Origin of the sequence: Neomesorhizobium albiziae (assembly GCF_900114255.1) — a bacterium.
In the GTDB taxonomy this organism is placed as follows: Bacteria; Pseudomonadota; Alphaproteobacteria; order Rhizobiales; family Rhizobiaceae; genus Neomesorhizobium; species Neomesorhizobium albiziae.
The window spans coordinates 1-56,594 of the sequence record NZ_FOSL01000007.1; the positions used below are offsets into that span (position 1 = coordinate 1).

53 protein-coding genes (1 of these 53 running past the window's edge) are annotated in these 56,594 nt (G+C 62.6%); 22 read left to right on the top strand and 31 right to left on the bottom strand.

Going from position 1 to position 56,594, the window contains the following annotated elements; genetic code table 11:
- The first annotated feature begins 126 nt into the window (after nt 1-126).
- The 4 genes from F3H98_RS13200 to F3H98_RS13210 are packed head-to-tail and all read left to right on the top strand — an operon-like array spanning nt 127 to nt 3,962.
- Nucleotides 127-468 carry an efflux RND transporter periplasmic adaptor subunit gene (locus F3H98_RS13200; protein ID WP_244621711.1) on the top strand — a complete coding sequence of 114 codons (342 nt, stop codon included), beginning with the start codon at nt 127-129 and terminating at the stop codon, nt 466-468.
- Between the two features lie 10 nt (nt 469-478).
- Nucleotides 479-1,420, top strand: coding sequence for an efflux RND transporter periplasmic adaptor subunit (locus F3H98_RS13205; protein WP_244621712.1), 942 nt, complete (start codon nt 479-481; stop codon nt 1,418-1,420).
- Nucleotides 1,421-1,431: 11 nt separating this feature from the next.
- Complete coding sequence (locus F3H98_RS31755) at nt 1,432-1,848, top strand: HlyD family secretion protein (protein ID WP_244621713.1); 417 nt, start codon at nt 1,432-1,434, stop codon at nt 1,846-1,848.
- On the top strand, nt 1,845-3,962 hold the full coding sequence (locus F3H98_RS13210; protein ID WP_244621714.1) for an HlyD family efflux transporter periplasmic adaptor subunit: 2,118 nt from the start codon (nt 1,845-1,847) through the stop codon (nt 3,960-3,962). Before F3H98_RS31755 ends, F3H98_RS13210 begins: the two co-directional genes overlap by 4 nt.
- A gap of 49 nt (nt 3,963-4,011) precedes the next feature.
- On the opposite strand, the gene F3H98_RS13215 is transcribed toward F3H98_RS13210, so the two are convergent.
- The 7 genes from F3H98_RS13215 to F3H98_RS13245 all read right to left on the bottom strand — a co-directional run bounded on the left by F3H98_RS13215 (nt 4,012) and on the right by F3H98_RS13245 (nt 11,979).
- A complete protein-coding gene (locus F3H98_RS13215) occupies nt 4,012-5,805 on the bottom strand; it encodes an ABC transporter ATP-binding protein (protein WP_149760814.1) in 1,794 nt (597 codons plus the stop codon).
- A gap of 11 nt (nt 5,806-5,816) precedes the next feature.
- Nucleotides 5,817-6,761: an acetamidase/formamidase family protein gene (locus F3H98_RS13220; protein ID WP_149760622.1), complete on the bottom strand. Its 945-nt coding sequence runs from the start codon at nt 6,759-6,761 to the stop codon at nt 5,817-5,819.
- Nucleotides 6,751-8,337 (bottom strand): ABC transporter substrate-binding protein, encoded by a 1,587-nt coding sequence (locus tag F3H98_RS13225; protein ID WP_425294844.1) that lies wholly within the window; start codon nt 8,335-8,337, stop codon nt 6,751-6,753. Before F3H98_RS13225 ends, F3H98_RS13220 begins: the two co-directional genes overlap by 11 nt.
- Nucleotides 8,338-8,443: 106 nt before the next feature.
- A complete protein-coding gene (locus F3H98_RS13230) occupies nt 8,444-9,364 on the bottom strand; it encodes an ABC transporter permease (protein ID WP_149760624.1) in 921 nt (306 codons plus the stop codon).
- Nucleotides 9,361-10,266: an ABC transporter permease gene (locus F3H98_RS13235; protein ID WP_149760625.1), complete on the bottom strand. Its 906-nt coding sequence runs from the start codon at nt 10,264-10,266 to the stop codon at nt 9,361-9,363. Before F3H98_RS13235 ends, F3H98_RS13230 begins: the two co-directional genes overlap by 4 nt.
- Nucleotides 10,244-10,849: an ANTAR domain-containing response regulator gene (locus F3H98_RS13240; RefSeq protein WP_149760626.1), complete on the bottom strand. Its 606-nt coding sequence runs from the start codon at nt 10,847-10,849 to the stop codon at nt 10,244-10,246. The genes F3H98_RS13235 and F3H98_RS13240 overlap by 23 nt, the downstream gene beginning before the upstream one ends.
- Nucleotides 10,846-11,979 carry a transporter substrate-binding protein gene (locus F3H98_RS13245; RefSeq protein WP_149760627.1) on the bottom strand — a complete coding sequence of 378 codons (1,134 nt, stop codon included), beginning with the start codon at nt 11,977-11,979 and terminating at the stop codon, nt 10,846-10,848. Before F3H98_RS13245 ends, F3H98_RS13240 begins: the two co-directional genes overlap by 4 nt.
- A 479-nt stretch (nt 11,980-12,458) precedes the next feature.
- Here F3H98_RS13245 and F3H98_RS13250 point away from each other — a divergent pair, with 479 nt between their 5' ends.
- The 3 genes from F3H98_RS13250 (at nt 12,459) to F3H98_RS13260 (ending at nt 14,925) form a co-directional block, all read left to right on the top strand.
- The gene (locus F3H98_RS13250) at nt 12,459-13,115 is read left to right on the top strand and encodes a TerC family protein (RefSeq protein WP_149760628.1); all 657 of its coding nucleotides are present in this window, start codon (nt 12,459-12,461) and stop codon (nt 13,113-13,115) included.
- 161 nt (nt 13,116-13,276) lie between these two features.
- Nucleotides 13,277-14,134, top strand: coding sequence for a CoA transferase subunit A (locus tag F3H98_RS13255; RefSeq protein WP_149760629.1), 858 nt, complete (start codon nt 13,277-13,279; stop codon nt 14,132-14,134).
- The gene (locus tag F3H98_RS13260; protein WP_149760630.1) at nt 14,131-14,925 is read left to right on the top strand and encodes a CoA-transferase subunit beta; all 795 of its coding nucleotides are present in this window, start codon (nt 14,131-14,133) and stop codon (nt 14,923-14,925) included. Before F3H98_RS13255 ends, F3H98_RS13260 begins: the two co-directional genes overlap by 4 nt.
- Nucleotides 14,926-14,974: 49 nt before the next feature.
- Here F3H98_RS13260 and F3H98_RS13265 read toward each other — a convergent pair whose 3' ends face one another.
- From F3H98_RS13265 to pcaC, 4 genes are read right to left on the bottom strand one after another with little or no spacing between them, the layout of a single operon-like run.
- Nucleotides 14,975-16,033, bottom strand: coding sequence for a 3-carboxy-cis,cis-muconate cycloisomerase (locus tag F3H98_RS13265; protein WP_149760631.1), 1,059 nt, complete (start codon nt 16,031-16,033; stop codon nt 14,975-14,977).
- Nucleotide 16,034: 1 nt separating this feature from the next.
- On the bottom strand, nt 16,035-16,649 hold the full coding sequence (gene pcaG / locus F3H98_RS13270) for a protocatechuate 3,4-dioxygenase subunit alpha (RefSeq protein WP_149760632.1): 615 nt from the start codon (nt 16,647-16,649) through the stop codon (nt 16,035-16,037).
- Complete coding sequence (gene pcaH, locus F3H98_RS13275) at nt 16,649-17,410, bottom strand: protocatechuate 3,4-dioxygenase subunit beta (protein ID WP_149760633.1); 762 nt, start codon at nt 17,408-17,410, stop codon at nt 16,649-16,651. The genes pcaG and pcaH overlap by 1 nt, the downstream gene beginning before the upstream one ends.
- On the bottom strand, nt 17,407-17,808 hold the full coding sequence (pcaC, locus tag F3H98_RS13280) for a 4-carboxymuconolactone decarboxylase (protein WP_149760634.1): 402 nt from the start codon (nt 17,806-17,808) through the stop codon (nt 17,407-17,409). The genes pcaH and pcaC overlap by 4 nt, the downstream gene beginning before the upstream one ends.
- Nucleotides 17,809-17,959: 151 nt before the next feature.
- Here pcaC and gntR point away from each other — a divergent pair, with 151 nt between their 5' ends.
- The 6 genes from gntR to F3H98_RS13310 all read left to right on the top strand — a co-directional run bounded on the left by gntR (nt 17,960) and on the right by F3H98_RS13310 (nt 24,503).
- Nucleotides 17,960-18,991 carry an HTH-type transcriptional regulator GntR gene (gene gntR / locus F3H98_RS13285; RefSeq protein ID WP_149760635.1) on the top strand — a complete coding sequence of 344 codons (1,032 nt, stop codon included), beginning with the start codon at nt 17,960-17,962 and terminating at the stop codon, nt 18,989-18,991.
- 247 nt (nt 18,992-19,238) lie between these two features.
- Nucleotides 19,239-20,366: a sugar ABC transporter substrate-binding protein gene (locus F3H98_RS13290; RefSeq protein ID WP_149760636.1), complete on the top strand. Its 1,128-nt coding sequence runs from the start codon at nt 19,239-19,241 to the stop codon at nt 20,364-20,366.
- A gap of 73 nt (nt 20,367-20,439) precedes the next feature.
- Nucleotides 20,440-21,978: a sugar ABC transporter ATP-binding protein gene (locus F3H98_RS13295; protein WP_149760637.1), complete on the top strand. Its 1,539-nt coding sequence runs from the start codon at nt 20,440-20,442 to the stop codon at nt 21,976-21,978.
- Nucleotides 21,975-22,955 carry an ABC transporter permease gene (locus F3H98_RS13300; RefSeq protein ID WP_149760638.1) on the top strand — a complete coding sequence of 327 codons (981 nt, stop codon included), beginning with the start codon at nt 21,975-21,977 and terminating at the stop codon, nt 22,953-22,955. The genes F3H98_RS13295 and F3H98_RS13300 overlap by 4 nt, the downstream gene beginning before the upstream one ends.
- 11 nt (nt 22,956-22,966) lie before the next feature.
- Nucleotides 22,967-23,938, top strand: coding sequence for an ABC transporter permease (locus F3H98_RS13305; protein WP_425294845.1), 972 nt, complete (start codon nt 22,967-22,969; stop codon nt 23,936-23,938).
- Between the two features lie 28 nt (nt 23,939-23,966).
- The gene (locus F3H98_RS13310; RefSeq protein WP_244621715.1) at nt 23,967-24,503 is read left to right on the top strand and encodes a gluconokinase; all 537 of its coding nucleotides are present in this window, start codon (nt 23,967-23,969) and stop codon (nt 24,501-24,503) included.
- Nucleotides 24,504-24,554: 51 nt separating this feature from the next.
- Here the strand turns inward: F3H98_RS13310 and F3H98_RS13315 are convergent, their stop codons facing one another.
- The 13 genes from F3H98_RS13315 to rpsU all read right to left on the bottom strand — a co-directional run bounded on the left by F3H98_RS13315 (nt 24,555) and on the right by rpsU (nt 36,303).
- On the bottom strand, nt 24,555-25,730 hold the full coding sequence (locus F3H98_RS13315; protein ID WP_149760640.1) for an adenylate/guanylate cyclase domain-containing protein: 1,176 nt from the start codon (nt 25,728-25,730) through the stop codon (nt 24,555-24,557).
- Nucleotides 25,731-25,881: 151 nt separating this feature from the next.
- A complete protein-coding gene (locus F3H98_RS13320) occupies nt 25,882-26,697 on the bottom strand; it encodes an IclR family transcriptional regulator (protein ID WP_149760641.1) in 816 nt (271 codons plus the stop codon).
- A 57-nt stretch (nt 26,698-26,754) separates the two neighbouring features.
- On the bottom strand, nt 26,755-27,954 hold the full coding sequence (locus F3H98_RS13325) for an aminotransferase class V-fold PLP-dependent enzyme (RefSeq protein WP_149760642.1): 1,200 nt from the start codon (nt 27,952-27,954) through the stop codon (nt 26,755-26,757).
- 35 nt (nt 27,955-27,989) lie between these two features.
- A complete protein-coding gene (locus F3H98_RS13330; RefSeq protein ID WP_188130427.1) occupies nt 27,990-28,481 on the bottom strand; it encodes a RidA family protein in 492 nt (163 codons plus the stop codon).
- A 14-nt stretch (nt 28,482-28,495) separates the two neighbouring features.
- The gene (locus tag F3H98_RS13335) at nt 28,496-29,491 is read right to left on the bottom strand and encodes an ABC transporter ATP-binding protein (RefSeq protein ID WP_149760643.1); all 996 of its coding nucleotides are present in this window, start codon (nt 29,489-29,491) and stop codon (nt 28,496-28,498) included.
- On the bottom strand, nt 29,488-30,495 hold the full coding sequence (locus F3H98_RS13340) for an ABC transporter ATP-binding protein (RefSeq protein ID WP_210249682.1): 1,008 nt from the start codon (nt 30,493-30,495) through the stop codon (nt 29,488-29,490). The genes F3H98_RS13335 and F3H98_RS13340 overlap by 4 nt, the downstream gene beginning before the upstream one ends.
- Before the next feature lie 8 nt (nt 30,496-30,503).
- Nucleotides 30,504-31,727, bottom strand: a complete 1,224-nt coding sequence (locus tag F3H98_RS13345) for an amidohydrolase/deacetylase family metallohydrolase (protein ID WP_149760645.1) — start codon at nt 31,725-31,727, stop codon at nt 30,504-30,506.
- Between the two features lie 5 nt (nt 31,728-31,732).
- Entirely contained in the window at nt 31,733-32,596 is an 864-nt protein-coding gene (locus F3H98_RS13350) for an ABC transporter permease (protein ID WP_149760646.1), read from the bottom strand.
- A complete protein-coding gene (locus F3H98_RS13355; protein ID WP_149760647.1) occupies nt 32,596-33,537 on the bottom strand; it encodes an ABC transporter permease in 942 nt (313 codons plus the stop codon). Before F3H98_RS13355 ends, F3H98_RS13350 begins: the two co-directional genes overlap by 1 nt.
- A 147-nt stretch (nt 33,538-33,684) precedes the next feature.
- Nucleotides 33,685-35,223: an ABC transporter substrate-binding protein gene (locus F3H98_RS13360; RefSeq protein WP_149760648.1), complete on the bottom strand. Its 1,539-nt coding sequence runs from the start codon at nt 35,221-35,223 to the stop codon at nt 33,685-33,687.
- Between the two features lie 243 nt (nt 35,224-35,466).
- Complete coding sequence (locus F3H98_RS13365; RefSeq protein WP_149760649.1) at nt 35,467-35,685, bottom strand: hypothetical protein; 219 nt, start codon at nt 35,683-35,685, stop codon at nt 35,467-35,469.
- A gap of 49 nt (nt 35,686-35,734) precedes the next feature.
- Nucleotides 35,735-35,908: a hypothetical protein gene (locus F3H98_RS31075; RefSeq protein WP_188130420.1), complete on the bottom strand. Its 174-nt coding sequence runs from the start codon at nt 35,906-35,908 to the stop codon at nt 35,735-35,737.
- 137 nt (nt 35,909-36,045) lie between these two features.
- Nucleotides 36,046-36,303 carry a 30S ribosomal protein S21 gene (gene rpsU, locus F3H98_RS13370; RefSeq protein WP_149760817.1) on the bottom strand — a complete coding sequence of 86 codons (258 nt, stop codon included), beginning with the start codon at nt 36,301-36,303 and terminating at the stop codon, nt 36,046-36,048.
- A gap of 379 nt (nt 36,304-36,682) precedes the next feature.
- Between rpsU and F3H98_RS13375 the strand changes: the two genes are divergently transcribed.
- From F3H98_RS13375 to F3H98_RS13395, 5 genes are all read left to right on the top strand, one after another.
- Complete coding sequence (locus F3H98_RS13375) at nt 36,683-37,114, top strand: YciI family protein (RefSeq protein WP_149760650.1); 432 nt, start codon at nt 36,683-36,685, stop codon at nt 37,112-37,114.
- Between the two features lie 149 nt (nt 37,115-37,263).
- A complete protein-coding gene (locus F3H98_RS13380; RefSeq protein ID WP_149760651.1) occupies nt 37,264-38,571 on the top strand; it encodes an RNA polymerase sigma factor in 1,308 nt (435 codons plus the stop codon).
- Between the two features lie 232 nt (nt 38,572-38,803).
- On the top strand, nt 38,804-39,478 hold the full coding sequence (locus tag F3H98_RS13385; protein WP_149760652.1) for a TetR/AcrR family transcriptional regulator: 675 nt from the start codon (nt 38,804-38,806) through the stop codon (nt 39,476-39,478).
- 23 nt (nt 39,479-39,501) lie between these two features.
- Nucleotides 39,502-40,716 (top strand): efflux RND transporter periplasmic adaptor subunit, encoded by a 1,215-nt coding sequence (locus F3H98_RS13390; RefSeq protein ID WP_149760653.1) that lies wholly within the window; start codon nt 39,502-39,504, stop codon nt 40,714-40,716.
- The gene (locus tag F3H98_RS13395) at nt 40,713-43,856 is read left to right on the top strand and encodes an efflux RND transporter permease subunit (RefSeq protein WP_149760654.1); all 3,144 of its coding nucleotides are present in this window, start codon (nt 40,713-40,715) and stop codon (nt 43,854-43,856) included. Before F3H98_RS13390 ends, F3H98_RS13395 begins: the two co-directional genes overlap by 4 nt.
- A gap of 94 nt (nt 43,857-43,950) precedes the next feature.
- On the opposite strand, the gene F3H98_RS13400 is transcribed toward F3H98_RS13395, so the two are convergent.
- Entirely contained in the window at nt 43,951-45,117 is a 1,167-nt protein-coding gene (locus tag F3H98_RS13400) for a diphosphate--fructose-6-phosphate 1-phosphotransferase (protein WP_149760655.1), read from the bottom strand.
- A gap of 153 nt (nt 45,118-45,270) precedes the next feature.
- Nucleotides 45,271-46,074 (bottom strand): L,D-transpeptidase, encoded by an 804-nt coding sequence (locus F3H98_RS13405; RefSeq protein WP_149760656.1) that lies wholly within the window; start codon nt 46,072-46,074, stop codon nt 45,271-45,273.
- A 63-nt stretch (nt 46,075-46,137) separates the two neighbouring features.
- On the opposite strand from F3H98_RS13405, the gene F3H98_RS13410 reads away from it, so the two are divergent.
- Entirely contained in the window at nt 46,138-46,857 is a 720-nt protein-coding gene (locus tag F3H98_RS13410) for an MBL fold metallo-hydrolase (protein WP_149760657.1), read from the top strand.
- A 71-nt stretch (nt 46,858-46,928) separates the two neighbouring features.
- Nucleotides 46,929-47,552, top strand: coding sequence for a LysE family translocator (locus F3H98_RS13415; RefSeq protein WP_149760658.1), 624 nt, complete (start codon nt 46,929-46,931; stop codon nt 47,550-47,552).
- Between the two features lie 56 nt (nt 47,553-47,608).
- Here the strand turns inward: F3H98_RS13415 and F3H98_RS13420 are convergent, their stop codons facing one another.
- Entirely contained in the window at nt 47,609-50,395 is a 2,787-nt protein-coding gene (locus F3H98_RS13420; protein WP_149760818.1) for an autotransporter family protein, read from the bottom strand.
- A gap of 315 nt (nt 50,396-50,710) precedes the next feature.
- Between F3H98_RS13420 and F3H98_RS13425 the strand changes: the two genes are divergently transcribed.
- Entirely contained in the window at nt 50,711-52,030 is a 1,320-nt protein-coding gene (locus tag F3H98_RS13425) for a tetratricopeptide repeat protein (RefSeq protein ID WP_149760659.1), read from the top strand.
- A gap of 27 nt (nt 52,031-52,057) precedes the next feature.
- Here F3H98_RS13425 and F3H98_RS13430 read toward each other — a convergent pair whose 3' ends face one another.
- The 4 genes from F3H98_RS13430 to F3H98_RS13445 are packed head-to-tail and all read right to left on the bottom strand — an operon-like array spanning nt 52,058 to nt 55,875.
- Nucleotides 52,058-53,098, bottom strand: a complete 1,041-nt coding sequence (locus tag F3H98_RS13430) for a sulfate/molybdate ABC transporter ATP-binding protein (RefSeq protein WP_149760660.1) — start codon at nt 53,096-53,098, stop codon at nt 52,058-52,060.
- Nucleotides 53,099-53,115: 17 nt separating this feature from the next.
- Nucleotides 53,116-53,994, bottom strand: a complete 879-nt coding sequence (cysW, locus tag F3H98_RS13435) for a sulfate ABC transporter permease subunit CysW (protein ID WP_149760661.1) — start codon at nt 53,992-53,994, stop codon at nt 53,116-53,118.
- Complete coding sequence (gene cysT, locus F3H98_RS13440) at nt 53,987-54,838, bottom strand: sulfate ABC transporter permease subunit CysT (protein ID WP_149760662.1); 852 nt, start codon at nt 54,836-54,838, stop codon at nt 53,987-53,989. The genes cysW and cysT overlap by 8 nt, the downstream gene beginning before the upstream one ends.
- 8 nt (nt 54,839-54,846) lie before the next feature.
- Complete coding sequence (locus F3H98_RS13445; protein WP_149760663.1) at nt 54,847-55,875, bottom strand: sulfate ABC transporter substrate-binding protein; 1,029 nt, start codon at nt 55,873-55,875, stop codon at nt 54,847-54,849.
- A 374-nt stretch (nt 55,876-56,249) separates the two neighbouring features.
- Here F3H98_RS13445 and xylB point away from each other — a divergent pair, with 374 nt between their 5' ends.
- Nucleotides 56,250-56,594: the beginning of a xylulokinase gene (xylB, locus tag F3H98_RS13450; protein ID WP_149760664.1), read on the top strand. 1,110 nt of this gene lie beyond the right edge of the window; only the first 345 of its 1,455 coding nucleotides appear in the window; it begins with the start codon at nt 56,250-56,252; the stop codon falls past the right edge of the window.

Here is a 56,594-nt window from a genome sequence, read left to right on the forward strand (position 1 = left end):
TTCAAATCCTGTCCCCGCAACCAAATACCAAAGGCCCGCAATCGCGGGCCTTTGTCATATCAAACACCAGGGCTGCTCTCATCGAGCAGCCCTTTCGACGCCTATCGCAGCAAACTCTCCCGCTGCGTGATCAAGGCGCCGTTCGACGGGCGTATCGCACTGATGCGCGCGCATGCGCACGAAATCCCGGACCGAACACAGCCTCTGATGCAGGTCGTGGGCGAGGCCGAACTGGAGATCGAGATGCTGTTGCCGTCGCAGTGGCTGCGTTGGCTGAAAGCCGGCGTCGTCTTCGATTTTAGCATCGAGGAAACGGGTAAGTCTCTGCCCGCGGAGGTCACCAGGATCGCCGCGGTCGTCGATCCCGTCAGCCAGACAGTCAAGGTCACCGGGCGATTCACCGGAACCCGGGAGGGCGTGTTGCCCGGCATGAGCGGACCGGCCAAATTCGCTGCGCCCGATGGCTGAAAAGCGCGCCATGGAGGCTATCCAAATACGACCCAAGCCTGCGGTAAGCGAGCAAGGCGCACAGAATCGGCAGGCTTTCGAGCTGCTTCTCAAAATCGAGGCGGATACCCGGCGTGCAGAAACGGTCGGCGAACTGGTCTTTCTCATCGCCAACGAAACGTTGCGGTTGACCCGGGCCCGCCAGGTTTTCGTCTTCACTGCGAAGGGAGCGAAACAAAGGGTCGAGGCGGTATCTGCGATCGGCAAGATCGAGCGGGACTCTCCACGTCTGCGCTGGGTGGAAAATCTCATCCGCAACTTGGCGGCCGATGCGGGCCTTGACGAAAAGCGTGAATTCGCCCTGCCGGCCTATTGCCCCCCGGACGATGAGGAACACAAGTCGTTTCCCTACCGTTTTCTGCTCTGGCAGCCTTTCAGGCTGCGCGACGGCCAGGTTTTTGCCGGCATGCTGCTGGCACGCGAGGTTCCCTGGCTGGAAGCCGATGTCGTTGTCGCGTCGCGGCTTGCCGAAACCTATGGACATGCCTGGGCGGCTCTCGCGGGGCCCCGCCGCCTGAAACGGCGCATAAGCCTGAAACCGCTGTTCGCCGTTGGCGCCGTAGCTGCGATCGCGGCTTGCTTCTATCCCGTTCCGCTGACTGTTCTGGCGCCGGTCGAGGTGACGCCGATCGAACCGCGTATCGTCGCAGCGCCGATCGATGGGGTGATCGATTCCATCGCCGTCGATCCCAACGCTTCCGTCGAGGCCGGGCAATTGCTGCTCCGCATGTCGGATACCGCGTTGCGCAATGAGCTCGCGGTGGCCGAGCAAGGGCTGAACGTCGCCGAGGCTCGGCTCAAACAGGTTACCCAGGGCGCTGTCGGCGATCCGAAGGTGCGCGGCGATCTCGCCGTGGCACGGACGAGCTGTCGCTCGCCACCGCGAAACGCGACTACGCCCGTGATCTCCTGAAGCGTACGGAAGTGACCGCACCGGCGCCGGGTGTCGCCATCTTCACCTACAAGCGCGACTGGATCGGCCGTCCTGTTTCGACGGGTGAACGGTTGATGGAGATCGCCGACCCAGACAAGGTGCAACTGCGGATCGACGTGCCCGTGGCGGATGCGATCGCCGTGCAGTCCGGTGCAAAAGTGCGTGCTTTCCTCGATTCCGATCCATTGCGACCGGTGGCCGCCGAGGTGCGTTCGGCCTCGTACGAGGCACAACTGACCGATGGGAATGCGCTGGCCTATAGGATCTACGCGGCAATCGGCGCCGGGCAGGCGCCGCTGCGGCTCGGCATCCGCGGCACGGCGCAGATTTCCGGCGAAAAGGTGCCGCTTGCCTACTACCTGTTCCGGCGTCCGATCGCCACGATCAGGCAGCGGTTCGGCCTGTGAGCACGACTGACATCCCGTTACCTCCGCTGCGGGAGGACCTGAAGATCATGCGGGGGGGCGCCAGCTATTCGGGGGCGCCCGTCTGGGTGGTGCTCGACCCGCTGCGTAACCGCTTCTTCCGCGTTACCTACGAAATGTTCCAGCTACTGTCGCTGTGGAACCGAAGCGGTACCGTCGGGAACCTCGCCAAAGCACTCGACGCGCGTTTCGGCCGCCGTACCGATGCCGAAGAAATCGGCATGGTGCTGCGGCTGCTCGACGCCAATTTCTTTCTCGCGCAGCCCGCCTCGGGTTCATGGCGCACACTCCACGACGCCGCGCAACGCCGCCATTCATGGTTCATGCGGCTCATCCACAACTACCTGTTCTTCAAGATTCCGCTGGTGCGGCCGGAGCCATTTATCCGCGCCACCTGGCCCTATGTCGCGTTCCTGTTCAGTCGCGGCTTCCTGTTCTTCGCGGCCCTGGCCGGAGCAGCCGGGCTTTATCTCGTCTCCCGGCAATGGGAGGCGTTCATAAGCACGTTTCCTTACGTCTTCTCGTTGGAGGGCGCAGCGATATCGCTAGTGTCGATCGTGCTCGTCAAATCGCTGCACGAACTCGGGCACGCTTATGTCGCCCATCGCCACGGCTGCCGGATCCCGACGATGGGAGTCGCCTTCATGGTGATGGTGCCGCTGCTCTATACCGACGTCACCGAGGCCTGGAAGCTGAGATCCCGCAAGTCGCGCATGGCGATCGACTCGGCGGGCGTAGCCGTCGAGCTCTGCGTTGCGGCCTTCGCGCTTTTTCTTTGGGCGTTCGTTCCCGATGGTCCGCTGCGCAGCGCCTTTTTCGTCCTCGCCGCCACCGGTTGGATCATGAGCCTTCTGATCAACATCAATCCGTTCATGCGGTTCGACGGATATTACATGCTGGCAGACCTGCTCGGCGTCGAGAACCTGCAGCACCGGGCTTTCCAGCACCTGCGCTGGCGGTTACGCGAATTGCTGTTCGGTGTTGGTTATCCCGCGCCCGAACCGTTTCCGCCGCGGCTCGACGCCATCCTGACGATCTACGCCATCTGCACCGCGATCTACCGGCTGTTGCTTTATCTCGGTATCGCGCTGTTGGTTTATCACTTCACCATCAAGCTGGTTGGCGTCATCCTGTTCGTCGTCGAGATCGGGTTTTTCATCGTCCGCCCGTTGTGGTCGGAGTTCAAGGAATGGTGGTCCATGCGCCAGGATATCCTGAGAAGTCGCCGCACCTATCTGACGCTCATTGTAGCGGGAATGCTGACGGCATTTGCCGCGATCCCGCTTTCCACGCGCGTCAGTGCGCCGGCCCTGATCCTGCCGGAAACATTCGTGCGGCTGTTTCCGCAGGAGGCTGGCCGCGTCGATGCAATCAATGTTCAGCGTGGGCAGATGGTGCGCAAAGGCGATGTGCTGTTCGCGATTTCCTCGCAGACACTGGCGGAGGAACGCCGCCTCGCGGAGATCGAGATCGACCTGGCGCAACGCCGCCTCGGGCGCATCGGCGCCGATGCGGAGGACCTGGCTGGCCGCGGGATCCTCGAAATGGAACTGAGCGGTCTGGTCGCCAAGCGCGACGGGCTGAAGCAACGCGAGGAAAAGCTTGTTATCCGTGCGCCGTTCGACGGTAGTATCGCAGACATGAACGCCGAGATTGCTCCCGGGCAATGGGTTTCGCGCAAGGAGCAGCTCGCCTTCCTGTCCGGGGGAGGCGGCATCGTCGTGCGCGGCTATGTGTCGGGTGACGACCGGGCACGCATCGAACCGGGCGCCTCGGGCTGGTTCATTCCCGACGATCTGACGCAGCCGAAGTTTCCGGTCACGTTGACGTCGGCCGCTATATCGGGCGCGAAGTATCTCGATATTCCGCAACTGACCTCACAATTCGGCGGCGAGATCGCGGTGCATCCCTCGGAGCGCGGCCAGTTGGCGCCGGTGTCCGCGCAATATGCGGTCAATGCCCGGGTCGCCGGAGAGCAGAGGCAACCGGACCAGACCAGGCGTGGCATGCTTCTGCTCGAAGGGCGCGCCGAGAGCCTGATGGCACGAGCCTGGCGCCAGGTCTTGAAGGTTCTCGTACGCGAAGCGGGCGCCTGACCACTTTGAGCCCAATGATGGTGTCTGGCTGACTCACCTGGCCTGTCCGTTACGTCGCGACGAGATGCCCGTTTCCGACATCGGTCAAAACCAGCCGATGCGGTGCCTCGCCGATTTTGTAAGTCGCGCTCGCGATCTCTTGGTCGAGGCGCGAGAAACCGGACCGCCGCCGTGCCGGATCGGGCACCGGCACCGCCTCGATCAACCGCCTGGTATAGGGATGGCGCGGATTGGCAAAGATCTGGTCGCGCGTGCCCATCTCGACGATCTGCCCAAGGTACATGACAGCGACCCGGTCGGAGATGTTTTCCACCACCGCCATGTCGTGCGAAATGAACAGATAGGCGACACCGAATTCGCGTTGCAGTTCCTTCAACAATTGCAGCACGCGTGCCTGCACCGACACGTCGAGCGCCGAAACGCTCTCATCTGCGATGATGAGCTTGGGCCGTAGCGCCAGCGCGCGCGCGATGCAGATGCGTTGACGCTGGCCGCCGGAAAACTCATGCGGATAGCGTTCCATCTGGTCGGCCGACAGGCCGACGCGTTCGAACAGCGTGGCGACCCGATCGGTGCGTTCGCGTGGTGTGCCGATGTTGTGGATCAAAAGCGGCTCAGCGACCAGGTCGCCGACGCGCATGCGTGGGTCGAGCGACGCGTACGGATCCTGAAAGATCATTTGGACGTCGCGACGTACAGCCTTCCGCCCGTCGCGGCTGAGGCCGGAAAGGTTGCGGCCGCCGATCGAAAGCTCGCCGATGTAGGGCACCAAGCCGGCGAGCGCTTTGGCGGTCGTCGACTTGCCGCAGCCGGATTCGCCGACCAAAGACAGCGTCTCGTTTGGCGCGATGGAAAAGCTTACGCCTTCGACCGCGTGGACGCGGCGGGTCACTCGGCCGAAGAAGCCGCCACGCAGATCGAAGCGCACATGCAGATCGCGCGCTACGGCGACCGCGGTCGATTTTGTATTTTCGATCGCTTTGCGGAAATTCTGGCGGCCGGATCCGGTACCCATACGTGGCACCGCGGCGAGCAGTTCACGCGTATATTCCACCCGCGGTCGCTCGAAGATATCGGCCACCTTACCCTCTTCGACCATGCAGCCGTTGCGCATGACAATGACGCGGTCGGCCATCTCGGCCACCACGCCCATGTCGTGGGTGATGAGGATGACGCTGGTGCCGTTCCGACGTTGTAGGTCGCGTAGCAATTCGAGCACTTCGCCTTGCACGGTGACATCGAGTGCCGTGGTCGGCTCGTCGGCTATCAGCACGTCGGGCTTCAGCGCCAGCGCCATGGCGATCATGACCCGCTGGCGCATGCCGCCGGAAAGCTCGTGCGGATACTGCTTGAGCCGGCTCTCCGCTTCCGGGATGCGCACTGCCTTCAGCGCATCGATAGCCAGGTTGCGCGCTTCGGTGAGCGACAGGCCGGTGTGGGTTTCTATCGCCTCGATCAACTGACGCCCAATCGACAGGACCGGGTTCAGCGAAGTCATAGGCTCCTGGAAGATCATGGCGATGCGGTTGCCGCGGATACGGCGCATGCGCCGATCGTCGAGGTCGGTCAATTCGGTGTCGCCCAACCGGATCGAACCGGCGGAAGTCCGTGCTGCCGGCTGTGGCAGCAGCGCCATGATCGCCAGTGATGTCATCGACTTGCCGGAGCCGGATTCGCCAGCGATGCACAGCGTTTCGCCGCGCGCCAGCGAGAAAGAGAGGTCCGAAACGACCGGGCGTTCGCCCTCCTCGCCGCGCACGGAAACGGTGAGGCCGGCGACCCTGAGTACTGGCCCGCCCTCTGTTTTGCGACCCGTGGCCGAAGCCCCGGGCCGCTCTTTCATGCCTGCTGCGGTCATTCGAACACGCAGCGCGGGAAGTAGAACGACACCACCCAGTTTGGCATGTCGACGATCTCGCTGATGCGAAGATCGCCGCACACCGAAACCAGCATGTAGGCGTCGACCGGCTCCATCCCGAAGCGCGCGGAAAGCAGGTCGACCATCTGCGCGACTGCTTCCCTGGCGCCGGTCATCAGGTCGGTACCGATCCCGGTCGTCACCTCGTAGCCCTTGGCGTCGAGGTGGCGTGTCACCGGGCCTGGCGTGGTGAAGCGCGGCATTTTCAGCCGCGCGTCCTTGACCAGATCGAGGGTGAGCACGACGTCCATCGGGCTTTCGATCGCGGTGCCGCACACCTCGCCGTCGCCTTGTGCGGCGTGGGTGTCGCCGACCGAGAACAGGGCGCCGGCAACCTCCACAGGAAGATAAAGCGTCGTTCCCGCCGCTAGGTCCCGGATGTCGAGATTGCCGCCGACGCGACGCGGCGGCACCACCGAGTGATGTCCCATTTCCGCCGGCGCGTTGCCGATGGTGCCGGCAAACGGTTTCAGCGGCACGCGGCCGTTTTTGCCGAACAGCGCTGGCTCGAGCGACGTCGCGTCATATTTCCAGATGTTCAGCGCCGGCTCCTTGAAGTCGTCGGCGAGCAGGCCGAAGCCCGGAATGTTGGCCGTCCAGCCGAAGCCGGATGGTTTGAAGGCTTCGATCGTCACCTTCAGTGCATCGCCGGGCTGCGCGCCTTCGACGAAGATCGGACCGGTTACCGGGTTGACCTTGGCGAAGTCGAGCTTCGGCACATCCGCCACGGTGCTCTCTGAAGTGAACTGCCCGCCGGACGAGTCCAGACACTGGAACTCGATGGTCGAGCCGGGCGCCACCCGCTCTGCCGGGGCAAACGAATTGTCCCAGCCGAAATGATGATGGCGCCCGTGGATGGTATAGTCGCAATTATTGCACATCGTTCACATACACATAGTCGTAGTTGATCGGGATGTGGACGGGATCGACGTAGAGCTTGTCATCGCCGCCCATGCGCGGTGACTTCATGGTGAAGCGTTGCTCGTTGAATACCGGAGCCCACGGTGCATCCTCCATGATCTTGCCGTAAATGCCGCTCCACATCTTGTGGCGTTCGTCGGCTTTGGCCGGATCAACGATGGAATCGGCTTCAGCGGCTTTCACGTCGAGGTCCTTGTTGCAGTACCACGACCAGTTCCAACCGCCCTGCACCGCGCCGCCACAGCCGAGGATCGGCCCATAGAAATTGGATGGATCCGGAAAGTCGGCGATCCATGCCATGCCGCCCGACCAGATCATGGGTGCGCCGTTCTTTTCGCCGCCGGCCGCGATCACGTTGGCCTGCGCGAGCGACTGGATCGAGGCCTTGATGCCGATGGCGGCGAGATCCTGCTGGATCGCCTGCGCGATGCGCGGGTTGGGGTCGGTGTTCATGGCGAACAGTTGCGTCTCGAAACCGTCGGGATGGCCTGCCTCGCCGAGCAGCGCCTTGGCCTTTTCGACATCGAAGGCGTAGCCCTTGAAGTTTTTGTCGTACCCCGGCATCGACGGCGGCAGCGGCTGGTTGGCTGGCACCGCGCGGTTGTTGATCAGCTTGACGATGCGGTCCTTGTTGATCGCCATGTTGACGGCCTGCCGCACCTTGACGTTGTCGAACGGCGCCATGGTCGTGTTCATGGTGACGTAGCCCGTATGAAGCTGGCCACCCTCGACGACGCGCGACTTCTGTTCGGGATCGGCCATCACTTCCTGGAACTTGGCCGGCGGAATGCCATCGCCCGGCACGTCGACCTCGCCCTTCTGAAGGCGCAGCAGCGCAACGATCGGCTCCTGGCCGAACTCGAAGGTGATCTTGTCGAGATAGGGCAGGCCCTTGAGCCAGTAGTCGGCGTTGCGCTCGAAGACCAGCCGCTGGCCGAGTGTCCATTCGGCCATCTTGTAGGCGCCCGTACCGACCGGGTTCTTGCCGAAATCAGCGCCGTGTTTCTCCACCTCTTCCTTTGGCACGACGTGGCTGAAGTTGATCGCCATGACATGCAGGAAAGTAGCGTCGGGCCGCGACAGTTCGATCTTGACGGTCGAGGGATCGACCACTGTCACGCCGGTGAGGCTTTCCGACTTGCCTCCGGCAACGTCGTCATAGCCGGCAATCGAGGCGAAGAAGCCCGCGCCGGGGCTCTGCGTCTTGGGGTTGGTGACGCGATCGAGCGAATATTTCACGTCGTCGGCGGTCATTTCGCGGCCGTTGTGAAATTTCACGCCACTGCGCAGCTTGAAGGTGAAGGTCTTGCCGTCGGGCGCGATCTCGTAGCTTTCGGCAAGCTCCGGCCGAAGGTTGGTGGTTCCCGGCTCGTAGTCCATCAGCCCATCGAACAGGCTCTTGATCATCGACCAATTCTGCCAGTCATAGCCGATCGCCGGGTCGAGGGTTGCGACATCGTCCTTGTAAGTGATGGTGATGGCGCCGCCTTGCTTGGCCTTCGGGTCGAGCGTTTCCTGCGCGGTGGCCGAAGCCATGCCGAACGCCAGCGCGAGCGCCGACGCTACGACTGTCGTGGTTAACCAGTGTTTCATATGGAGTTCCCTTCTTTTGGTTGTCAGTCTTCTTGGTTGAGCTGTCCGATCACCGCAGCTTGATCCGCGGGTCGATGAATGGAGCGACGATGTCGGCCAGCAGATTGCCGAGCACGATGGCGCACGCCGAAACCAGCGTGACGCCCATGATGATCGGAATGTCGACGCGTTGGATTGCCTGCCAGGCGAGCTGGCCGATGCCGGGCCAGCCGAACACGCTTTCCACCACCACGATGCCGCCCATGAACAGGCCGATGTCGATGCCGATCATGGCGACCACCGGCAGGATGGCGTTTGGCAGCGCATGGCGGAACAGGATAGCGCGGCGCGCGAGGCCCTTGGCGCGGGCGGTGCGGATGTAATCCTGGCGCAGCACGTCGATCATCGACGACCGCATCATGCGCGAATACCAGCCGGCGCCCAGGATGCCGAGGGTTAGCGACGGCAGCACCAGGTGCCGCCATGTTCCATAGCCGCCGATCGGAAACCAGCCGAGCCGCACGGCAAAGACGTAGAGCAGCAGCAGACCGACGACGAATTGCGGAGCCGAAACACCGACGAAGGAGCCGACCATCAGCGCCTGGTCGGTGGCGGTACCACGCCTGACTGCCGCAACCAGGCCCATGGTCAGGCCGATGATGACCTCGCAGACAATGGCGCCGACCATCAATAGCAAGCTGGCCGGCAGGCGTGCGACGATCAGCTCGCTGACCTCGGAACGCTGGATATAGGAGCGGCCAAGATCGCCGCTGACGAGATTGGTGAGGTAGCGCCAGTACTGGATGACGAAGGGTTGGTCGAGCCCTAGCTGCTGACGGATGCTCTCGACTGTCTGCGGTGTTGTGCTGCGGCCGGCGATCTGGCGCACCGGATCGGCGGGCAGGAGATATAGCAGCGCAAAGGTGATCAGCGAGACGCCGAGCAGAATGAGGGCGGACTGGATGAGGCGGCGGGTCAGATAGGCGATCATGCCCGTCCCCTTTGCGTCGGGTCGAGAATGTCACGCAGCGCGTCGCCGACCAGGTTGAAGGCGAGCGCTAGCGCCAGGATCGCGGCGCCGGGGAAGAACACCAGCCAAGGTGCGGCCTGGAAATAGGTCTGATTCTCGAAAATGATGTTCCCCCACGACGCAGTGGGCGGCTGCACGCCGATGCCGAGATAGGAGAGGGTGGCCTCCAGAAGCACCGTGGTCGAGATGCCGAGCGTGCCCCAGACGATGATCGTCGGCAGCAAGTGCGGCAGGATGTGGCGAAACAGGATGCGCGGCGTGCCCGCCCCGATGGTGCGTTCGGCGTCGATGAATTCGCGTTCGGCAAGCGAGCTTGTTTCGGTGAAGATGATGCGGGCGGTCTGCACCCAGTTGACCAGCGCGATCACCATGGCGACGATCCACAGGCTGGGCTGGAAGACGGCGGCGAGGCAGATCGCAAGCAGAAGCGCGGGAAAGGCCATCATCAGGTCTGTGAAGCGCATCAGCAAGCCGCCGATCCAGCCGCGAAAATAACCGGCAGTGACGCCGACCAGCGTGCCGATCAGCAAGGCTGCGCCGTTGGCGACGATGCCGATGACGAGCGAGGTGCGAGCGCCGTACAGGATGCGGGTCAGGAGGTCGCGACCAAGCAGGTCGGTGCCCAGCCAGAAGGTGGCGCTGGGCGGCAGCGGCGCGCCCTCAAGCGTCAGTCCGTCGAACATCTGCTCGTTGGGGTCATAGCCGGTAAGCCACGGCGCGAAGACGGCGCCCGCGACGGTGATCGCGATGATGGCCAGTCCAAGCACGGAAAGCGGCCGTCTGATGAGACGGCGCCAGACGCCGGCGCGGCGTCTTGCCGGCACCGCGATCGCGGAGATCTCAGGCGCGATTGGACTGGTCAACGCCGCCCTCCTTTTCCGTTATCGCCACGACGCGGCGGGCGGCCTCCTCGACGCTGACCTGCCAGTTCATGGCGAGCGAGCGCAATTGCGCATAGGCCCGCTCATCGTCGATGCCCTGGCCGGAAAGGGCGGTAACGGCTCGCACGATGGTCTGGCGCTCCGCCACCCGCGCCTCAAGCGTCGCGATCTGATCGGCGAGTTGCCGGCGCGCGGCAAAACTCTGGCGTGCAATGAGCAGGGCGCTGTAGACGCCGGAATTGCCGACCGGCTTCAGCAACTGCGCGTCGGCCTTGTGCGACAGCGCCCATTCGATGCGGCCAGGCGCTTCCGAGCCGATCAACGCAACGACGGGCATCGGGGCTTCGCCGGGGGCCCAGGGAAACTGCTCGTCGAAACCGAGGTCTGCGTCGAAGAACACGAAGTCGGCGGCGAGCGCCTCCGGCGGCAGTTCCGGCCAGCAGCCGGTCACGTCCAGCCCAATCGCCGAAAGCTGTCTGGTGATCGCAGTGACATTGGCGTGAGGCCGGTGCAGCACAAAGACCTTGGCGCCGCCGAGATTGGGGATGCGCGAGGTGCGCTTCATGACACGACTTTCAGCTTCGTGCGGCCGAATACTTCGGTGCGATCGTAGCGCGAGAGATAGGGGTCGGGCGCTACCTTCCTGGTGCGGCTTACCACCTCGAAACCGTTGCCTTTGATACGGCCGATCTCGACCGGCAAGGTAGCATGCTGGGTCTGTGGGTCGATGTTGATGGTGCCGAGCGGCGTGCGGAACGAACGCCCCCTGAAAGCTGCCGGCAGGTTGGCCGGCGAGTCCCGGGCTTGCGTTGCCAAGATGTCTCCCAGTATCCGCACCGAAGCGTAAGCCGCCGCCTGGAACGAAGACGGCCGCGCGAGGTCGGCTTCCGCTATGGGCGGCAACCAGTCCTCGGTTAGCGATGCATCGTGGAAGTAAGGTCCCGCCGACAGATGCCCATTGCCGGCCTCACCGATCGCCGGCAATTCGCATTCTGTGAGATTGCAGGAAATGATTGGGCAGCGCTCAGGCGTGAAATACGCATCCTCGGCTGCAAGTTTCGCATAGGCGCTGATGAAGGCGTAGGACGAGGGGCCGATCAGATTGTTGAGGATGAAGTTCGGCTTGGTCGCCCGGATTTCCTCGATCAGCCGCGATACGTCGGCTTCGCCGATCGGCAAGTACCGCTCGCCCAGAACCTTGCCGCCGGCGTCAGCGATCAGGTCGCGCGCGACGCGGTTGGTTTCCCAGCCCCAGATGTAGTTTGAACCGGTGAGGAAACCGTTGGCGCCGAAGCGGGGGATGACATGGCTAAGCAGCGGTACGAGATGTTGGTTAGGGCAGGCATGCATGTAGACCACATGCTCGTTGGCTTCGAAGCCTTCGTAGGGGCAGGCATACCAGAGCGTACCGCCGGTCTTTTCCAGCACCGGAATGACCTCCTTGCGGCTCCACGACGTGACGCAGCCAATGATGTGGCGGGCACCGGTGTTACGCAGGATGTCCTCGCAGAGCGGCGCGTAGCGGTCGATGTTGCCTTCCGGATCGCGTTCGACGGCGATGAGTTCGACTGCGCCCTTCGGATCGGCGTTGACATCGGCGATAGCCTTGAGGGCACCGGCGCGGCAGGATTCGGAGACCAGCCGATAGTTTCCCGATCGGGAATAGAGGATGCCGATCTCGATGCGCCGTTTCAACCGAACCATCCAAAAATGAAAAATGCCCCGCAGCCACCGCCGGGAGGCGAGGCATACGAGGCACGCTTGCCGTCCGGCGACCGAGGCCGGTATTTCCCCTAGCCTATTCGGTGCGGCGGCCCAGTCAAGCGGCCAAAACGGCGAGTTTGACGGAATCAGAAGCCGCGAGCCGGTCATTCGCCGAACTGTTGAACGATGTCGCGCTGGAGCTCATCGGGTCGCAGTCCGGAACAAATTGATGCGGCGCACAAATTCAACCTTGAGTTTCTTGGCTGTAGCCGTTATCTAGGCGCTACCAGGCCGGGCCCCTCTGGCAATCCCTAGGGATTGTGATGTCGGACTGGGAATATTCAACCCGGTGGCCTGGCTTTTTGAGATCTCGTCTGCTGTAGCGGCAATTATTGTCACGCGCGGTTTCCGCGTTGCGCTACGGCCATGCTTGCGAGCCGCGTCACCCCAGAGAAAGCAAAGGGTGCCGTATGACAGAATTCTTTACTCCCGAAGCAATGACCGCTCTCTTTCAGGTGATCATGATCGACCTGGTGCTTGCGGGTGACAATGCCATCGTCATCGGCCTCGCCGCGGCGGGGCTTCCGAAAGATCAGCGCGCCAGGGCAATCCTGATTGGCATTATTGCCGCGACCGTCCTGCGTATCGGTTTCGCTGCTGCGACGACCCAACTCCTGCAAATCGTCGGGCTGCTGTTTGCCGGTGGCGTGCTGCTGCTTTGGGTGTGCTGGAAGATGTGGCGTGAACTCAGAGATGGTCATGCCCAGGAAACGCAAGCGGTTGAAGCACTCATGGAGAGCGACGTCGACCGGGACGGCGCCATAGCGGGGAAAGCACCTACGAAGACCCTCAGGCAGGCCGCGTGGCAGATCATCATCGCCGACGTCTCCATGTCGCTCGACAACGTTCTGGCCGTTGCCGGCGCTGCCCGCGACCATCCCAACGTGCTGATCTTCGGGCTCATCCTGTCGATCGCACTGATGGGCGTTGCCGCAAGCTTCATCGCCAATCTGCTGCAGAAGCATCGCTGGATTGCCTATGTCGGTCTGGTGATCATCCTCTATGTCGCCGGCGAGATGATCTATCGCGGTACTGTGGAGCTGATGCCCTACGTCGCGGGCTTGTAGAACATCCAACCGAAAGTTGAAGCGGTTTTCGGAAAATCCGATGCTGAACAAACGATAGTAGCGAAGGCGATTCCGATCTAGCGTCCGCTGCTCTAAGATCGCAAAATTGGCTGGCCGGGGCGACGTCGCTCCGGCCACATTTGTGAATAGGGGAGAGAGCGATGGTGAAGTTCCTGCCGCTGCAGAAGGCGGTCGCGGAGAACCTCCGCGACGGTGATACAGTGGCGTTCGAGGGCTTCACCCACCTCATCCCGACAGCCGCCGCGCACGAAGCAATCCGTCAGGGATTTCGCGGCCTGACGCTGATCCGCATGACGCCGGATCTCATCTACGACCAGATGATCGGCATGGGCATGGCGAAGAAGATCGTCTTTTCCTATGTCGGCAACCCCGGCGTTGGGCTGTTGCGGCGGGCCCGTGACGCGATAGAAAACGGCTGGCCGAACACGATCGAAGTCGAAGAGCATTCCCACGCCGGAATGGCCAACGCCTATGAGGCAGGAGCATCCGGCCTACCTTGTGCGATCTTCCGCGGTTATCGCGGAGCCGAACTGGCGAAGGTCAATCCCAACATCAAATCCATTGCCTGCCCGTTCACCGGCGAAATACTGGCCGCGGTGCCTTCGGTGCGGCCTGACGTAACCTTCATCCACGCACAGAAAGCCGACAAAAAGGGCAACGTACTGGTCGAAGGCATCATCGGCATCCAGAAGGAAGCAGTGCTTGCCGCCAAACGCGCCGTGGTCACCGTCGAGGAGGTCGTCAGCGATTTCGACGACCTCCACCCAAACCTGACCATTCTGCCGCATTGGACCATCACCGCTATCTCGGTGGTGCCGGGCGGTTCGCACCCGTCCTACGCGCACGGCTATTATGCGCGCGACAATGCCGCCTATCTGGAATGGGACGAGATCGCCGCCGACCGCGAGCGTTTTTGTGCCTGGATGCAGGAGAATGTCATCGAGGCATCGCCGGACGATTTTGCAGCGCGCGTCGCCGGTTTGAGGAACGCGGCATGAGCAGCTTTTCCCCCAACGAGATGATGACGATTGCCGCAAGCAGGGCGCTGAAGAACGAAGATGTCTGCTTCGTTGGAATAGGTGCGCCCTCGGCGGCCTGCAATGTCGCGCGATTGACCCACGCGCCGGACATCACGCTGATCTACGAGAGCGGCACCATCGGAACCGCCCCCGACGTTCTGCCGCTTTCGATCGGCGACGGAGAATTGTGCGACACCGCGGTCACCACTGTTTCGGTGCCGGAGATGTTCCGCTACTGGCTTCAGGGCGGACGAGTCACCATCGGTTTCCTGGGCGCGGCCCAACTCGACAAGTTCGGCAACATCAACACCACGGTGATCGGCGATTATGCGAATCCGAAAACCCGTCTGCCGGGCGGCGGCGGCGCGCCGGAGATCGCCATTTCATCCGGCGAGATCTACATCACCATGGCGCAGTCGAAACGCGGCATGGTGGAGAAGATCGACTTTTTCACCTCCTTCGGGCACGGCGAGGGCGGCGATCATCGCCAGCGCCTCGGCATCGACACGAAGGGTCCAACGTTGCTGATAACCGACCTGGCGATCTGGAAACCTGACGAAATAACCAAGGAGTTTACCGTTGTGTTACTGCACCCGGGGGTGACGCGCGAACAGGTTCAGGAAAGCTGCGGCTGGACCGTTAAATTCGCTGAAGAAATGGATACTACGCCCGCGCCGACCGAACGCGAGCTAAAGACGCTCCGCGATCTGCAGGCCCGCACCAAGGCGGCGCATGAAGGAGCTGGAGAAGGGAAAGCGGCTTATAGATGATGGATGACCGAAGTTTTCATCTTCGACTGTATACGCACTCCAATCGGATTTAGGCGCTATCGCCCAAACTCTGTATGTTCCCGAGAAGCTCGCCCGCGATGCGGAGTGCAGCTGCGGTCGCCAAGATCATCTGCGGCAGGATCAGCCATTCCAGTGTCCAGGCCGAACCCGATCGCTCCTGTTCATGCACCAGGGCCTGGTGCATGCCCGAAAGCTGCACCGCGTTGAACCGCGCCAACGTCACCAGAATTTCGGCGGCGACCGGGTTCTGCTTGTGGGGCATGGTCGACGAACCGCCGCCGCCACGAAGCGAAATCTCGTCGCCGACCTCAGCCATCAGCGCGATATCCTGCCCGAACTTGCCGAGGCTGCCGGTCACCAGCGACAGCCAACTGGCGAGGTCGGCTATGCGGTCGCGCTGACTATGCCACTGCTGCGCGTCGCCGAGGCCGAGTTCTTCGGCAAGTGTTCTGCGGACTAGTTTGGCCTTGCCGCCGAGCTGTTCCAGCGTTCCCGCAGCCCCGCCGAACTGGATGACGAGTAGCGACGGCTTCAGCGTCTCCAGCCGCGTCCGGTGGTGTAGTAGCGGGGTGAGCCAGCTTTCGATCCGGTCGCTAGCTGTGATCGGGATCGCCGCCTGCATGCGGGTGCGGCCCGTTAGTGGATTTCCGCCGAAGCGGCTGTCCAAATCGGCGAAAAGCGCATCGGTTTGCGACAACCGCAGGTCGAAATTGGCGAGAACCGGAGCGAGCAGGAGCATTTTTGCAGTGTCGATAACGTCCTGACTTGTCGCTCCGAAATGCAGATGCTTCGCGTACGGCTCGCCGACCGCCAGGCGCAGCTGTCGCACCAATTCTGGCACGACAACGCCGTCGCGGGCAGTGCCGTCGCGGAGCCTGCCAATATCGGGCTTGAAGTTTGCCAATTTCGCACCGATCGCCGTGGCTGCCTCGGCCGGAACAACCCTATGCTTCGCTTCCGCCCGGGCCAGGGCTGTCTCGAACGCCAGCATCGCCCCAATTTCGGCTTCGATGCCGAGCATCGACGCGATCTCGTCGTCGCCGAGAAGACCCGAAAGGTAAGGATGATCGAAGGCTGAGACGGCCATATCAGATATCGAAGAACACGGTTTCCCGCTCGCCCTGCAGACGGATGTCCAGTGTGTACGTATTGCCATTGCGCGGCGCGATCAGCGTGGCGACGCGATGGCGGTGTTCGATGCACGCCAGCACCGGGTCCTCTGCGTTGGCCGACTGTTCGTCGCCGAAATACAGGCGCGTATGGAGGCCGATGTTGATGCCGCGCGCGACGATCCACAGGGTAATATGCGGCGCCATCAGCCGCCCGTCGTTGAACGGAACGCGGCCGGGCTTGATCGTTCCGAACACGCATTCGCCGCTCTCGGCGTCGACCGCCCGACGGCCCCAGCCGGTGAAGTTGGGATCGGCGGCGCCGCGCATTTCGAACGGCGAGTTGTAAAGACCGGCAGCATCAGCCTGCCAGATCTCGATGAGCGCGTCTTTCAGTGGTGTCCCGCCACCGTCGATGACGCGCAGCTTGATGTCTATCCGTTCGCCCCTGGTCTTGTCGCTGACCAGATCAGCGCCGAGATCGTTTTCATAGACGCCGCCGATACCGGCGAAATTGGGTGTCAGGCCGATATGCACGTAAGGCCCGGCTGTCTGTGATGGGCTTTCCTTCAACCGGTCGAGGGAATGCGTCATCAGTTGCCCTCCAGCCGGTTCTCGAACAGCGAGGAGCGCCGCCCCCGCAGGACGATATCGAACCTGTAGGCGCTGGCGTCCATGGGGATCGTCGCTTGCATGTCGAGCACGGCAATCAGCCGTTCCACCGCGGCGCGGTCCGGGATGCCGCGGACGATCGGGCACTTCCAGATCAACGGGTCGCCTTCGAAATACATCTGGGTGATCAGACGCTGCGCGAAGCCGTGCCCGAACACAGAGAAATGGATGTGGGCTGGCCGCCAGTCGTTTGGCCCGTTCGGCCAGGGGTACGGGCCGGGCTTGATGGTGCGGAAGGCGTATGAGCCGTCCTCGCCTGTGATGGTCCGGCCGCAGCCGCCGAAATTAGGGTCGAGCGCCGCAATATAGCTTTCTCGTTTGTGGCGGTAGCGGCCGCCGGCATTGGCCTGCCAGACTTCGAGCAGCGCGCCGGCAACGCCCTTGCCACGCTCGTCCAGCAGCCGTCCGTAAACGATGATGCGCTGGCCGATGGCGCTCTTGCCGGGCTTGGCGAAGTTGTGGATCAGGTCGTCGTCGAGCTCGCCCAGAATGTTGTGTCCGAATACCGGCCCGGTAATTTCCGACAATGTGTTGTCGAGCGACAGCAGCGCCTTTTGCGGTGAGCGCAGCACGGATGTCTTGTAGGCCGGCGTCAGCGCTGGCGGATGCCAGCTTCGATCGCGCTGGAAGAAGGTTCCGACTTCTAGCTCGCGGTTCGATAGCCCGCTGGCTACGGTCTTCATTTCTCCCCCTTGGTGTCCATCTCTTCGTAGACCTTCCCGGCAATCTTGATGGCGTGATTGGCGGCCGGCACGCCGGCGTAGATCGCCACATGCAGCAACGCCTCGCGGATGTCGTCGCGGGTGGCCCCGGTGTTTGCCGTGGCGCGGATGTGCATCGCCAGCTCCTCATCGTGACCAAGAGCCGCCAGTAGCGCAATTGTCACCATCGAGCGCTCGCGCTTCGTCCAGTTGGGCCTTGACCAGACGTGTCCCCAGGCCGCCTCGGTGATCAATTCCTGGAAGGGCTGCTCGAATTCGGTCTTGGCGGCTTCGGCGCGGTCGACATGGGCGTCGCCGAGCACGGTCCGGCGCGTCGCCATCCCCAGGCTGTAGCGATCCCCTGTCTTGGCCCCGCTCATGTAGTTGCTCCGCGTCCGATGCCGTGCCCGTAAGGCTAGGCCGCAAGGTGATATGACTTTTTGTGCCGCGTAAAATCATTTCTTTTGCAAAGAAGATAACCATACGGTTATGAAATTACATGATCGAAGCTTGCAGCATGGCGACGCCCCGATGAAACCGCGTTCGCGCCGCAGTGGCGGGCGGCCGACGATCGCCGATGTGGCGAAGCGGGCGGGCGTCGGCGCCATAACTGTTTCGCGCGCCTTGCGCGAGCCGGAACGCGTTTCCGAAGACCTGCGCCGCCAGATTGCCAGAGTGGTCGACGAACTCGGCTACGTTCCTGATCCGAATGCCCGTGCGCTGGCATCGGCACGGGCCGATGTCATCGGAGTGCTGGTGCCGTCGCTGACCAACAATGTGTTCGCCGAAGTGGTACGGGGCATCTATGACGGGCTGGACGACAGCCGTCTGCAGATACAGCTCGGCAACACGCATTATTCCGGCCTTGAGGAAGAGCGCCTGCTGCGGGTGTTCCTCAGCCAACGTCCCTCGGCGCTTGTCGTTTCGGGCATCGACCAGACGCCTGCCGCGCGCAAGTTGCTGGAGGAGGCGGGGTGCCCGGTCGTGCAGATCATGGAGATCGGGCCAGACCCGGTGGACATGATGATCGGGTTCTCGCATTTCGAAGGTGGCAGGACCGTCACGCGCCATCTCGTCGATGCCGGCTACCGGAAGATCGGATTCATCGGCGCGCGCATGGACCCGCGTTCGCAGCGCCGTCTCTCGGGCTACCGGGCCGTAATGGAACGCGCCGGCCTGTTCGACCCGCGGCTTATCACCACCACAACCACCCCATCCAGCGTGTCGCTTGGGCGTGAGCTGTTGCGCGATGCGCTGGCCAAGGTGCCGACGCTCGATGCGGTGTTCTGCAACAATGACGATCTGGCGCTCGGCGTTCTTTTCGAATGCCACCGCGCGGCCATAGACGTGCCTGGCAAGATCGGCATTGCCGGCTTCAACGACCTGGACATGACGGGGGTTGCCTTCCCGTCGCTGACTAGCCTGCGCACGCACCGCTACGAGATCGGCCGCCGCGCCATTTCCATGGTACGCGCTACCATTGCCGGCGAGAGGCCGGAGCAGCCGGTGGTCGATCTCGGGTTCGAGCTGAAACAGCGCGAAAGTACAGCTCGAACGGCCTAGACACTAGGATTGATGCTCGCCAAAGCCTCTTTACAGCAAGTGATGGTAGCGCTACCATTGTTTGGCTGGACGTGCGCGCACTTGTTAAGTGCATATTATATGATAATTTCGACCGTATAGTTGTGGGAGGTGGCGCGGCTGCGTTTCCAGACGAAGCGGCACGTTCGTCAAGCCCAGCAATACCAACGAAATTCGAACTGCGAGGAACAGAAAAGAGCACTCAAAACTGCAACCGGGAGGAAGATCAATGATCATGTCGCGTATCGGCGGCTTTGTTGCCGTCTCTGCATTCCTGCTGTTGAGCTCTACTGCCATGGCCGACCCTGAGATTGTCAGCGGTCCCGCTGCCGAGCCCGAATGTTTTGCGCCGTGGGCGGCCGACACCAAGTTCTACAAATATCCGAAGAAGGAAGGCCCGTACCGGATCGCGCTGGCCAACGGCTACATCGCCAACACCTGGCGTATCCAGATGATCCAGTCAGCGAAAGCCTACGCCGCGCAGCCGGAGGTTGCGGCAAAGCTCAAGGAATTCAAGGTCGTTTCGACGGGTGAGGACGTGCCGGCGCAGATCTCAGCAGTCGATAATTTCATCGATTCCGGCTACGACGCGATTGTCGTCAACGCGCAGAACGCGGCAGCGCTCATTCCGGCGCTGAAGCGAGCGAAGGCGGCGGGTGTCGTTGTCGTTGCCTTTGATGGCACCGTCGACGAATCTGAGGACCTGATCAACGTCAACGTCGACCAGAAGGGCCTGGGGATATTGTGGGCCAACTGGCTGATCAAGCACCTGCCGGAAGGCGGCAAAATTCTTGAGATTCGCGGCGTCGCCGGCCATCCTGTTGACGGCATCCGCCACGAAGGCATCCACGAGACCTTCGCCGCTTCCGGCAAGAAATGGGACGTCGTCGAGGTGGTTGGCAAATGGGACGACGCGGTTGCGCAGAAGGTGACCGCCGACGCCATCGTCGCCAGCGGGCCGTTCGACGGCATCACCGGTCAGGGCGGTGACACCGGCATCGTTCAGGCAATGATCGACACCAAGCACAAATTCGTGCCGTTTGGCGGTGAAACCGAGAATGGGTTCCGAAAATTCTGCGCGAAGTACAGCAGCGAGGGGCTGAAATGTTCGTCGGCGGGATCTGGCCCGGCACAGGTTGCGGTCGCAATCAAGACTGCCATTGCAGCGCTCGAAGGCAATGTCGTGCCGCAAGCCGTGAAGTTGCCGCTGGCCATCGTGGAAGATCCCAACTTCAAGGATGGGACGGATTTCTTCGCCGACCAGTCAGATAATTTCTTTGTCGGCAACTCGTTTCCAACCTGCGGCATCGACATCTCGGCGATCGAGATTCTCGGGCAGACCAAGGAAAACCAGTAACGACCGGCTTGGACCGGCGCGGCGTCGCGGATCAGTTCGCGACGCCGTCATCGACACTGCCTCGGAGGGGCGGATGGAAGAGGCGATTCCGCTGTTCCAGATGACGGGTGTGTCGAAGCGCTATGGCGGAGTGCGTGCGCTGGAGGCGGCGGACCTGGCCGTCGAGCCCGGGCAGATCCAGGCCATCCTCGGCGAGAACGGCGCCGGCAAGTCGACGCTCATCAAGATCATGTCCGGTGTGGTTGCACCGGATGCAGGGCAATTGATGATGCACGGCCAACCCGTGAGCTTCGCTTCGCCGGCTGCGGCCAACAAGGCGGGCATCGCCTGCATCTTCCAGGAACTGTCGCTTATTCCGGATCTGAGCGTCGCTGACAACATCGTCATCTCCGATCCGCCAAAGCGTTTCGGCATGATAGACCGCAAGGCGCAAAGGCGCGTCGCGGAGGAGGCACTCCGCCGCGCCGGGGCCGAGGACATTCATCCTGCGGCTCTGGTTGCCGACCTGCCTCTGTCGCGCCGACAGATGGTCGAGATAGCCAAGGCTCTGGCGCGAAATCCGCGCATTCTGATCCTCGACGAAGCTACCTCTGCCCTAACGGCCGCCGACGTGACCAAGGTCTTCTCCGTGCTGAAGCGGCTGCGCGCGGATGGGATGGCGCTGCTGTTCATCTCCCATCGCATGAACGAGATCGCCGAGCTCGCGGATGTCTGCACGGTCTTCCGCAACGGCCGCAATGTCGCGACCTATGCGGCGGGCACCAGAACCGACAACGACGTGGTGGAAATGATGATCGGCCGCGAATACAGCCACGTCTTTCCGGCCAAGCCCTTACGCGGGGAAGCCGCCCTCCCGCCGGTGCTTGAGTGCCGGCAGCTCAGCTGGACGAACCGGCTGCGCGACATCTCCCTTTCGGTCGGAGCGGGCGAGGTGGTCGGCCTCGGCGGGCTGGACGGTCAAGGTCAGCGCGAACTGCTTCTTGCGCTGTTCGGTGTGCTGCGCGGCTGCACGGGCAAGGTCCTGATCGACGGGAAGGCGGTGTCGATTAGCAGCCCGGTGACGGCACGTTCGCACGCGGTCGGCATGGCGCTTATCCCTGAAGATCGCAAGACCGAAGGGCTCCTGCTGCCGATGTCGGTCCGCGAAAACCTGTCGTTCTCGTCGCTCGACCGTCTATCCCGGTGGGGTATCATCGACAGGGCCGCCGAGCAGATCGCCAACGATGAAATGCTGCAGCTGTTGGAGATCAAGACCGCCGGTCTCGATATCCCGGCTGGCGCGCTTTCAGGCGGCAACCAGCAGAAGGTCGTGATCGCCAAATGGCTGATGCGCAATCCGCGCATCATTCTGCTCAACGATCCGACACGCGGCATCGATGTCGGCACCAAACAGGAGCTTTACCGGCTGCTGCGCCGCCTCGCTGATCGAGGCGCCTCGATCCTGTTCTATTCGACGGACTATGACGAGCTGATCGGCTGCTGCGACCGCGTCCTGGTCTTCTATGATGGCGCCATCCGGCGCGAACTTGCCGGGGAAGAGATGACTGAGCATGCGCTGGTGGCGAGTGCGCTGAACATTCCAGGTGGAAAAGCAACGGAGGTGCGGGTGTGAGGGATTGGCGCTACTGGCTGGCGGAGCAGCGCGGCACGCTGATTGCCGTCGCGATCTTCATCGCGATGTTCATCATCTACATCTCCAATCATCAGGCCGGGCTGACCGCCAATGTCGTCAACACCGCCGCAAACAAGGGCACGTTGCTTGCCCTCGTCGCCATGGCGCAGGCGCTTGTCGTTATCACAGCCGGTATCGACCTGTCGGTAGGCACGATCTTTGTCCTCACCAACTGCGTTGCCTCCTATGTTATCACCGGCAATCCGTTCGAGACCGCGGCCGGCGTCGCCCTCGTGCTGCTGGTCGGCCTTCTCTGCGGCGCCATCAACGGGGCCATCGTCATCTACGGTCGCCTGCAGCCGATCGTGGCGACGATCGGTTCCGGCGCGGTCTTCTTCGGCGTCGCACTGATGCTGCGGCCGCTGCCCGGCGGTACGGTGAACGAGACGTTGGCCGATGCAATGACGGGCCGAATATTTGGCTTCATGCCGGCAAGCCTCCTCATGCTGGCTGCCATCGTCGCAGTGATCTGGGTGCCGTTTCGGCGTTCGGTGATAGGGCGCGCGGCGTACGCGGCTGGTTCTTCGGAGGCGGCAGCCTATATGTCGGGCGTGCCGATCCGCCGCGGCAAGTTCGCCGCCTATGTGCTGGCCGGGCTGCTGGCTGGCATTGGCGGCCTGTTTCTCACCTTCTTCACCTATTCCGGCCAGGCATCGACATCGAGTGCCAGCACCTACACCTTGTTCTCGATCGCCGCCGTGGTGCTGGGCGGCGTGTCGCTCTACGGCGGCAAGGGTAGCGCTGTCGGCGCAATCTTTGGCGCCTTCGCCTTCCGCACCATCGGCGACCTCATGTTCGTCTTCGATCTTGACGCGCTGTGGCAGCCGCTCTTCCAGGGTGTCATCCTTCTCCTCGCCGTCAGCTTCGGCGCCATCGGCCTCCTGCAGGTGCGCAACCGATTGGAGTGGTTCCGGTGAGCGATACGGCCATGGAGCGCATCACCGGAAGGATGCCGAGGTTCTTGCGGCGCGCCGATCCAGCGGTGGCGACGGCCTTCGCCTGCATCGTCTTGCTGCTGCTGATCGGAAGCCTCTATTCGAGCAGCTTCCTGTCGCTCGACTATCTTCTGTTGCAGCTCAAGGTGGCGTCGTTTTTGGGCATCATCGCCACTGGCATGATGCTTGTAATCCTGCTCGGTCAGATCGACCTCTCGGTGCCCTGGGTAATCGGGATGGGGGCGATGATGGCGTGCGCGGCCGCTGCCTATGGACCGCTGGGGACCGCGCTGGCGGTCCCGTTCGGCGTGCTTTGCGGCCTCGCGCTGGGATTGATCAACGGCGTCGGCGTCGCCTATCTGCGCATCCCCTCGATGATCGTGACGCTGGCAACCAACGCCGTCGCGCAAGGCCTGATGATCGTCTACACCGGCGGCTTCGCGCCGCGCGACACCGCCACCGATGCCATGCGCTGGCTGGCGACCGGAGCGCTCATCCCTGGCGTGCCCAATGCGGTTCTTGTCTGGGCGCTGGTCGGCGGCGCGATGGTTTTCGTGCTGACGCGGACGGGCTTCGGCAGGGCCGTGTATGGCATCGGCAACAGCGAACGCGCCGCCTATCTGTCCGGCATGTCGACGCGTCGGGTGACGATGATCGCCTTCGCGGTTTCCGGGGCGCTGGCGGCTTTTGGTGGGGTCCTGCTCGCCGGCTATGCATCCAAAGCGGCGCAGGCGATGGGTGACGCCTATCTGCTGCCGGCGATCGCCGCTGTGGTGTTGGGCGGAACTTCGATCCTCGGTGGCCGCGGCTCCTATCTTGGCACCGTGGCGGGCGTCATACTGATCACCCTGTTGCAATCCATCCTGTCGGTGATGCAGCTGCCGGAAGCCGGCCGCCAGATCATCTACGGCGCGGTCATCATCGCGATGCTGCTTCTCTATGGCCGCGCTCCCGCAAGCCGGTGACATTGCCGTGAATGGAAAGTTCTCGAAAATGCAGATAGGCAAGAAGCCAACGCCGGCGGTCGTCGTCATGGGTGTCGCCGGAAGTGGCAAGTCGGTGGTCGGCCGGGCATTGGCGAAGGCGCTGGATGCGCGTTTTGTCGAGGGCGACATCCTGCATCCGCCCGAAAACGTCGCCCGCATGGCAAGCGGCCTGCCACTGACGGACGCCGACCGCGAAGGATGGCTGGATACGATTGGCAAGGAAATCGCGCATGCCGCTGCGGGCGGCGAGGCCGTCGTGGCTGCATGCTCGGCGCTCAAGCGCGCCTATCGCGACCGGCTGCGGCGTCATCAGGTTATGCCACTCGCGTTCATTTATCTGCGGATCGACCCGACGACAGCTCGGTTGCGGGTCGCTGGCCGCAAAGATCATTTCATGCCGGCCAGCCTGGTGGAAAGCCAGTTTGCCGACCTTGAACGGCCAGCCGACGGCGAAGGCGCGCTGGCGCTCGACGCATCGCTTCCCATTGCCGAACTTGTCGGGGCCTCGCTGCAGTTCCTGCTGGCAGGCGAGCCCTTGAGATAGGCGCTAGCCGGCTTGCTCCGAAACGATGGGAAGCCACCATAATTCTGAAGATCAGGCGAGCGTGAACAATTCGCGCTCGTCGGAAAGGCCGCGCAAGGCATGATGGCCAAGGCTGTGCACCCTGTGTCCGCTCGCCTCGGCGAAATCCTTCGAGAAGATAAGAGATGTACCGAGCGTGCCGCATAATGCTTCCATCCGGCTGGCCTCGTTGACGGCCGGGCCGATGACCGTGAAGTCGAGCCGACTGCCGGAGCCGATGTTGCCGTAGAAGACCTCGCCAAGGTGAAGTCCGATATCGAGATCGAGCCTCGGCTCCCCTGCATGGCTGTCATTCACCTGCGCGTTGCGCGACAGGGCCTCGGTCGCGGCGGCGACTGCAGAGGCGCAGGCGTCGGCGGGCGACCCTCCAGCTTCGATCTGGAAAACGGCAAGCAGCCCATCGCCCATGAACTTCAGCACCTCGCCGCCGCGCGCCACCACCGGCTCGGCCATTGCATCGAAATGCTCGTCGAGCCGGCTGATCAGGCGCTCGGCGGGCATCGTATCGGCAAGGCTGGTGAAGCCGCGAAGGTCGGCGAACATCAGGGCGGCGTAGATCGTCTGGCCGACACCGCGGCGGATTTCGCCGCTCAGCACACGCCGGCCGGCGGAGAGGCCGATGTAGGTGTCGAGCATGTCGGCGGCGAGATCGAGCAAAGCGATGCGATAGGCGGCAACGGCAATCAGTGGACTAATGCGTTCGAGCAGTCCGATTTCTTCGTCGATGAAGCCGCCGGGGCGATCCGTGGCGAACGACGCCACGAGGCCTTGAAGGCTTGGCGCGTCGGCATTCTGGAACGAGAAGAGGCAGGCAACGTAATCAGTAGCGCCGTCCCGCTTGAGAGATGCGAGGATATCCAACCCTCCGTCGCCGTCAGGCTTTTCCAGCTGCCAGCGGCGATGCTCCTGGCCCTCGCGCAACATCAGGCCGAATGGGCTTGCGTCGAAATCCACCGGGCTCTGCTCGTGGCCGATCGTCTCCAGCACCGCGCCGTTTCCCGGCCGCCAGGTGCAGTTTACGACACGAAAGAGCGGATTGACCGTCGGCAGGGCCACATAGCTGCGACAGAGACGCATGCCCCTGTCGGCAAGTTTTTGGGAAACCTCCCCCAGCAGCGCCGCAAGACTGGTGCCTTGCATGCCCTGCTTCACGATCCATTGCGTAAGTTCGATCTCTGACAGAGCCATGCGCCTTCCATCGCTGAATCAGTGGGTCTTTTTCGAGAAGTCCAACATAGTCACGATTTTACATCGGACAATGCGAACCTCGGAAAGGGGCGGCAGGAGGAGGACGTTCGAAGCAAACAGGTGAGGTATTTCAAGCGCCGGACGCGACCGTCTAGCTACGGCCCCGCCAGCCGAGGCGCGCTTCGATGCGCTTGGCGCTGGTCTTCACCAACGCGATCAGGTCGGGATCTTTCTGCTTTAGCTTGATGTCGGGTACGACGATCGAGATCGTCGCGCGGCAGGCGCCTTGGCTGTCGCAGATCGGCGCGGCAATGCATGCCACCGAGAAATCGGACTCGCCGGCCTGGATCGACAGGCCCTGCTCGAGGGCCGCCGCCGCCGTCGCCGCCAGCACATCCTTGTCGGTTTCGGCGCGCCCGGTCGGCGACACGGTCGCCGAGCGCGCAAATATCTCGCGGCGCTCGGCTTCCGGCAGATGGCCAATCAGCATGCGACCGGATGCCGTCCAGTTGAGCGGGCTGCGCGTTCCGACGCGGGAAGTGACCTGGAAATGGTCCTTGCCCTCTTCCATGGCCAACACAACCATCTGGTCGCCGTCGCGGCCGCAGATCTGGATCGTCTCGCCCGAACTCTCGCCAAGTTCATGCATTTCCTGCACGGCGACATTGAGCAGGTCGAGCGTACGGGCATAGGTCAAGCCGTAGTGATAGAGGCGCGGTCCGAGCCACAGCAGGCCGCCATCCTGGCGATCGAGCAGCTCTTTTTCGACGAGATCGTCTACGATCACGTAGATGGTCGACAGCGGCGCTCCGATATCGCGCGCGATTTCGTAAGCAGTCGCCGGCCGCTCGGCCTTCTGCAGATAGTCGAGTATCTGCAGTGCGCGGTCGATGCCGCTGGTGCGCGAACGTCGCGGCTCGGGGCCAGTGGCGGGGCTATCGTCAAGCTTTGCAACGGTTGTCGGCATGGGAACCCAGGATTCGTGTCGAAAGCATTGTAAGATGTCCGTGCCCCGGCGAACAGGTTAATCCGGCCATTTGAGGATGGCCGCCTCGCGCGCCAAAAGCCTTTCCTCGAACGGCGTTGCGATGATCTCATTGGAGCCGCGCGCGCGGTCCAGCTCCTCGGCAAGGCGCGCCGCCACGACAAACTCTTCGTCGGGATGTAAATTGCATGGGTCGAGATAGAAATAGCCGTGTTCGACTTCATGATCGCGCACGATCACCGGTCGGTCGCCGGCAGCCATCCGGTCGGCCAGATCCCAGGCCGTGATGCGCGCTTCGTTAGGGTTGACCGAAATTATCAGCCGGTCGAGCGGATTGTTTGTCGGGTCGGGCACGATCCGGGCGGTAATGCCCGCCCTGCCGTCCAGTGCCTCGACCCAGCAATCTAGCGCCTTTCGTTCGCGGGCACGGATGCCATCATGGTCACGCGTCTTCCAGGCCTGAAGTGCGGCAAGTGCACCAACAATGCCTTCCTTGCCGACCTTCATGCCGCGGCCGATACCGCGGTTCTGAAGATAGACGTTGCGCACCATCTCCTTCGGTCCGGCGACGATGCCCGAGGTCGGACCGCCGAGGAATTTGTGGCCGGAGTAGAGCACCAGGTCGGCACCGTCGGCGAGAAAGCCCGCCAGATCATATTCGGATGCCGCATCGACGATGACAGGGATACCGCGCTCATGAGCAACGGTGGCAAACACTTTCAGTGGGATCTGCGCATAGTCCACCACGTGATGGGAGACGACATAGAGGGCGGCCGCCGTACGCTCGTTAATGGCGCCGCGCAGCTGGTATGCCGCCGCACCCGTTGCCTGGCCGACCGGCACGACTTTTGCGCCAGCAAGCCGGATCGCCTGTTCGACCGGCGCGCCATAGCTCACCATGTGACCGGACTGGATCAGCACTTCATTCTTGAGGCCGGTGGTGTCCGGCAGCCGCTCGATTGCCGCGAGATCCCGCCCGGTCATGGCGGCTGCGACCGCCAGGCTTATAGCGGCCGAGCAAGAAGCGGTGATGAAGCCGGCCTCGGCGCCGGTCAACTCCGCGATCACGGTACTGGCGCGGCGATGCAGGTCACCGAGCTCGACGAATTCGGTGAGGATCGCCGAAACGGCCTCGACCGCTTGCGGCACAACGATCGAGGCGCCGAGCGAGGTCATGGTGCCGGAAACGTTGATCACCGGCCGCAATCCCAAACGGCTGCGGATATCGTCTTTCGGCATGGTGTTGCTTTCCCGAATGTTCATCTCAAGAGCCCTCAGTCAATCGCCACGATGGCTTCGATTTCAACGGTGATCTGCCCGGGCAAGGAGCCATGCCCGACCGCCGATCTCGCGTGAACGCCTCTTTCGCCGAAAATGTCGATGAAAAGATCGGAACAGCCGTTGATGACTGACGGATGATCGCTGAAATCGGACGCCGCATTGACCATGCCGAGCAGCTTTACGACACGTCGCACGCGGCCGAGATCGCCGAGAGCGGCGTGCATGACGGCGATCAGATTGATACCGGTCAGCCGCGCATGGCCATAGGCTGTCTCGACATCGACGTCGGCGCCGACCTTGCCTGTGTGCAGGCTCCCGTCATTCTCGGTCGGACCCTGGCCGGAGAGAAACAGAAGCTTGCCCTCCTGCACATGGGTGACAAAGTTGGCGATCGGCGGTGGCGCTTCGGGAAGCATTATGCCAAGCGCCTTCAGCCGGTCGTAGGGCGTGTTTTCCGGACGCATCAAAGCCTCGGAAAAAGTCATCATGCGTACTCCAGTCAGGCAATCGGTTCGTTGTGGCGGATACAAGCCACGTGGTGTCCGCCACCGACATGCTCGACCGGCGGGATGATTTCGGCGCAGGCGGCCACTGCCTCGGGGCAGCGGGTGCGGAAGACGCAACCCGACGGCGGGTTGATCGGGCTCGGAATGTCGCCTTGCAACGGGACATGCGTGCGCCGGCGCGTCGGATCGGGCACTGGCGCGGTGGCAAGCAGCGCCTTTGTATAGGGGTGGCGCGGCGCGGCATAGACCTGCTTGCTCGGACCGCGTTCCATGACGCGGCCGAGATACATCACCACCACCTCGTCGCAGAGATATTCGACCACCGAAAGGTCGTGTGCGATGAACAGCAAGGTCAGGCCTAGCTTCTTCTGCAATTCACCAAGCAGGTTGAGCACCTGCGCCTGCACCGATACGTCGAGCGCTGAGACCGGCTCGTCGGCAACGACAAACTCCGGTTCCACCGCGAGCGCACGGGCAATGCCGATGCGCTGGCGCTGGCCACCGGAGAATTCATGCGGATAACGGGTGGCATGGTCCGGGGACAGGCCGACCAGGGTCAGCAGTTCGGCGATGCGATCCTTGCGCGCCTTGCCGCGCGGAAATCCGCGTGCGTCCAGCGCCTCACCGAGGATCGCGGCAATGCGCATGCGCGGGTTCAGGCTGGAGAACGGGTCCTGGAAGACGATCTGCAAGCGCTGGCGATAGCTGCGCATTTCGCGCGGTGACAGCGCGAACAGATCGACCCCGTCGAAGATTGCCTTGCCGCCGGTGGGTTCCACTAGCCGCAGCACGGAGCGGCCAGCGGTCGTCTTGCCGGAACCGGATTCGCCCACCAGGCCGACAGTCGAACCGCGCCGGACATCGAAGCTGACGTCCTCCACGGCATGGACGATACGGCCGTTGCGGGCCGGGAAGTGCTTGGTCAGCCCTTGCACGCTGAGCAGCGGTTCCTGGTCGCGGATAGCGGGCGTCAAAACCTCAGCGCTCATAGCTCGGCGCTCCTGATGCAACGTGAGAAGCCGGCGCGGCCGGCTGCAACCAGCGCCGGTGGTGCGGCGCGGCAGGCCTCCAGTGCAAATTCGCAACGCGGCTCGAAGGCGCAGCCCGGCGGAAGTGCCGTTATGGGCGGCACACTGCCGGGGATCGAATAAAGCGCATGGCGCGCGCCGGTCGCATCGATGTCGCGCGCTGCGTTCGGCGTGCAGGCAAGCAGGCCCCTGGTGTAGGGGTGCCGCTGGTGGGCGAAGATATCGTTCACCGGCGCCTGTTCGACGACGCGGCCGCCATACATGACGACGACGTCATGGGCGATCTCGGCCACCACGCCGAGATTGTGGGTGATGAACAGGATCGACATGCCGAACTCTGCCTGCAAGCGGCGCAGAAGGTCGAGTATCTGCGCCTGGATGGTGACGTCCAGCGCCGTTGTCGGCTCGTCGGCGATCAAGAGCGAAGGGCTGCACGCCAGCGCCATGGCGATCATCACGCGCTGGCGCATGCCGCCCGACATCTGGTGCGGATAATCGTCGAGCCGCGAGGCCGCATCCGGTATCTCGACATGCTTCAGCATGGCGAGCGCCCGGCTGCGCGCTTCCTGCCGGTTGACGGGCTCATGCAGCGCGATCATCTCGCCGATCTGGTCGCCAACCGTGTAGAGCGGGTTGAGGCTGGTCATCGGCTCCTGGAAGATCATGGCGATCTCGCGGCCGCGGATCTTGCGGAAATCCTTCGGCGCGAAGGCAGCGAGGTCATGCACCTGTTCCTTGCGGTCACGGAACAGGATCTTTCCACCCGCTATCGCGCCCGGCTTCGACAGCAGCCCCATGATCGACAGGCTAGTTACCGATTTGCCGGAACCGGATTCGCCGACCACGGCCAGCGTCTGGCCCCGCTTCAGGTCGAAAGTCACGCCGTCGACCGCCTTGGCGGTGACGCGCTTGGTCACGAACCAGGTTTTCAGATCCTGTACGGACAGGATGGTGTCGGGCGCGATCTCTCCGGTCATGACTTCCATCCGCAATGAGGGCAGGCATGCGGCTCGTCGCCACCCCGCGCCGGCGGAACATAACGGTGTGCGACGATGGGTTCGGCGCCGAGGATGGCGTGGCGTGGTTCGAACATGCGGTGCAAGGTGCTTGTCGCACCTTGAGAGTCTTTCACGGTCACGTCGGCATCGACGACATCGAACAGGGTGAATTCAGCTGGCTTGCCCGTTTCCAGGAGCCCATCTGCAGCCAGTCCGATGGCGCGGCGCGGCGCAGTCGTCGAGGCGGTCACCACGTCTTCCATCTTCATGCCGAGCGACAGGAGCTTCGACATCGTCGTGGCCATGTCCCACACCGCACCGTCGAGCGAGCGGTTGTGCAGGTCGGTCGAGATGGTCTTGGGCGGCAGACCGCGCTCAAGCGCCGCCTTGGCGACATCGAACGAGAACGAGGCGCCGCCGTGGCCGACATCGAGCACGATGCCGCGCGCGGCCGCCTGTTCGGCCAGCCGGTAGAGGTCTTCGTCCTCGAGGATCGAGCCGCCGGCCTTGCCGTTGAAGCAATGGGTGACGATGTCGCCTTCCGTCAGCAGGCCGAGCACGTCATCATAGAGCGGCGGTGGTTCGCCGACATGCACCATGATCGGCAGCTTGAGAATACGGCTGAGCTTCTTGCCGAGTTTGACCGGCGTCAGGTCCCAGCCGCCGGTGATGACATGGCTTGCGCGCACTTTCAGCCCGACGATGACGTCGCGGTTGGCTTCCACCGTGGCGATGGTGCGGTCAATGTCGATCGAGCGCATGTCGATCAGCTCCGACACCCTGTTGCAGGCAACCAGCCCGATCGAGCCGAGATTGAGGAAGGCATAGATGTTTTCCCTGGCCGGCTCGATGATGAACTCGCGCAGGCCGTGGAAATTGGCTTCGCCGGCCGAGCCGGCATCGACCATGGTGGTGACGCCGTGTGCGGCACCGCACTGCGTGGGTTTCAGCGAAATGTCGGTGCCGCCATACCAGACATGCACGTGAATGTCTGTCCACCCTGGCGACATCCAGGCGCCCTTTGCGTCGAGCGTGCGCGCTTCGTCGCCGGCGACGATCGCTCCGCCGACCTCGGCGATGCGCCCGTCCGTACCGATCAGGATGTCGATGGGCTGGTCGAACGCCTTGTCGAAGCCGATGGGCCTCGCGCCCTTGATGAGCAGTGGCCGTGCGGCCTTGGGGAAACGATTGCCGATCATGTCGTTCAGATGTCCTTTGCCAGGCGCGGGTCGAGGAGGTCGCGCAACCCGTCGCCGACCAATTGCAGCGACAGAACGGTGATGACGATGGCACCGCCGGGATACATCATGATCCACGGCGCCTGATCCATATATTGGCGGCCAACGCTGATCATGGTGCCCCAGGTTGGAATATCGGGCGAAATGCCGACGCCAAGGAAGGAGAGGCCGGCCTCAGCCAGGATGGCGTTGGCGAAGATGAAGGTGCCCTGCACGAGAAGCGGCGAGGTGACGTTGCGCAGCACGTGGCGCACGAGGATGACCGGCGTCGGCACGCCGAGCGCGCGTGCGGCCTCCACGTAGGGCAGTTCGCGGATAACCAGGGTCGAAGCACGCACGACGCGCGCCAGGCGCGGTGCGTAGACGATGCCGAGCGCGATGACGACGTTGGTTGCCGATGCGCCGAGGGCGGCGACCAGCGCGATCGCGAGAAGGATGTCCGGGAATGCCATCATGGCGTCGATAAGGCGCGAGACCGGCGCATCCGCCTTGCGGAAAAAGCCGGATGTCAGGCCAAGAACGATGCCGATGATCGAGGCCAGGACGACAACCGCGAAACCTACCGACAGCGATACCTGCGCCGCATACAGCATGCGGGTAAAGACGTCGCGGCCGAGATCGTCGGTACCGAACAGGAACTGCATACTTGGCGCATGCAGGCGGTTGGCGATGGACAGTTTCGTCGGCGAATAAGGTGCGATCAACGGCGCCAGGATGGCCGCGAGCGCGACGATGGCGAGGATGACGAGGCCGATCAGCGAGGTGCGCCGGGTGACGAGGCGCGACAGCAGGCCAGGCTCTGCTTGCATGGGGGTGGAGATCGCGGCCATCAGTAGCGCACCCTTGGATCGACCAGCAGATAGAGCATGTCGATGCCGAAATTGACCAGAACGTAGAGGCCGGCGATGACCAGCAACGCGCCCTGGATGATGGGGTAATCGCGGCGCAGCACGGCGGACACGACCAGATTGCCGACGCCCGGCAGGCCGAACACCGTTTCGGTCACCACTGCACCGGAAATCAGCAGTGCCGCGGTCAGCCCGAGTACGGTGAGGATCGGGATCAAGGCGTTCTTGAAGGCATGCTTCAGCACCACGCGCCACTCGCTCATGCCTTTCGAACGGGCGGTGCGGACATAGTCGTCGTTTAGGACATCCAGCATCGAGGCGCGGGTGAAGCGGGTGATCAGCGCGGAGCTTACGAGGCCGAGCGCCAGTGCCGGCAGCACAAGGTGGTTGAGGCGGTTGCCGAGCGAAGCGCCCGGTCCACCGTAGCCGGACGTATCGAACCAGCCGAGCTTCACGGCGAAAAACTGCATCAGCAGAAGGCCGAGCCAGAAGCTCGGAACGCTCGCCGCGAACATGGCGACGGTGGTCGCCACCTGGTCGAAGATCGAGCCGCGCCAATATGCCGAGAGGATGCCCACCGGAAGTGCGATGATGGTGGCGATCAGCAGCGAGAAGATGGTCAGGAAGAAGGTCGGTTCCGCGCGCTGGGCAAGTGCTTGGGTTACCGGCTGGTTGAGGAAGATCGACTGGCCGAAATCGCCCTGTACCACGCCGAAGACGTAGCGCCCGAACTGTTCGAGGATGGAGCCGTCGAGACCGAGCTTGGTGCGCAACGCGGCGATGTCTGCCGCGGAGGCTTCCGGGCCAAGCATGACCGCGGCGGGATCGCCAGGTGTAACGCGCACGATGACAAACACGATCGTGACGACAATCGCCATGACGACGAGCATGCCGAACAGCCTGTTGATGATCGAACGCAACATTGTCTTTTCACGTCCCGGCTTCAATTACATTTGCGGCGGCAAGCGCGGCGCGCTTCCTCTCCCCCGTCGAGCGGGAGAGAGGTGGCTGTAAAAACGGCCGGAGAGGGGTCGACATCACAGCCAGCGCTTGACGGTTCTGGATGTCCGTCAATTGCTCTCGATGTAGGCGTTCCAGAAGTAGGGCCACGGAGCCGGCGTCACGCCCTTCAGGTTAGGCGCCTGGGCGGCGAGTGCGTTGAAGTTGCCCACCTTGAACGCGGGAACCTCGTCGTAGACGGCCTGCTGGACAGCCGCCCACAAGGCGACTCGCTTTGCCGGATCGGATTCCGCGTTGAAGGCGCCCAGAACCTCATGCTTCTTGTCGGAAACCCACCAGCCCGGCGAGGTGTCCGACATGATGCCGGTCAGCGACGGTTCGGGCAGGAACGGGCTGTGGGTGATGTAGATGTCCCACAACCCCGCGTCGGTGCGGTTCTTGGTCAGCGTCGCCCATTCGACGACATCCATCTGCACCTGGAAGCCGGCAGCCTTCAAATATTCGGCTGCCACCTGCGCCATCTTGTAGTGGAACTCGTATTGACGGCTGGTGAGGATGCGCAGCGGCTTGGAGCCGTCATAACCCGCTTCCTTGAGCAGGGCAGCGGCGGCTTCGGTGTCGCCGTCCGGCTTGTACGGTTCGGTGCCGGCTTCGGTGTGCCACTTGTAGCCTTCTGGATACATGGCGCCGTCGACCGCAAAAAAATCTTCCGAACCGAAGGCCGCAAGCAGCATGTCGTTTGGCGCAAGCGCCGCCTGGATTGCCTTGCGGATCTTGATATCGGAATTTAGCCCTTCCTTGGTGTTGAGCACGAATACCGGCCAGCCGAACGGCTTTAGCAGTACAGGCGCGGTCTTGCCGCCGGAAATTTTCTCGAAGGATTCCACCGGCAGCGAGTCGACATAAGCGAACTGGCCGGAGACCGCACCTTCGACGCGCGTGTTCGGATCGGGCACCGGCACAAAGCGGATCTCGTCGAGATATTGCTTGCGGGCGCCGCCATAACCGTTCGATTCACCGTCGCGCGACTTGTAGCCGTCGAAGCGCGCGAGCTGAATGAACTGGTCGGGCTTGCGCTCCTTCAGCAGATAGGGACCCGTGCCGACGAATTTCGTCATGGGGTCTTCATTGGCGTTCTCGGACGGGATGATGATCGCCGCGGCATTGTTCAGTGACAGCAGCGAAAGCAGCGGTGCGAATGGCTTGTTGAGCGTGATCTTGACAGTGTTGTCGTCGGTCGCTTCTACGGCGGTTATTGTTTCCGCAGCCTGCTTGCCGCGTGTGGCTACCTTCATCCAGCGCTGCAGCGAAGCGACGACGTCGGCGGAGTTCATGTCCGAACCGTCGTGGAACTTGATGCCGGTGCGCAGCGGGATTGTGTAGGTCATGCCGTCGGCCGAAATCTGTGGCATTTCGGCTGCCAGCAATGGCGTGACGCCCCAGTCCTTATCGAAGGTATAGAGTGTTTCGTAAATGTGCTGGGTGACGATGCCGACCAGATCGGCCGTCGATGCCATTGGGTCGAGCGTCGGCGGTTCGCCGATGGTAGCGACGTCGATTACCCCGCCTTTGGACTGCCCCCAAGCAGCGCCTGTCGCCGGCAGCAATATTGCAGCCAGCGAAACGGCGATTTTCGTCATATGTTTCATATTTGGCTTCCTTCCCATTGTTACATTACTATGTAATCTATGTCTTAGTTATGGATCACTATCTCACCCGCCTCACGTTTCGTCAAGCGCCATTGCCGATGCCTTCAGCCGCGCTTGGAATTGCGCGCTGAAGAGACGAGCCCGCTGTGATCGGGCGCTGGAAGGAAAATTAGAGAATTGCCTGAGTGCAGGCGCGGTTGCACCCGCGATGCTGCGCCTATGGCTCAGTCCAGGAGAGAGGGGCTACCCCATCGTGCGCGCCAGCACGATATCGGCGCTGCGGTCGCTGTTGAGAATGAGTGCATCGGCCCGGCAGCGTACGCTGAACAGCCAGGGGAGCTGCCAGGGGGCAGCGCGCCAAGCGTCATGGAGCTCGGCGCTTGCCGGGCGGGCGAGGAACATGTCGCGGTCGCGGCTTTCCAGCCGGAACTCGGCCGCGCTCAACGGTGCCCACAACTGCATGAGCACGTCGTTCGGAGGCGTTAGACTTCGAACGATCGATTGTCCTCGACTACAGGAGGCGGTTGTCGTCGGTCTTCAAGGTTTTGCGGCGAGGCTTGCCAGCGCCGGCAGTTTTCTTGGGCTGAGCGAGCGTAGCATTCGTTTCGGCAGGCGCCGATTGCCTGGCCGTCGACTCGACCGGAGCCGCTTCGGCATCGGCCGGCTTCTTCTTGAAGATGATCATTGTTTTGTCCCGTGGAATGAGACCGTCCGCCGGGAAACCGGCGGACGTGGTGACATATGCAATGGTTTGCGCGCCGGGGTCTTCGTCCCCGCGACACATCTGGATGAGATCAGTGCGGCGAATTCAGCCAGCCGCGTTTAGAACTTGGCGGCGCTCGGCCGGACGGGAAGCGCTTTTTTCTTAGGTGCGGGCAACAGACCTTCACGCTGGGCCTGCTTACGGGCGGCCTTGCGGGTGCGGCGCACAGCTTCGGCCTTTTCGCGCACGCGCTTTTCCGAAGGCTTCTCATAGGAGCGCCGCGCCTTCATTTCACGGAAGACGCCTTCGCGCTGCATCTTCTTCTTCAATACCCTCATGGCTTGTTCGACATTGTTGTCGCGTACGAGAACCTGCAATTTTTTTCCTGACTTTGCGTGCGCCGTGTCGCAAGGCGAGAACGGGGCAGACGGTAAGGGTGCGCCGGGCTGGCGGACCGAAGAGAACCGCATTGTAAACAGGTTCGTCGACGAATGCACCCCGCCGACGAAGTTATTTCCCTCAACTCGACTGGGCGCCTTGCGGAGTAGCGGTCGAGGCGCGGCTTTGCTCGAGACAACTGGTTGGGAAGGCGATTGCCGGCTTCCTGTCGCCCGGCCTTGATGCCGGCTTTCCGCCGGTCCTAAAAGAAAATCAAAAAAATCGGGATGGCGTGTCGATTTTATCGAACGCCGTTCGACGTGACAGTAGAGCAAGGGTGAAACCGGCTCCGAAACAAAACCCCGAAGGAGATCGAGCATGCGTTTTATGGTGATTGTGAAGGCCACGGAGGACAGCGAAGCCGGCATCATGCCCAGCGAGGAACTGTTGACGGCGATGATGAAGTACAACGAAGAGCTGGTGAAGGCAGGTATTATGCTGGCCGGCGATGGCCTGCACCCAAGCTCGAAGGGCGCGCGCGTTCACTTCTCGGGAGACAAGCGGACCGTGATTGACGGGCCGTTCGCGGAGACGAAGGAACTGATCGCTGGCTACTGGATCTGGCAGGTCCGTTCGCTGGACGAGGCCATCGAATGGGTCAAGCGTTGCCCGAATCCTATGCTCGGCGAATCCGAGATCGAAATTCGTCAGCTCTTCGACATCGAAGATTTCGGTGACGCAGCCACTCCGGAAATCCGCGAGCAGGAAAAGCGCCTGCGCTCCGAAACGGAAAGGTTGGCGGGCAAGTAACGCCACCGGATCGGAGACTTCCGGGCCTGTCCGGAAGTCTCGTACCTCCGGCCACAGAACCGCTGCAGATCGTTCAAATATTCTGATTGAAGCGAGCGACCGGCCTGTTGCGGTCTTGCAGCCGCTGGCGCGATGGTCATGATCGCAGCATGACCATCAATGATACACACCGCGCTATCGAGGCTGTCTGGAGAATCGAACGGGCGAAGATCATCGCCGGCTTGGCGAGGGTCGTGCGCGATGTCGGCCTTGCCGAGGAATTCGCCCAGGACGCAATGATCGCGGCGCTGAAACAATGGCCGGAGACGGGAATTCCGGCGCGTCCCGGCGCCTGGCTGATGGCGACGGGCAAGCGTCGGGCGATCGATCATTTCCGGCGGGCGAAGATGATCGACCGAAAACACGATGAGTTGGGTTACGAGGCCGAAGTCGAGCAGGATTTCGGCGGCCCCGACATCGACGCGGCGCTGGATGACGACATCGGCGACGATCTGCTCGGCCTGATCTTCATCGCCTGCCATCCCATGCTTTCCGCCGAAGCGCGTGTGGCTCTGACCTTAAGGCTGCTCGGCGGGCTCACCACCGACGAGATCGCCCGCGCATGCCTTGTTTCCGAGACAACGATTGCACAGCGCATCGTTCGGGCGAAACGAACAATCGCCGATGCAAACACCCCATTCGAGGTGCCGCGTGGGGCTGAACGCGCGAACCGCTTGTCCTCGGTACTGGAAGTGCTCTACCTCATCTTCAACGAGGGTTATTCGGCGACTGCCGGTGAGGACTGGATCAGGCCGCAGCTTTGCGAAGAGGCACTGCGGCTCGGCCGCATTCTGGTCGGCCTAACGCCGAAGGAACCGGAAGTACACGGCCTGATCGCGCTGATGGAAATCCAGGCGTCGCGTTTCAAGGCACGTATTGGTCCAGCCGGTGAACCGGTGTTGCTGCTCGACCAGAATCGGGGGCGCTGGGACCAGCTGCTCATCCGCCGTGGACTTGCCGCCCTCGGCAGGGCCGAAGCGCTGAACCCGGTGCGCGGACCCTACACGCTGCAGGCCGCGATCGCCGCCTGCCATGCGCGTGCGCGTGCCGCCAGCGATACGGACTGGGGTCGCATCGCGGCACTCTATCACGCTTTGGCGTTGCAGGTGCCGTCGCCGGTCGTCGAACTGAACCGTGCCATGGCGGTGTCGATGGCATATGGTCCGGCGGCCGGCCTCGATCTCGTCGACCGTTTGCAGGACGAGCCTTCGCTGCAGGGGTATCACCTCCTGCCCAGCGTGCGCGGCGATCTGTTGTTCAAGCTTGGCCGTTTCGAGGAAGCGGGCGCTGCTTTCGAGAGTGCGGCCTCGATGGCCCGCAGCGAGCGCGAACGCGATCTACTGCTTGAACGCGCGGAGGCTTGCCGTGCTTCACTCGCTCTCGGGACGCTTCGGCGGCCTGCGAAGGCGGGTTCTTGAACAACTTTTCGTGAAGAGCAGGCGAAAGCCCGTGAGGCACCCCATGTGCCTTTGAACGGGCTCGCGAGAGGCCCGATGGCCGCCAGAAGGACAAGGCGGCGGGAACATCCGGAAACGCAATCACAAGCGGGCGATATTTCAGGCAGGCTTGATGTTGCGATGCAGCATCTTGACAGAGAATGATCGTTCGCATAAAAAGAGAACGAACGTTCGCTCTTTTTATGGAAATCCAATGGAAGACCTTGCTCTGCCCGGCCAGTTCGAACTGCCTGTCGACAATGACAGCCAAGCTCCGTCGCGTGCCGAGCGCCGTGACCAGCAGATCCAGCGCATTCTCGATGCGGCGAAGGCGTGTTTCATCCGGTCAGGTTTCCAGGGGGCGTCGATGCATCAGATCTGCGCCGAGGCCGGTATGAGTCCCGGCGCGCTCTACCGCTACTTTCCGTCCAAGGAAGCGATCATCCGGGCGATCGTGGAAGCCGACCGCAAGCAGGACGCCGAAAAATTCGCGGCCATGGACAAGAACCCTTGCGTTGTCGACGGCATCGTAAACTGCGCGATGGACCACATCCGCTATACGCATGAAAACGGCAATGCGCCGATCTTTGCCGAGATCGCCACGGAATCGCTGCGCAACGAGACCATTCGCGAGATCGGCGACTACTGCATGGACGAAGTGCAGCACCAATTTCGAAACTATGTGCAAGCCGCGCTGGATCGAGGAGAAATCGATCCGGTAGTGGAGCTCGACGCGCTGCTGCCGATGATGATGGCTATTGGACAGGGCTTGGCGATCAATGGCCTGCCCGGCAAAGGCGTGTCCTACGACCGTATCGAAAAAATGTTCCGGGCAACGACAGCAGCGCTGCTTCGTCCGACCAGGAAATGCGACCCCGCAAAAAACTGATCACCCTCAATCCGAGTGTAACAATGACCGTTCGCAAGACCATCATCTCTTCCGTTGCGGCCTTGCTACTGGCGAGTGCCGCCTATGCCGGGCTCTCGGCAAACGTTTTCGCCGCTGGCGAGGCTGTTGAAAAAACGGCAACCCCCCAGACGCCGCCCGCGATCCGTGTCGTCGCTGCCACCAAGCGTGAGTTGGTCGAGCGGCTTTCCGTCACCGGCACCATCATCGCGCGTGAGGAAGCCGCCGCCGGCACCGACCTCAACGGCCTTGCTGTTCTGCAGCTCAACGCCGACCAGGGTGACATGGTGAAGAGGGGCCAGGTGCTTGCCGTGCTCGACCGCTCCTCGCTCGACACGCAACTGGCTCAGATGAATGCCAGCCGCAGCCAGGCCGAAGCCAATATCGCTCAGATGCGCGCCCAGATTGGCGATGCGGAAATTGCCGTCCGCCAGGCGCAAGAAGGTCTCGACCGCGCCAGGGCGCTGCAGGAAAAGGGCGTTGCCGCCAAGATGCAGTACGACAACGCAGTCAACGGTTTCGATAGCGCACGCGCCAAGCAGACATCGGCCGAAAAGGCGGTGGCGGCTTCCGAAGCGCAACTCGCCGTCATCGATGCGCAGAAGCAGAACATCCTGCTGCAGATCGCCAAGACCGAAGTGAAGGCGCCTGCCGACGGGTTGGTGCTTGCCCGAAATGCGACGCTCGGCGGCATCGTCTCGGCGTCCGGCGGCCCGCTTTTCCGCATCGCCATCAACGGCGAGTTCGAACTGGCGGCGACCATTGCCGAGACCTCGCTGCCGCGCCTGCAGATCGGCATGCCTGTGGAAGTGACGCCCGCCGGTGGCAAGCAGCCGCTGGCCGGCAAGATCCGGCGCATCTCGCCCGAAGTCGACCAGCGGTCGCGGCTGGGCACGATCTACGTTTCAATCATCGATGGCAACGGCGTGCGCGCCGGCAATTTCGCGCGAGGCGAGATCGAGGCGGTGCGGCGCCAATGCGTTTCGGTGCCGGCTTCCGCGGTGACGTTCCACGGGCAGGACGCGTTCCTGCAATTGGTGGAAAACGGCAAGGTGAAGACGGTGCCGGTGACGCTGGGCGCACGCGCCGACAGCCATGTCGAGGTCAATGCCGGCCTGTCCGAAGGCCAGGAGGTGGTGGCCCGCGCCGGCACTTTCATCGCTGATGGCGACCTGGTGACGCCGGTGAGGGGCGAGCAGACGGGAGCGATCAAGCCATGAACTGGAATTTTTCTGCCTGGTCGATCCGCAACCCGATCGCGCCCATTCTGCTTTTCGTGGTTCTGATCGTGCTTGGCCTGATGAGTTTCAAGGCCCTGCCGATCACGCGGTTCCCCAACATCGACGTGCCGCTGGTCTCCGTCGTCGTGACCGATCCCGGCGTGGCGCCGAGCGAACTCGAAACGCAGGTGACCAAGCGCATCGAGGATGCCGTCTCCAACATCAGCGGCGTTAAGAACGTGATGTCGACGATAACCGAGGGCAATTCGCAGACAACTGTCGAATTCCGCCTCGAAGTCGACACGCAGACAGCGGTGACCGACGTCAAGGACGCGGTGGAACGCATCCAGTCCGACCTGCCGGCGACTGCCGACGATCCGGTGATCAACCGCATCGACGTCGAGGGACAGGCGATCCTGACCTATGCCGTCTCGGCGCCGGCGATGACACCGGAAGAACTGTCCTGGTTCGTCGACGATACGGTGATCCGCAAGCTGCAGGGCCTTAAAGGTGTCGCCCGCGTCGACCGTTACGGCGGCGTGACCCGCGAAATCCATATCGACGTGGATCCCGATAGGCTGAACGCGCTCGGCGTCACAGCCGGCGACATCAACCGAGCGATGCGTGCTGCGAATGTCGACCTCACCGGCGGCAGCGCCGATTTCAGCGAACGCGACCAGTCGATCCGCACACTGGGCGGCGCCAAGACGCTCGCCGACCTTGAAAAGCTCGAAATCCCGCTTGCCGGCGACCGCAAGGTTCTTCTGTCGGACATCGCCAAGGTGACGGATTCCTGGGAGGAACCGAAGTCGTTCGCCCGGGTCAACGGCCAGACCGTGGTGTCGTTCGGTATTTTCCGCGGCAAGGGCGAGAGCGACGTCGAGGTGAACAAGCGCGTGGAAGCCGCGGTGGCCGACCTGCAGAAGGCGCATCCCGACGTTGCGATCACCAAGGTCGACGATTCGGTCAGTTACACCGAAGGCAACTACGACTCGGCCATGGAGACGTTGCTCGAAGGCGCCATCCTGTCGGTGGTCGTGGTGTTCCTGTTCCTGCGTGACATCCGGGCGACGCTGGTTTCGGCGATCGCGCTGCCGTTGTCGATCCTTCCTGCCTTCTGGGCAATCGACATGATGGGTTTCTCGCTGAACCTGGTCAGTCTGCTCGGCATCACGCTGGTGGTCGGCATTCTGGTCGACGATGCCATCGTGGAAATCGAGAACATCGTGCGCCACATCAAGATGGGCAAGTCGCCTTACCGGGCCTCGCTGGAGGCGGCCGACGAAATCGGCCTCGCGGTGATCGCCATCTCTGCGACCATCATGGCGGTGTTCGCACCGGTGTCTTTCATGGGCGGCATCGCCGGCCAATATTTCAAGCAATTCGGCCTGACTGTCGCCGTCGCGGTGTTCTTCTCACTGCTGGTGGCACGCCTCATCACGCCGATGCTGGCGGCCTATTTCCTGCGCAGCCATGTGCATGAAGAGCCGAAGCCCGGCATGGTCATGCGCGGTTATGTCAGGCTGTTGAAAACGACCTTGCGGTTCCGCTGGCTGACACTTGGCGCGGGCATCGCTTTCTTTGCCGGTTCGATCTACGCAATGGGCTTCCTCCCGTCGGGTTTCATCCCGAAGGAAGACGCCAGCCGCATCGTGTTTTCGCTGGAATTGCCGCCCGGCAGCCGGCTGGAGGATACACGCGCCACCACCGATGAGGTGACCAAGCTGATGCGCGAGGTGCCCGAGGTCGAGAACGTTTACGTGATCGGTGGCTCCAACCCGACCGGAACGCTCGAACCGCGTCGTGCTACCGTCGTCGCCGACCTCAAGCACAAGTCCGAGCGCGACCTGACGCAGGCGGAGATCGAAGAGATCCTGCTGAAGAAGATGGAGACGGTCCCCGATCTGCGCGCCTATTTCGTCAATGACCGTGGTGAGCGCCAGCTGGCATTCGGCGTCATGGGCACCGACGGCGCCCTGCTCGACGACCAGTCGCGCAAGATCCAGAGCGCAATGGCTGAGACTGGAAAGTTCCGCGCCATATCCTCCAATGCCGCACTCGACCGGCCAGAAATCATCGTGGTGCCGAACCTCGACAGGCTGGCCGAACTCGGCATCTCGACGGCGACGCTTTCGGAGACCCTGCGTATCGCCACGATCGGTGACATCGACGAGAATCTTGCGAAGTTCACAGTAGGCGACCGCCAGATTCCGATCCGCGTGCAGCTCAATCAGGAGGCCCGCGACGATCTTTCAGTGGTCAGTTCGCTGCCGGTGCTGACGCCGTCGGGCGTCACTGTGCCGCTGTCGTCTGTAGCCGACATCCGGTTCGGCCAGGGACCGTCATCGATCCAGCGTTTCAACCGCGAACGCCGGGTAGTGATCTCCGCCGACATGGCGCAGGGCGCCGAGCTCGGCGAGGGCCTGAACATTGTCTGGGCGTTGCCGCAGGTGAAGAACATGCCGGCAGGCACACGCATCCAGGAGACCGGCGACGCGGAAATCATGGGTGAGGTGTTTGCCGGGTTCGCCACCGCGATGGGCACCGGGCTGATGCTGGTGCTGGTGGTGCTGATCCTGTTGTTCGGTTCGGTGTTCCACTCCTTCACCATCCTTGGCTCTCTGCCGCTGGCTATCGGCGGCGTCGTCGCCGGCCTGATGCTGACCAACTCGGCGGTTTCGATGCCGGTCGTCATCGGCATCCTGATGCTGATGGGCATCGTCACCAAGAACGCCATCATGCTGGTTGATTTCGCGGTGGAAGAGGTGAAGCACGGCATTCCGCGTGCCGAAGCGATCATCGATGCCGGCCGCAAGCGGGCCCGGCCGATCGTGATGACCACCATTGCCATGTCGGCGGGCATGATCCCGGCTTCGCTGGCTCTCGGCGACGGCGGCGAGTTCCGCGCGCCGATGGCGGTGGCGGTGGTTGGAGGGCTGCTGGTCTCGACCTTCCTGTCCCTGATCTTCGTGCCGTCCTTCTACACGATCATGGACGACGCGGCGATTGGCACGGCGCGGCTGTTCCGCTGGTTGGCCAGACCGAACGAGAAGGACGACCCGGAGGATACAGTGCATGCTTCCAACGTTCATGCGCTGGAACGTGCTGCCGGCCGCGAATTGCCGATGGCCGCGGAGTAGACCCCGTAATCCGGAATCAAAAAGCCGCCCTTGCCGGGCGGCTTTTTATTGATTTTTGGCGAAGAGACAGGGGTGCGGGCGATTGTGTCGAGGTCTACACGAACGGGCGGCCGATCTGATATTTTTCGGGGATGAGCCGATTGAGATAGGCCATGCCCGCTGCCGAAAGCTGGTTCGCATCGGGCAGCAGGAAATCGTCGGGCATGTGGCGGGTCTTGCCGGCGACCGCCGACAGCGCTACCCGTCTCATCACGGTCTTTCCGTTCTCAACCTGCAGCGCCACCGAACCGCCGCCATGGTCGGCGGTATCAACGGCGAAAACGCCGGCTTCGTAGGCTTCGCGGGAATCGGTCTCGTTGATAGCGCCGATGTAGCCGCGCGGCATGTAGCCAAGCGCATCGACGCGCGCGCGTTTACCCGGTAGGCCTTCTGCCAGAGCGCGCTCGAAGGCCATGTTGAGGTCGCTGCCAGACAGCTTGATGTTGCCATGCGCGTCGCGTTCGAGCTTGTCGGCCGGCACCAAGCTCTCGACCAGCGCGCGTCCGTCCTCGGTTGTCACGCCCTCGGAAACCGCAACGATGCAGCGTTTGTATTTGTCGAGCGTCGAGCGCACGTCGTCGATGAAACGCGGTACTGAAAAGGGGCGCTCCGGCACGTAGATGAGGTGGGGCCCGTCATCCTCGTCGTCGCGCCATGCGGCGGCCGCGGCGGTGAGGAAGCCTGCGTGGCGGCCCATGACTATGCCGACGTAAACGCCAGGCAGGGCGCGGAAATCCAGGTCGACGCTGCGAAACGCGCCGGCGACGAATTCGCCTGCCGAGATGAAGCCCGGCGTATGGTCGTTTTCGACGAGGTCATTGTCGATTGTTTTCGGAGCGTGGACAAAGGCGATGGCGCCGCCAGCCGCATCGGACAGGATCTGCTGCGTGCCCGCCGTGTCGTTGCCGCCGATATAGATGAAGGCGTCGGCGCCGACTTTCTGCAAGCCTTTGAGCACCAGTTCGCAATAAGCAGCGTCCGGCTTGTCGCGGGTGCTGCCGAGGGCAGCACCCGGCGTCCTGCCGATGGCCCGCATGCGCTCGGGCGGAACATCGGAAAAGTCGACATAGTCGCCGTCGCGGATGCCGCGCACGCCGTGGCGGGAGCCCAGAATCCTTGCATCGGGGTAACGTCGCTCGATTTCGGCCACCGCGCCGGCCAGCGTCTGGTTGATGACGGCGGTTGGGCCGCCGCCCTGCGCGATGACAAAAGTGCGAGGCATAGGCAAATTCTCCCGATGCGATTGAGGAGGCACATTCGCCTGTCTTCAGGCCCGATGCAACGGAAGATGCAATCGACTTGGAGGGAGATGGCGGAAGGTGAGCGCAGCCAAGCTGTTCGCCCACCGGAAACCGCCATGGCTCGGTGTGGCTGGTTACGCGACGACGATCGGGACTTTCGTGGGCGAGGCCTTGACCCGGTTGTACAAGTCGATCACGTCCTGATTGATCATCCGCACGCAACCTGAGGAAGCCTGAGTGCCGATGGTCCACCATTCCGGAGAGCCATGCACACGATAGCCGGTGTCCAGGTCGTCCTTGTAGATGTAATGCGCGCGTGCACCGAGCGGGTTGTCGAGGCCTCCCGGTTGGCCGGCCACCCATTTTACCAGTTCCGGCTTGCGCGCTATCATCTCCTTGGGTGGCGTCCAGGTCGGCCATTGCTTGGTGTATTGGATGACCGCGCGACCGTTCCATTCAAAACCGGCCTTGCCGATGCCGACACCGTAGCGGATCGCTTCGCCGCCTTCCTGTACCCAGTAGAGATGCCTCTCGCTGAGGCTCACGACGATCGTGCCGGGCGCCTCGCCGGTTGGGTCGACGACAATCTGGCGGCGGAACTCCGGCTTGATCTTGTCGTAAGGGATCTCCGGCACGACGAAACCGTTGTCGTTGAGCGAGGCATACATCGTTGCGTTGTCGGTGATGTTGCGGTCGACGCTGATCTGTGGCCGGATCGCGCCCGTCGTGGTCGTGTCTAGCTGCAAGGCCGGCATGTCCATCGTGCTGGAGCAGCCAGCGGCGCTGCCAAGACCGAGGATGCCGAGGCCGGTCAATACTGTACGCCGGGAAACTGATGCTTGTACGTCGGTTATTTGTGGGGTGGACTTGGACGCAGGAAACAAACGCGACACGCGGATAACCTCACCGTTGAGAATTTTGCGATCATGTCGATTCATGGTTGAAAAAGCCTAAACGCAGCGCACGCTGCGTTAACCGCGTTCTGGAATGGTGCGATCGAGATGCATGGAAACTGGTTTCGCAAGCGGCGCATCGCCGACGATCTGAGCGCGTTCGACGAACCGTATGTGCACGATGTTTTCCGCTCCAACATCTGGCATCTGCGAGGCCGCGACGCCGACCTCATTGTCGATACCGGGATGGGTCTCGGCATTCTCTCGGCGGCGCTCGACCTCACACCGGGAAAACCGGTGATGGCCGTCGCCACGCATGCGCATGCCGACCATGTCGGCTCGCTGCATGAGTTTGCCGACCGACTTGGCCCGCGCATCGAGGCGCCGGCCTTCGCGACGATGGACGACAAGGCGACTTACGCCGACATGTTTCGCGTGCTGACGGAGCCGGTCTCGCGTCCGCCCACCGAGAACTGGAACAAGAAAGCCTATACATTACACCCGGCGCCATTGACCCGGATGCTCGACGATGGCGACGTGGTAGACATCGGCGACCGCATTCTCCGTGTGCTGCATCTGCCCGGACATTCGCCGGGTTCGATGGGGCTGCTGGACGAAAAGGACGGCCTGTTTTTCAGCGGCGATGCGATCTACCAGGGTGAGCTTTACGACGAACTGCCGGACAGCGACCGCGAGACCTATCGGGCCACGATGGCGCTCATCAGTCGTTTGCAGGTGCGCATCGTGCACGGCGGCCACGGCGAGAGTTTCGACGCGACGAGAATGCGCCAGATCGCCGAAACCTATATTCGCCAGAGCAGGCCGTAGCACCGTTATTTTCCCTCTTTACATCGGCCGAGACGGGGGGATTTATCCTTTTCTTTGAAAAGGAGCCTTCCATGTCTTTCGAAACCTGGGCCGCCTTCGCTGCCGCCTCAGCCGTGCTTTTGGTCATCCCCGGCCCGACCATCCTGCTGGTCGTTTCTTATGCGCTGGGGCAGGGCTGGCGCACTGCATTGCCGATGGCTGTCGGCGTGGCGCTTGGCGATTTCACCGCGATGACGCTGTCGATGCTGGGCATCGGAGCGCTGCTGATGACCTCGGCTACCGTCTTTACGGTACTGAAATGGATCGGCGCTGCTTATCTTGTCTATCTCGGCGTCAAGCTTTTCCGAGCCGGCGGCGCGTTCGATGCCAAGCCGCGCACTGATGCGGCCTCTGCGGCCAAGATGATGGGCCACGCCTGGCTGGTAACGGCTCTCAACCCGAAGAGCATCACCTTCTTCGTGGCCTTCCTGCCGCAGTTCCTCGATCATTCGGCGGATTTCCTGACGCAGATGCTGATCTTCGAGGCGACGTTCCTGGCGCTCGCCTTTGCCAATGCGTTCGGCTACGCGCTGGCCGCTTCGCGTGCCCGCAACGTGGTGCGCAATCCGCGCGCCATCGGCATCTTCAACAAAACCGGCGGCACGCTTCTGGTCGGCGCCGGCATCGCCACGGCCGCCATGCGATCCGGCAACTGACGCGAAAATGCCGGCGGCTCTAACCGCCGGCATTTTTATGCTGTCGCTGTCAGCGGCTACCACTTCACGCTGAGGCCGATGTTGCCCTCGAAGACTCGCAGCTTTTCGCCGCCGAGATTGGTGGTGTAATCGGCGGTGGCGAACAGGCTGGTCGATTCCGACAGCTTCGTGACCACGCCGCCGCCGAGTTCGAGCGCGGTTCCGCCGATTTCGGTGACGATGGGTGTTTCGGCGAAGATGATGCGCTGGTCAGCGTCGAAATTGTGCCAGAGATTGGCCTTGAAGTAAGGCTGGAAGTTTGCAGCCTCCGTCTGGAAATTGCCCTGCAGCCGGAAACCGAGCCGGCCGGTCACTGCGTCGTCGGAATCGAACGAAACAGTCGAGAAGCGGTCGGCCTGGTCATCCAGCGACAGGTGCTGCCAGATCAGTTGCCCCTGAGGCTCCAGCGTCCATTCCGGCGTCAATGCGATGGGGTAGCCGCCCTCGAGCGAGGCGGTTACACCGGTCCCCTCGACATCGATGCCGACGCCTGCCAGCGACCTTGAATCGCCGCCGAACCAAGTGCCCATGAGGACGCTGTCCAGATACCAGCCGTTCGGGCCGACATGCGTCCAGTAGGCGCCCAGGCTGGTTCCGTCGGCGTCGATCTTTCCGACAGCCAGGTCGTTCCAGCCGAGCGCCTGACCTTTCACGTCGCCATCGATGCTGGCATAGGCGATAAACAGGCCGACGCGATCATGATGATCGGAAGCGGACTCCCAGCCGAACAGGTCGGCGCCGGCCTGGAAGCCGAACAACGTGCCGTCGAAAGACGGCGCTACCGTACCGTCCGATTTCATGTCGACGTCCTGGCCAAATACGCGGCCCCAAACTGTGGGAAGCCAGCCGGCATCGTTGAGCAGCACCTGCTCGCCGCGCCGCTCATGGAAGGTGCCCAGCGTTGACAGCGCCAGATGATGGGCAACCGGCGGGATAGCCGCATAGGTCGGAACCTCGACACGGTAGAGCGGCACCACATCGGCGACGACCCGCGTCGCCCCGGGCGTTGGCGGTGTAGCGCCAGGAAACGGAAGGGGCGGAAGCGTCGTTGGCAGCACCGGAGGCGGTGGAGGCGGATCGGCCGGCAGAGCATCCAGTGCGTCCGGGACGTCTGTCGGGGCCACATCGCCGGGCTGCACCGGCGGTGCAGGGTCGACCGGATCCGGATTGCCGGGCGTCGCTTCAGGCGGAACTGGCGGTGGTGGAGCAACCGGTGGCGGAGGGGCAGGTTCCGGCTCCGGCGCGACGGGTTCCGGCTCAGGAGTTGGCACAAAGGGTGGCGGTGCCGGAGCAGGCTCCGGAGTCGCCACCAGTGTAGAGCGCAGATACCAGTTCTCTCCGCTGCCCGCCGTTACGCCGCCCTTGAAGAGGAAATATTCGTGGGCGCCGGCTGCCACCCGACCGCCAAGCGCGAAGGCGCCTGCGGCAGTCGTGCCGCCGTTGATCGCCTCGACGACCATAATGCCGTCTTGTACGGTAACGGCGCCGGTACCGCCCACGTTAACGATGTCGATACCCGTCGTACCCGAAGCGGCGCCACCGGAAATAACCAACTTGTCCGAAGGAGATGCATCGGTGCCCAGTATGGTGTTCAGGAAAAGCAGGCCGCCATTGCCGGTATAGTTGCCGCCGATGGTGAAGGTGTCGGCTGTGCTGGCGCCGCCATTGGTCAGGTCGATGCGCCCGGCATTGACCACATTGGCGAACTGCCCCGCAGTGAAGGCGGCAACAGAGCCGTTGGCGCCACCGCCGAAGAGCGTGCTCCTTGAATCGACCGTCAGCGTGCCGGTGCCGGTACCGGCATCGCCGAGCGTGAGCGCACCGTCGAAGGTCAGTTCCGTGTCGTTCGTGGCGGCTATGGTTTCCCAGCCCTGGAAGCGGGCCACGCCTGCTGTCGAGACGTTGCCCAGGGTGAGGCTGTCGATGCCGTCCGCTCCCGTTATCTGCGGGGTAGCGCCGAGATGGGCATTTGTGAGATTGGCGAGCGTGGCGGTGTCGTTGTCGCCGCCCATATCGATGGCGCCATAGATGATGCCGCCGCTGTTCCAGGTGAACGTGTCGGTGCCGAAGCTCATCAATACGCTGCCGGCGATCGATCCACCGGTCACCGTCACGCTGTCGGTTCCGCCGCTGACGCTGATATTGCCGCCGATGGTGCCGTCGGAGACGATGATCGTGTCGTTGCCAAAACCGGTGACAAGATTGCGATCGATGGTGCCGCCCGACATGTCGAAAAGATTGTCGTCGAGCTTCATGTTGACGCGCCCGATGCGGCCGCCGGTCATCGTTGCGAGGTCACCGTCGTCGAAAGCATCGACGATACGCCCCCCAGACATGAAAAAGGTGTCGATGTTGTCGCCTTGGTTCAGCGACTGGATCTGGCCACCGGTCATGCGGAAATCGTCGGTACCGCCGCCTTGCTGCACATTGCCGCCAACCGTGCCGGCGCCGATGTTGAAGCTGTCGATGCCGGCACCCTGGTCGATCGTGCCCGTGATCGTTCCAGACTGCATGTCGATACGGTCGTTGCCTGCGCCGAACGTCACATTACCGTTGAGCGTTCCGGTGCCGCCGGCCGGAAACAGCAGGGTGTTGCTGCCCGCGAGGTCGGAGAGGCCGCCGGCTGACGTACCACTGTCGCAGACGAATGTGTCGTTGCCGGCTCCAGGCACAAATACGCAGGCCGCAACTGCCGTGCTGCCTTGCGCAAGCAACAAGGCTGTCGACGCCGATGCAAGAAGGCTCAGCCTTCTCGACAGATTGGGTGATCGATGGGGTGGCCGACATTGCTCGATGCCGGCCATGAAACAGGCACCGGTCGTTGTCTCGAGGGCTTGGCGCTGCATACGCCGTCTCCACAAAGTATGCCGGCGCGTCGCCGCGCCGATGCAACCCCCTCGTATCGATCCCGCCATGGTTAGGACACAATTTGCACGCGCCCGCAAGTGCGGAAAAGACACTCTGGTTTACGCACCATCAAATCCGCTGCGGGTCTATCCTGTTGTTCGATCGAGGTTTTCAACGGTTTGTTCCCATGTTCCGGAATGCTGGTCTAGACTGCGCCCAAGGGTGGGCTAAGCGATGCCGATCACTAAAATCCTTCCGCGGGAGAAGCTGAAATGAACATCCGTGATGCTGTCGGCTTGTCCCTTTCCGGCACCGGACAGCAGAGCTTGGCATACTACGAACGCGCTTTGCATCAGTTGCAATGCTTCATCGGCGACCCCGTCGCTTCGGTAAATGCGGCGATCGACGCCGATCCCGGCTTCGTCATGGCGTATGTGCTGAAGGGATATCTTTATGGCCTGTCGACGGAGCGCGAGGCGATGGGCGTCGCGATAGCGGCCCATTCAGCCGCCGCGGAACTTTCGGCGAGCGGGCGCGAGGCTCGGCATGTCGAGGCGCTTGGACGGCTTGCCGGTGGGCGTTGGCACGAGGCTGGCAGAATACTGGAGGATCTAACCATCGACGAACCGCGCGATGCGCTGGCGTTGCAGGCCGGCCATCAGATCGATTTCTTTACTGGCAACTCGCGCATGCTGCGTGATCGCCTTGCACGCGCCATGCCAGCTTGGAGCGAGGGCATGCCGGGATATCATGCGATCCTTGGGATGCAGGCTTTCGGATTTGAAGAGACCGGCGACTATGCCCGCGCCGAAGCCGCAGGCCGCCGCGCGACCGATATCGAGCCGCGCGACGGTTGGGCGCAGCACGCGGTGGCCCATGTCATGGAAATGCAAAGCCGACAGCGCGAGGGCATCGCCTGGATGCGCGCAAATCCCGAAAACTGGTCGAAGGACAGTTTTCTCCAGGTGCACAATTGGTGGCATCTGGCGCTGTTTCATTACGATCTCGGCGAGATCGACGAAGTATTGGCGCTGTTCGACGGGCCGATATTCGGCGCTCGATCAACACTCGCCCTCAACATGGTCGACGCGTCGGCGATCCTTTGGCGTCTCCATCTCGGCGGCTACGATGTCGGGGACCGCTGGGCAGCGGTCGCACGGAACTGGGAGCCCAAGGCAAAGGCCGGCAACTACGCTTTCAATGATGCGCATGCGATGATGGCTTTCGTCGGGGCCGATCTACCGAGCGCAGCCCGGGACCTTTTGGAAACGCAACGAGAGACGATGCTGGCGGGCGACGACAACGCATCCTTCACGCGCGATGTCGGCCACCCCGTGACGCTTGCCATCAAGGCTTTCGGCGATGGCGATTTTGCAGAGACCGTCCGGCTGATCCGTCCGGTACGCGATGTTGCCTACCGTTTCGGCGGCAGCCACGCCCAACGGGACGTCATCGACCTGACGCTGATCGAGGCGTCGTTGCGGTCCGGCCAGAAGGCCCTGGCGTCGGCGCTGGCCGCGGAGCGGCATTGCGCCCGCCCTGACAGTCCGCTGGCAGCGCTGTTCGTCAGGCGTGCAGGAGAAATGGCTTAAGTTTCACCCGCAAGCACCGGGCGAAAATCAGCCCGCAGCCGGGAAAAGCTTCCACTTTTTCGGCCGGAAGGCGATGCGGGTCTTTTCGGAAGCAGGGTGCGATGTGGGTATTTCAAGTTCCACGCGCTGCCTGTCGCCGCCCACTTCCAGTTCGACATGGCGTGTGCCGGCAACACGGCGGCTTGCAGCCACTGTTCCGGCGATGCACCCGCCTGAGCCTTCCAGGAGCTCGATGTCGTGCGGCCGGAAATAAAGCACGGCTTCGCCGTCCGGTGTGTCCGGGGCCGCTATGCCGATAGCACGGTCGGCGATCCAGACCTCGCCTTTCTCGACCTTGACCGGAAGCATGCTGGATTCGCCGATGAAGGAGAAAACGAACGGCGAATTCGGCGTGTCGTAAACGTCGTCGGCGGTGCCGACCTGCTCGATACGGCCCTGGCTCATCACCACGACGCGATCGGCAAGTTCCAGCGCCTCTTCCTGGTCGTGGGTGACGAAGACCGTGGTGTGGCCGGTCTTGTCATGGATCTCGCGCAGCCAGCGGCGTAGTTCGCGCCTGACCTGTGCGTCGAGCGCGCCGAACGGCTCGTCGAGCAAGAGCACGCGCGGCTCAATGGCAAGCGCGCGCGCAAGCGCCACGCGTTGCCGCTGGCCGCCGGAAAGCTGCGCGGGATAGCGCTTTTCGAGCCCAGTCAGTTGGACCAGGTCGAGCAGTTCGGAGGCGCGCCGCCTGATCTCGGCGTCCGGGGGACGGTTGTGGCGCCTGACCTTCAGTCCGAAGCCGATATTTTCTGCGACGGTCATGTGGCGGAACAGCGCGTAGTGCTGGAAAACGAAGCCGACATTGCGCTCCTGCACGGTCTTCAGCGAAGCATCCTCGTCACCGAAAAAAATCGCACCCTTGGTCGGCCGCTCAAGGCCGGCGATCAGGCGCAAGAGCGTCGTCTTGCCCGAGCCGGAGGGCCCGAGCAGCGCGATCAGTTCACCGGAGCGAATGTCCAGCGAGACGTCGCGCAGAGCCGTAAACCGGTCGAATTCCTTGCGCACATGGGCAACGCGTACTTCCATTCACCAACCCTTATTCATCAATGCCCGCGCGTCGCGGCGATTTCGGCGCCGTAGCGTATTTCCAGCAAGGTTTTCAAGACAAGCGTGACGAGCGCTAGCCCGGCCAGCAGCGAGGCGACCGCGAAGGCACCGACCGCGTTGTATTCGTTGTAGAGGATTTCGACATGCAGCGGCATGGTGTTGGTCAGGCCGCGTATATGGCCCGACACCACTGAAACCGCACCGAACTCGCCCATGGCGCGGGCATTGCAGAGCAGCACGCCGTAGAGCAGGCCCCATTTGATGTTAGGCAGCGTGACAAACCAGAAGGTCTGCCAGCCGCTGGCGCCGAGCGAAATGGCCGCCTCCTCGTCACCCGTGCCCTGTTCCTGCATCAGCGGGATCAGTTCGCGGGCGACGAAGGGAAAGGTGACGAAGACCGTGGCGAGCACGATGCCCGGAACCGCGAACAGGATCTCGACGCCGTGCGCCTTCAGCCATGGGCCAAGCAGGCTGCCCGCGCCGAAAAGCAGCACATAGACGAGGCCGGAGATGACCGGCGACACCGAGAACGGCAGATCAATCAGCGTGATCAGGAACGCCTTGCCCTTGAACTCGAACTTGGCGATCGCCCACGCGGCGGTGATGCCGAACACCAGGTTCGCCGGTACCGAGATCGCAGCGACAAGCAGTGTCAGCCGGATCGCCGCCATCGCATCCGGATCGATCAGCGCATCGACGAAGGCGCCTGTGCCTTTCTGGAAGGCTTCGATGAACACGACGACCAGCGGCAGCACCAGAAAAATGCCCAGGAACAGGAAAGCGATGGCCATCAGCATGTAGCGGGCCGGCCGCGTTTCGGTGACGGCCGAGCGAAAGCGCGGCTGGCGGACGGTAGCGGGTTTTGCCTCAGCCATAACGCTTGCGGCTCCACGCCTGCACGAGGTTGATGAACAGCAGCATTGCGAAAGACAAGGTCAGCATGATCGTGGCGATCGCGGTGGCGGCGGCATAATCGTACTCTTCCAGGCGGATAACGATCAGCAGCGGGGCGATCTCCGAGACATAGGGCAGGTTGCCGGCGATGAAGATGACCGAGCCGTATTCGCCGACGCCGCGCGCGAAAGCAAGCGCAAAGCCGGTCAGTATCGCAGGACTGAGCCCTGGAAAAAGAACCCGCCAGACGGTCTGGAAACGCGTCGCGCCAAGTGTGGCCGCCACTTCCTCGACGCCCTTGTCGATCTCTTCCATGATCGGCTGCACCGTTCTAACGACGAAGGGCAAGCCGATGAAGACCAGTGCGATGATGATGCCGAGCGGCGTGTAGGCGACCTTGATGCCCAGCGGCGCCAGCAGCGCACCGATCCAGCCGTTAGGCGCGTAGAGGGTGGTGAGGGCAATGCCCGCGACGGCGGTCGGCAGCGCAAAGGGCAGGTCTACCATGGCATCGACGATGCGGCGGCCCGGGAAGTTGTAGCGAACCAGCACCCAGGCGACGATGGTGCCGAAGACGACGTTGACCGCAGCCGCGATCAACGCCGTGCCGAAGCTTATTTCCAGCGCCTTCAGCGTGCGGCGATCAAAGGCGATTGTCCAGAAATCAGTCCAGCCCAGCGACGCGGTACGCCAGACCAGGCCGGACAAGGGGATCAGGATGATGAGCGTGAGGTAGGCAAGCGAGAAGCCAAGCGTCAATCCGAAGCCCGGAATGACGCTCGGCGCCTTGAACCGCCACCCCGCCGAAGCGGGAACTGATGTCATAATGTCCCTTACTGTGCCGGCTTGTAGATCTGGTCGAATATACCACCATCACCGAAATGGTAAGGCTGGGCTTTGGCCCAGCCGCCGAAAATCGGGTCATCGATCGAGACAAGCTTCAGATCGGGAAGCTTCTGCAATTCGCCAGCCGGCACCAGTTCGGGTTTCGAGGGCCGGTAATGGTGCTTGGCCGCAAGCCGCTGGCCTTCCTCGGTATAGAGGTAGTTGAGATAGGCTTCGGCAACCTTGCGCGTGCCCTTTGCATCGACATTGGCGTCGACCACGGCGACCGGCGGTTCAGCCAGTATGGAGGACGGCGGGAAGACTATGTCGAACTGGTCGGCACCGAACTCGTCTAGCGCCAGGTACGCCTCGTTCTCCCAGGCCAGAAGCACGTCGCCGAGGCCACGCTGTGCGAATGTTACCGTCGAACCGCGTGCGCCGGTGTCGAGCACCGGAACATGGCTGTACAGGTTCGAGACATATTCCTTGATCTTGCCTTCATCGCCGCCGAACTGCGTGTTGGCCCATGCCCAGGCGGCGAGATAGTTCCAGCGGGCGCCGCCAGAGGTTTTCGGGTTGGGCGTAATGATCTGGACGCCTTCCTTCACCAGATCGCCCCAATCCGTGATGCCTTTCGGGTTGCCCTTGCGGACCAGGAAGATGATGGTCGAGGTATAGGGCGACGAATTGTTCGGCAGGCGGGTACGCCAGTCGGGGTTGATCTTCTTCGAGTTCGCGACGATCGCGTTAATGTCGCTTTCGAGCGCGAGCGTGACCACATCGGCATCGAGCCCGTCGATGACCGCGCGTGCCTGCTTGCCCGAGCCGCCATGCGAAGTCTGGATCGTCAGTGTCTCACCGGTATCTGCCTTCCACTTCGTGGCGAAGGCGACGTTGAAATCCTTGTAGAGTTCGCGGGTGGGATCATAGGAGACGTTGAGGATGGTCGTGTCGGCGAATGCGAATCCGAAGACTCCGAGTTGAACGGCGCCGGCTAGAAGGCCGGCAAGAAGCGTTCGGGAAAGCTGGCTGGTCATCTGTCTGCCTCCGTTTGATGCTGACGATAACTCTAGTGAAGTTGTAGAGAATGATAATGCGGATGCGGTTCGTATTGTTCCGTTGTTCGGCAATCTCGTTCCAAATTGGAACGCATTGACGAAATCTGGTTGCCTTTTCCAGCTTTTTGAAAATCTGGTTCCAGGCACCTTGGAGGCAACGGGCGCGGTGCGGGCAAGCCTCGAACACGCCAACGTCAATTATTCCGAGGCGCGAAAAAAATATACCCGAACGAGGATTGGGTGCTTGCGCGAGCAGGCGTTTTCCTGTGAAGCTTCAATTCAGGAGGAGATGCCGCCTCGACATTCTGGACGTTGGGCTGGGATGGCCGAATGGCTGTTGCCGGAGGAATGCGATGTATCTTGGGCTCGACCTCGGGACCTCTGGGGTAAAGGCACTGCTGATCGACGGCGCGCAGCGCGTGGTCGGCTCCGCGCACGGCGACCTCGATGTGTCGCGTCCGCATCCCGGTTGGTCCGAGCAGGATCCTGCCCATTGGGTGCAGGCCGCCGATACGGCTGTCGCCGCGCTGAAGGCGGCCCATCCTAATGAACTCGCCGCGGTGCGCGGTATCGGGCTTTCCGGCCAGATGCATGGCGCCACACTGCTCGATGCAGGCGACAAGGTGCTTCGGCCGTGCATTCTATGGAACGACACCCGTAGCTACCATGAGGCGGCCGCACTCGACGCCGATCCGCGC

Excerpts from the sequence above, each read along its gene's own strand:
- F3H98_RS13205 (WP_244621712.1), top strand. The coding sequence starts at position 479 with ATGGAGGCTATCCAAATACGACCCAAGCCTGCGGTAAGCGAGCAAGGC.
- F3H98_RS13215 (WP_149760814.1), bottom strand. The coding sequence starts at position 5,805 with ATGAAAGAGCGGCCCGGGGCTTCGGCCACGGGTCGCAAAACAGAGGGC.
- F3H98_RS13220 (WP_149760622.1), bottom strand. The coding sequence starts at position 6,761 with ATGTGCAATAATTGCGACTATACCATCCACGGGCGCCATCATCATTTC.
- F3H98_RS13225 (WP_425294844.1), bottom strand. The coding sequence starts at position 8,337 with ATGGCTTCGGCCACCGCGCAGGAAACGCTCGACCCGAAGGCCAAGCAA.
- F3H98_RS13230 (WP_149760624.1), bottom strand. The coding sequence starts at position 9,364 with ATGATCGCCTATCTGACCCGCCGCCTCATCCAGTCCGCCCTCATTCTG.
- F3H98_RS13240 (WP_149760626.1), bottom strand. The coding sequence starts at position 10,849 with ATGAAGCGCACCTCGCGCATCCCCAATCTCGGCGGCGCCAAGGTCTTT.
- F3H98_RS13250 (WP_149760628.1), top strand. The coding sequence starts at position 12,459 with ATGACAGAATTCTTTACTCCCGAAGCAATGACCGCTCTCTTTCAGGTG.
- F3H98_RS13255 (WP_149760629.1), top strand. The coding sequence starts at position 13,277 with ATGGTGAAGTTCCTGCCGCTGCAGAAGGCGGTCGCGGAGAACCTCCGC.
- F3H98_RS13260 (WP_149760630.1), top strand. The coding sequence starts at position 14,131 with ATGAGCAGCTTTTCCCCCAACGAGATGATGACGATTGCCGCAAGCAGG.
- F3H98_RS13265 (WP_149760631.1), bottom strand. The coding sequence starts at position 16,033 with ATGGCCGTCTCAGCCTTCGATCATCCTTACCTTTCGGGTCTTCTCGGC.
- pcaG (WP_149760632.1), bottom strand. The coding sequence starts at position 16,649 with ATGACGCATTCCCTCGACCGGTTGAAGGAAAGCCCATCACAGACAGCC.
- pcaH (WP_149760633.1), bottom strand. The coding sequence starts at position 17,410 with ATGAAGACCGTAGCCAGCGGGCTATCGAACCGCGAGCTAGAAGTCGGA.
- pcaC (WP_149760634.1), bottom strand. The coding sequence starts at position 17,808 with ATGAGCGGGGCCAAGACAGGGGATCGCTACAGCCTGGGGATGGCGACG.
- gntR (WP_149760635.1), top strand. The coding sequence starts at position 17,960 with ATGAAACCGCGTTCGCGCCGCAGTGGCGGGCGGCCGACGATCGCCGAT.
- F3H98_RS13290 (WP_149760636.1), top strand. The coding sequence starts at position 19,239 with ATGATCATGTCGCGTATCGGCGGCTTTGTTGCCGTCTCTGCATTCCTG.
- F3H98_RS13295 (WP_149760637.1), top strand. The coding sequence starts at position 20,440 with ATGGAAGAGGCGATTCCGCTGTTCCAGATGACGGGTGTGTCGAAGCGC.
- F3H98_RS13305 (WP_425294845.1), top strand. The coding sequence starts at position 22,967 with ATGGAGCGCATCACCGGAAGGATGCCGAGGTTCTTGCGGCGCGCCGAT.
- F3H98_RS13310 (WP_244621715.1), top strand. The coding sequence starts at position 23,967 with ATGCAGATAGGCAAGAAGCCAACGCCGGCGGTCGTCGTCATGGGTGTC.
- F3H98_RS13315 (WP_149760640.1), bottom strand. The coding sequence starts at position 25,730 with ATGGCTCTGTCAGAGATCGAACTTACGCAATGGATCGTGAAGCAGGGC.
- F3H98_RS13320 (WP_149760641.1), bottom strand. The coding sequence starts at position 26,697 with ATGCCGACAACCGTTGCAAAGCTTGACGATAGCCCCGCCACTGGCCCC.
- F3H98_RS13325 (WP_149760642.1), bottom strand. The coding sequence starts at position 27,954 with ATGCCGAAAGACGATATCCGCAGCCGTTTGGGATTGCGGCCGGTGATC.
- F3H98_RS13330 (WP_188130427.1), bottom strand. The coding sequence starts at position 28,481 with ATGACTTTTTCCGAGGCTTTGATGCGTCCGGAAAACACGCCCTACGAC.
- F3H98_RS13335 (WP_149760643.1), bottom strand. The coding sequence starts at position 29,491 with ATGAGCGCTGAGGTTTTGACGCCCGCTATCCGCGACCAGGAACCGCTG.
- F3H98_RS13345 (WP_149760645.1), bottom strand. The coding sequence starts at position 31,727 with ATGATCGGCAATCGTTTCCCCAAGGCCGCACGGCCACTGCTCATCAAG.
- F3H98_RS13350 (WP_149760646.1), bottom strand. The coding sequence starts at position 32,596 with ATGGCCGCGATCTCCACCCCCATGCAAGCAGAGCCTGGCCTGCTGTCG.
- F3H98_RS13355 (WP_149760647.1), bottom strand. The coding sequence starts at position 33,537 with ATGTTGCGTTCGATCATCAACAGGCTGTTCGGCATGCTCGTCGTCATG.
- F3H98_RS13360 (WP_149760648.1), bottom strand. The coding sequence starts at position 35,223 with ATGAAACATATGACGAAAATCGCCGTTTCGCTGGCTGCAATATTGCTG.
- F3H98_RS13365 (WP_149760649.1), bottom strand. The coding sequence starts at position 35,685 with ATGCAGTTGTGGGCACCGTTGAGCGCGGCCGAGTTCCGGCTGGAAAGC.
- F3H98_RS31075 (WP_188130420.1), bottom strand. The coding sequence starts at position 35,908 with ATGATCATCTTCAAGAAGAAGCCGGCCGATGCCGAAGCGGCTCCGGTC.
- F3H98_RS13375 (WP_149760650.1), top strand. The coding sequence starts at position 36,683 with ATGCGTTTTATGGTGATTGTGAAGGCCACGGAGGACAGCGAAGCCGGC.
- F3H98_RS13380 (WP_149760651.1), top strand. The coding sequence starts at position 37,264 with ATGACCATCAATGATACACACCGCGCTATCGAGGCTGTCTGGAGAATC.
- F3H98_RS13385 (WP_149760652.1), top strand. The coding sequence starts at position 38,804 with ATGGAAGACCTTGCTCTGCCCGGCCAGTTCGAACTGCCTGTCGACAAT.
- F3H98_RS13390 (WP_149760653.1), top strand. The coding sequence starts at position 39,502 with ATGACCGTTCGCAAGACCATCATCTCTTCCGTTGCGGCCTTGCTACTG.
- F3H98_RS13395 (WP_149760654.1), top strand. The coding sequence starts at position 40,713 with ATGAACTGGAATTTTTCTGCCTGGTCGATCCGCAACCCGATCGCGCCC.
- F3H98_RS13400 (WP_149760655.1), bottom strand. The coding sequence starts at position 45,117 with ATGCCTCGCACTTTTGTCATCGCGCAGGGCGGCGGCCCAACCGCCGTC.
- F3H98_RS13405 (WP_149760656.1), bottom strand. The coding sequence starts at position 46,074 with ATGAATCGACATGATCGCAAAATTCTCAACGGTGAGGTTATCCGCGTG.
- F3H98_RS13410 (WP_149760657.1), top strand. The coding sequence starts at position 46,138 with ATGCATGGAAACTGGTTTCGCAAGCGGCGCATCGCCGACGATCTGAGC.
- F3H98_RS13415 (WP_149760658.1), top strand. The coding sequence starts at position 46,929 with ATGTCTTTCGAAACCTGGGCCGCCTTCGCTGCCGCCTCAGCCGTGCTT.
- F3H98_RS13420 (WP_149760818.1), bottom strand. The coding sequence starts at position 50,395 with ATGGCCGGCATCGAGCAATGTCGGCCACCCCATCGATCACCCAATCTG.
- F3H98_RS13425 (WP_149760659.1), top strand. The coding sequence starts at position 50,711 with ATGAACATCCGTGATGCTGTCGGCTTGTCCCTTTCCGGCACCGGACAG.
- F3H98_RS13430 (WP_149760660.1), bottom strand. The coding sequence starts at position 53,098 with ATGGAAGTACGCGTTGCCCATGTGCGCAAGGAATTCGACCGGTTTACG.
- cysW (WP_149760661.1), bottom strand. The coding sequence starts at position 53,994 with ATGGCTGAGGCAAAACCCGCTACCGTCCGCCAGCCGCGCTTTCGCTCG.
- cysT (WP_149760662.1), bottom strand. The coding sequence starts at position 54,838 with ATGACATCAGTTCCCGCTTCGGCGGGGTGGCGGTTCAAGGCGCCGAGC.
- F3H98_RS13445 (WP_149760663.1), bottom strand. The coding sequence starts at position 55,875 with ATGACCAGCCAGCTTTCCCGAACGCTTCTTGCCGGCCTTCTAGCCGGC.